Origin of the sequence: Blastomonas sp. AAP25 (assembly GCF_001295965.1) — a bacterium.
GTDB lineage: Bacteria > Pseudomonadota > Alphaproteobacteria > Sphingomonadales > Sphingomonadaceae > Blastomonas > Blastomonas fulva.
In genome coordinates, this window is sequence record NZ_LJHP01000022.1 from 1 (window position 1) to 56,518 (window position 56,518).

Annotated in this window: 56 protein-coding genes, 1 tRNA gene and 2 pseudogenes (1 of these 59 cut by a window edge); 28 read left to right on the forward strand and 31 right to left on the reverse strand. The window is 59.6% G+C overall.

Features of this window, described 5'->3' with window-relative positions:
• Positions 1–291: 291 nt before the first annotated feature.
• From IP68_RS15075 to IP68_RS15095, 5 genes are all read right to left on the reverse strand, one after another.
• Positions 292–1,017 (reverse strand): alternative oxidase, encoded by a 726-nt coding sequence (locus tag IP68_RS15075; RefSeq protein ID WP_082382402.1) that lies wholly within the window; start codon positions 1,015–1,017, stop codon positions 292–294.
• Positions 1,018–1,197: 180 nt separating this feature from the next.
• Entirely contained in the window at positions 1,198–1,674 is a 477-nt protein-coding gene (locus IP68_RS15080) for a globin domain-containing protein (RefSeq protein ID WP_054135839.1), read from the reverse strand.
• Between the two features lie 64 nt (positions 1,675–1,738).
• Complete coding sequence (locus IP68_RS15085; protein ID WP_054135840.1) at positions 1,739–2,203, reverse strand: hypothetical protein; 465 nt, start codon at positions 2,201–2,203, stop codon at positions 1,739–1,741.
• Positions 2,196–2,501 (reverse strand): DUF1971 domain-containing protein, encoded by a 306-nt coding sequence (locus IP68_RS15090; RefSeq protein WP_054135841.1) that lies wholly within the window; start codon positions 2,499–2,501, stop codon positions 2,196–2,198. Before IP68_RS15090 ends, IP68_RS15085 begins: the two co-directional genes overlap by 8 nt.
• The gene (locus IP68_RS15095) at positions 2,498–2,977 is read right to left on the reverse strand and encodes a group III truncated hemoglobin (protein WP_054135842.1); all 480 of its coding nucleotides are present in this window, start codon (positions 2,975–2,977) and stop codon (positions 2,498–2,500) included. The genes IP68_RS15090 and IP68_RS15095 overlap by 4 nt, the downstream gene beginning before the upstream one ends.
• Before the next feature lie 83 nt (positions 2,978–3,060).
• On the opposite strand from IP68_RS15095, the gene IP68_RS15100 reads away from it, so the two are divergent.
• Entirely contained in the window at positions 3,061–3,486 is a 426-nt protein-coding gene (locus tag IP68_RS15100) for an Rrf2 family transcriptional regulator (RefSeq protein WP_054135843.1), read from the forward strand.
• A gap of 77 nt (positions 3,487–3,563) precedes the next feature.
• On the opposite strand, the pseudogene IP68_RS15105 reads toward IP68_RS15100, so the two are convergent.
• From IP68_RS15105 to uraH, 3 genes and pseudogenes are all read right to left on the reverse strand, one after another.
• Positions 3,564–4,513 (reverse strand): annotated as a pseudogene (locus IP68_RS15105) (DMT family transporter).
• A 47-nt stretch (positions 4,514–4,560) separates the two neighbouring features.
• Complete coding sequence (locus tag IP68_RS19830; RefSeq protein WP_082382405.1) at positions 4,561–5,034, reverse strand: heme-binding protein; 474 nt, start codon at positions 5,032–5,034, stop codon at positions 4,561–4,563.
• Positions 5,035–5,036: 2 nt separating this feature from the next.
• Positions 5,037–5,435 (reverse strand): hydroxyisourate hydrolase, encoded by a 399-nt coding sequence (gene uraH, locus IP68_RS19835; RefSeq protein ID WP_082382406.1) that lies wholly within the window; start codon positions 5,433–5,435, stop codon positions 5,037–5,039.
• A 119-nt stretch (positions 5,436–5,554) separates the two neighbouring features.
• On the opposite strand from uraH, the gene IP68_RS15110 reads away from it, so the two are divergent.
• The 5 genes from IP68_RS15110 (at position 5,555) to IP68_RS20295 (ending at position 10,194) form a co-directional block, all read left to right on the forward strand.
• Complete coding sequence (locus tag IP68_RS15110) at positions 5,555–6,433, forward strand: LysR family transcriptional regulator (protein WP_054135845.1); 879 nt, start codon at positions 5,555–5,557, stop codon at positions 6,431–6,433.
• A gap of 464 nt (positions 6,434–6,897) precedes the next feature.
• On the forward strand, positions 6,898–7,467 hold the full coding sequence (locus IP68_RS15115; RefSeq protein ID WP_231684072.1) for an HPP family protein: 570 nt from the start codon (positions 6,898–6,900) through the stop codon (positions 7,465–7,467).
• Positions 7,468–7,732: 265 nt separating this feature from the next.
• Positions 7,733–8,143, forward strand: a complete 411-nt coding sequence (rnk, locus tag IP68_RS15120; RefSeq protein WP_054135847.1) for a nucleoside diphosphate kinase regulator — start codon at positions 7,733–7,735, stop codon at positions 8,141–8,143.
• A gap of 778 nt (positions 8,144–8,921) precedes the next feature.
• On the forward strand, positions 8,922–9,596 hold the full coding sequence (locus IP68_RS15125; RefSeq protein WP_069050843.1) for a hypothetical protein: 675 nt from the start codon (positions 8,922–8,924) through the stop codon (positions 9,594–9,596).
• A 199-nt stretch (positions 9,597–9,795) separates the two neighbouring features.
• The gene (locus IP68_RS20295; protein ID WP_150126284.1) at positions 9,796–10,194 is read left to right on the forward strand and encodes a hypothetical protein; all 399 of its coding nucleotides are present in this window, start codon (positions 9,796–9,798) and stop codon (positions 10,192–10,194) included.
• Between the two features lie 211 nt (positions 10,195–10,405).
• Here the strand turns inward: IP68_RS20295 and IP68_RS15130 are convergent, their stop codons facing one another.
• The 4 genes from IP68_RS15130 to IP68_RS15145 all read right to left on the reverse strand — a co-directional run bounded on the left by IP68_RS15130 (position 10,406) and on the right by IP68_RS15145 (position 13,994).
• Entirely contained in the window at positions 10,406–12,049 is a 1,644-nt protein-coding gene (locus tag IP68_RS15130) for an IS66 family transposase (RefSeq protein WP_054135849.1), read from the reverse strand.
• Positions 12,050–12,110: 61 nt separating this feature from the next.
• Positions 12,111–12,452 (reverse strand): IS66 family insertion sequence element accessory protein TnpB, encoded by a 342-nt coding sequence (gene tnpB, locus IP68_RS15135; protein ID WP_054135850.1) that lies wholly within the window; start codon positions 12,450–12,452, stop codon positions 12,111–12,113.
• Positions 12,449–12,820: a transposase gene (locus tag IP68_RS15140; protein WP_231684076.1), complete on the reverse strand. Its 372-nt coding sequence runs from the start codon at positions 12,818–12,820 to the stop codon at positions 12,449–12,451. The genes tnpB and IP68_RS15140 overlap by 4 nt, the downstream gene beginning before the upstream one ends.
• 163 nt (positions 12,821–12,983) lie before the next feature.
• On the reverse strand, positions 12,984–13,994 hold the full coding sequence (locus IP68_RS15145; RefSeq protein WP_054135851.1) for a rod shape-determining protein: 1,011 nt from the start codon (positions 13,992–13,994) through the stop codon (positions 12,984–12,986).
• A 660-nt stretch (positions 13,995–14,654) separates the two neighbouring features.
• Between IP68_RS15145 and IP68_RS15150 the strand changes: the two genes are divergently transcribed.
• The 4 genes from IP68_RS15150 (at position 14,655) to IP68_RS15165 (ending at position 18,833) form a co-directional block, all read left to right on the forward strand.
• On the forward strand, positions 14,655–15,287 hold the full coding sequence (locus tag IP68_RS15150; protein ID WP_054135884.1) for a tyrosine-type recombinase/integrase: 633 nt from the start codon (positions 14,655–14,657) through the stop codon (positions 15,285–15,287).
• A 339-nt stretch (positions 15,288–15,626) separates the two neighbouring features.
• Positions 15,627–17,132: an NAD(P)/FAD-dependent oxidoreductase gene (locus tag IP68_RS15155; RefSeq protein ID WP_054135852.1), complete on the forward strand. Its 1,506-nt coding sequence runs from the start codon at positions 15,627–15,629 to the stop codon at positions 17,130–17,132.
• 58 nt (positions 17,133–17,190) lie between these two features.
• The gene (locus tag IP68_RS15160) at positions 17,191–18,102 is read left to right on the forward strand and encodes an SDR family oxidoreductase (RefSeq protein ID WP_054135853.1); all 912 of its coding nucleotides are present in this window, start codon (positions 17,191–17,193) and stop codon (positions 18,100–18,102) included.
• A 77-nt stretch (positions 18,103–18,179) separates the two neighbouring features.
• Positions 18,180–18,833, forward strand: coding sequence for a Crp/Fnr family transcriptional regulator (locus IP68_RS15165; RefSeq protein ID WP_054135854.1), 654 nt, complete (start codon positions 18,180–18,182; stop codon positions 18,831–18,833).
• 439 nt (positions 18,834–19,272) lie between these two features.
• On the opposite strand, the gene IP68_RS15170 is transcribed toward IP68_RS15165, so the two are convergent.
• Entirely contained in the window at positions 19,273–20,109 is an 837-nt protein-coding gene (locus IP68_RS15170) for a helix-turn-helix transcriptional regulator (protein ID WP_082382410.1), read from the reverse strand.
• 474 nt (positions 20,110–20,583) lie between these two features.
• Between IP68_RS15170 and IP68_RS15175 the strand changes: the two genes are divergently transcribed.
• From IP68_RS15175 to IP68_RS20305, 5 genes are all read left to right on the forward strand, one after another.
• Positions 20,584–21,042, forward strand: coding sequence for a response regulator (locus tag IP68_RS15175; protein WP_054135855.1), 459 nt, complete (start codon positions 20,584–20,586; stop codon positions 21,040–21,042).
• 298 nt (positions 21,043–21,340) lie between these two features.
• Entirely contained in the window at positions 21,341–21,910 is a 570-nt protein-coding gene (locus tag IP68_RS20300) for a hypothetical protein (RefSeq protein WP_150126281.1), read from the forward strand.
• Positions 21,910–23,286, forward strand: coding sequence for a 7-cyano-7-deazaguanine synthase (locus IP68_RS15180; RefSeq protein WP_054135856.1), 1,377 nt, complete (start codon positions 21,910–21,912; stop codon positions 23,284–23,286). Before IP68_RS20300 ends, IP68_RS15180 begins: the two co-directional genes overlap by 1 nt.
• Entirely contained in the window at positions 23,283–24,464 is a 1,182-nt protein-coding gene (locus tag IP68_RS15185; protein ID WP_054135857.1) for an ImmA/IrrE family metallo-endopeptidase, read from the forward strand. Before IP68_RS15180 ends, IP68_RS15185 begins: the two co-directional genes overlap by 4 nt.
• Positions 24,439–25,050: a hypothetical protein gene (locus IP68_RS20305; RefSeq protein ID WP_171900152.1), complete on the forward strand. Its 612-nt coding sequence runs from the start codon at positions 24,439–24,441 to the stop codon at positions 25,048–25,050. Before IP68_RS15185 ends, IP68_RS20305 begins: the two co-directional genes overlap by 26 nt.
• On the opposite strand, the gene IP68_RS20850 is transcribed toward IP68_RS20305, so the two are convergent.
• From IP68_RS20850 to IP68_RS15200, 5 genes and pseudogenes are all read right to left on the reverse strand, one after another.
• Complete coding sequence (locus IP68_RS20850) at positions 24,980–25,180, reverse strand: BsuBI/PstI family type II restriction endonuclease (RefSeq protein ID WP_054135858.1); 201 nt, start codon at positions 25,178–25,180, stop codon at positions 24,980–24,982. The two genes, IP68_RS20305 and IP68_RS20850, sit on opposite strands and share 71 nt — an antisense overlap.
• 26 nt (positions 25,181–25,206) lie before the next feature.
• Positions 25,207–25,425: pseudogene (locus IP68_RS19840) on the reverse strand (transposase); the annotation flags it as partial.
• Between the two features lie 98 nt (positions 25,426–25,523).
• A complete protein-coding gene (locus IP68_RS15195) occupies positions 25,524–26,147 on the reverse strand; it encodes a crossover junction endodeoxyribonuclease RuvC (RefSeq protein WP_171900229.1) in 624 nt (207 codons plus the stop codon).
• A complete protein-coding gene (locus tag IP68_RS20310) occupies positions 26,134–26,358 on the reverse strand; it encodes an excisionase family DNA-binding protein (RefSeq protein WP_150126279.1) in 225 nt (74 codons plus the stop codon). Before IP68_RS20310 ends, IP68_RS15195 begins: the two co-directional genes overlap by 14 nt.
• 195 nt (positions 26,359–26,553) lie before the next feature.
• On the reverse strand, positions 26,554–27,696 hold the full coding sequence (locus tag IP68_RS15200) for a site-specific integrase (RefSeq protein ID WP_054135860.1): 1,143 nt from the start codon (positions 27,694–27,696) through the stop codon (positions 26,554–26,556).
• A gap of 369 nt (positions 27,697–28,065) precedes the next feature.
• Here IP68_RS15200 and IP68_RS15205 point away from each other — a divergent pair, with 369 nt between their 5' ends.
• On the forward strand, positions 28,066–29,328 hold the full coding sequence (locus IP68_RS15205; protein ID WP_054135861.1) for a site-specific integrase: 1,263 nt from the start codon (positions 28,066–28,068) through the stop codon (positions 29,326–29,328).
• Here IP68_RS15205 and IP68_RS20315 read toward each other — a convergent pair.
• Complete coding sequence (locus tag IP68_RS20315) at positions 29,325–30,443, reverse strand: hypothetical protein (RefSeq protein WP_156318186.1); 1,119 nt, start codon at positions 30,441–30,443, stop codon at positions 29,325–29,327. The genes IP68_RS15205 and IP68_RS20315 overlap by 4 nt on opposite strands.
• A 252-nt stretch (positions 30,444–30,695) precedes the next feature.
• Here IP68_RS20315 and IP68_RS15210 point away from each other — a divergent pair, with 252 nt between their 5' ends.
• The gene (locus IP68_RS15210) at positions 30,696–31,250 is read left to right on the forward strand and encodes an HD domain-containing protein (protein ID WP_054135862.1); all 555 of its coding nucleotides are present in this window, start codon (positions 30,696–30,698) and stop codon (positions 31,248–31,250) included.
• Positions 31,251–31,292: 42 nt separating this feature from the next.
• Here the strand turns inward: IP68_RS15210 and hsdR are convergent, their stop codons facing one another.
• Genes hsdR through IP68_RS15225 form a run of 3 tightly spaced genes read right to left on the reverse strand, consistent with a single transcriptional unit; the run spans position 31,293 to position 36,212 of the window.
• Positions 31,293–33,614 carry an EcoAI/FtnUII family type I restriction enzme subunit R gene (hsdR, locus tag IP68_RS15215; protein ID WP_054135863.1) on the reverse strand — a complete coding sequence of 774 codons (2,322 nt, stop codon included), beginning with the start codon at positions 33,612–33,614 and terminating at the stop codon, positions 31,293–31,295.
• 4 nt (positions 33,615–33,618) lie between these two features.
• On the reverse strand, positions 33,619–34,764 hold the full coding sequence (locus IP68_RS15220; RefSeq protein WP_054135864.1) for a restriction endonuclease subunit S: 1,146 nt from the start codon (positions 34,762–34,764) through the stop codon (positions 33,619–33,621).
• A complete protein-coding gene (locus IP68_RS15225; RefSeq protein WP_054135865.1) occupies positions 34,761–36,212 on the reverse strand; it encodes a type I restriction-modification system subunit M in 1,452 nt (483 codons plus the stop codon). The genes IP68_RS15220 and IP68_RS15225 overlap by 4 nt, the downstream gene beginning before the upstream one ends.
• 111 nt (positions 36,213–36,323) lie before the next feature.
• On the opposite strand from IP68_RS15225, the gene IP68_RS15230 reads away from it, so the two are divergent.
• The 3 genes from IP68_RS15230 (at position 36,324) to IP68_RS15240 (ending at position 37,702) form a co-directional block, all read left to right on the forward strand.
• Positions 36,324–36,875 carry a hypothetical protein gene (locus IP68_RS15230; protein WP_054135866.1) on the forward strand — a complete coding sequence of 184 codons (552 nt, stop codon included), beginning with the start codon at positions 36,324–36,326 and terminating at the stop codon, positions 36,873–36,875.
• 111 nt (positions 36,876–36,986) lie between these two features.
• Positions 36,987–37,166, forward strand: coding sequence for a helix-turn-helix domain-containing protein (locus IP68_RS15235; RefSeq protein ID WP_054135867.1), 180 nt, complete (start codon positions 36,987–36,989; stop codon positions 37,164–37,166).
• A 104-nt stretch (positions 37,167–37,270) separates the two neighbouring features.
• Positions 37,271–37,702, forward strand: a complete 432-nt coding sequence (locus IP68_RS15240) for a hypothetical protein (protein WP_156318188.1) — start codon at positions 37,271–37,273, stop codon at positions 37,700–37,702.
• Between the two features lie 140 nt (positions 37,703–37,842).
• On the opposite strand, the gene IP68_RS15245 is transcribed toward IP68_RS15240, so the two are convergent.
• Entirely contained in the window at positions 37,843–38,973 is a 1,131-nt protein-coding gene (locus IP68_RS15245) for an ImmA/IrrE family metallo-endopeptidase (protein WP_197275821.1), read from the reverse strand.
• Positions 38,974–39,386: 413 nt separating this feature from the next.
• Between IP68_RS15245 and IP68_RS19845 the strand changes: the two genes are divergently transcribed.
• Positions 39,387–39,623 (forward strand): helix-turn-helix domain-containing protein, encoded by a 237-nt coding sequence (locus IP68_RS19845; RefSeq protein WP_082382411.1) that lies wholly within the window; start codon positions 39,387–39,389, stop codon positions 39,621–39,623.
• 516 nt (positions 39,624–40,139) lie between these two features.
• Here the strand turns inward: IP68_RS19845 and IP68_RS15250 are convergent.
• The 3 genes from IP68_RS15250 to IP68_RS15260 all read right to left on the reverse strand — a co-directional run bounded on the left by IP68_RS15250 (position 40,140) and on the right by IP68_RS15260 (position 42,856).
• Positions 40,140–40,910: a hypothetical protein gene (locus IP68_RS15250; RefSeq protein ID WP_054135870.1), complete on the reverse strand. Its 771-nt coding sequence runs from the start codon at positions 40,908–40,910 to the stop codon at positions 40,140–40,142.
• Positions 40,894–42,483: a deoxyguanosinetriphosphate triphosphohydrolase family protein gene (locus tag IP68_RS15255; protein WP_082382409.1), complete on the reverse strand. Its 1,590-nt coding sequence runs from the start codon at positions 42,481–42,483 to the stop codon at positions 40,894–40,896. Before IP68_RS15255 ends, IP68_RS15250 begins: the two co-directional genes overlap by 17 nt.
• An 82-nt stretch (positions 42,484–42,565) precedes the next feature.
• The gene (locus tag IP68_RS15260; RefSeq protein ID WP_054135872.1) at positions 42,566–42,856 is read right to left on the reverse strand and encodes a helix-turn-helix transcriptional regulator; all 291 of its coding nucleotides are present in this window, start codon (positions 42,854–42,856) and stop codon (positions 42,566–42,568) included.
• 34 nt (positions 42,857–42,890) lie between these two features.
• Between IP68_RS15260 and IP68_RS15265 the strand changes: the two genes are divergently transcribed.
• The 4 genes from IP68_RS15265 (at position 42,891) to IP68_RS20320 (ending at position 46,558) form a co-directional block, all read left to right on the forward strand.
• Positions 42,891–43,727 carry a hypothetical protein gene (locus IP68_RS15265; RefSeq protein ID WP_054135873.1) on the forward strand — a complete coding sequence of 279 codons (837 nt, stop codon included), beginning with the start codon at positions 42,891–42,893 and terminating at the stop codon, positions 43,725–43,727.
• 362 nt (positions 43,728–44,089) lie between these two features.
• A complete protein-coding gene (locus IP68_RS15270; protein ID WP_054135874.1) occupies positions 44,090–45,280 on the forward strand; it encodes a PfkB family carbohydrate kinase in 1,191 nt (396 codons plus the stop codon).
• Positions 45,277–45,870 (forward strand): 7-cyano-7-deazaguanine synthase, encoded by a 594-nt coding sequence (locus IP68_RS15275; RefSeq protein ID WP_054135875.1) that lies wholly within the window; start codon positions 45,277–45,279, stop codon positions 45,868–45,870. The genes IP68_RS15270 and IP68_RS15275 overlap by 4 nt, the downstream gene beginning before the upstream one ends.
• Entirely contained in the window at positions 45,854–46,558 is a 705-nt protein-coding gene (locus IP68_RS20320; protein WP_156318190.1) for a hypothetical protein, read from the forward strand. Before IP68_RS15275 ends, IP68_RS20320 begins: the two co-directional genes overlap by 17 nt.
• 269 nt (positions 46,559–46,827) lie before the next feature.
• Here the strand turns inward: IP68_RS20320 and IP68_RS15280 are convergent.
• Positions 46,828–46,920: transfer RNA gene (locus IP68_RS15280), tRNA-Ser, on the reverse strand.
• Between the two features lie 295 nt (positions 46,921–47,215).
• Between IP68_RS15280 and IP68_RS15285 the strand changes: the two genes are divergently transcribed.
• A complete protein-coding gene (locus IP68_RS15285; RefSeq protein WP_054135876.1) occupies positions 47,216–48,004 on the forward strand; it encodes a DUF1134 domain-containing protein in 789 nt (262 codons plus the stop codon).
• A 193-nt stretch (positions 48,005–48,197) separates the two neighbouring features.
• Positions 48,198–49,373, forward strand: coding sequence for an amino acid aminotransferase (locus IP68_RS15290; protein WP_054135877.1), 1,176 nt, complete (start codon positions 48,198–48,200; stop codon positions 49,371–49,373).
• Between the two features lie 20 nt (positions 49,374–49,393).
• Here IP68_RS15290 and IP68_RS15295 read toward each other — a convergent pair whose 3' ends face one another.
• Positions 49,394–51,469 (reverse strand): protein-disulfide reductase DsbD, encoded by a 2,076-nt coding sequence (locus IP68_RS15295; RefSeq protein WP_054135886.1) that lies wholly within the window; start codon positions 51,467–51,469, stop codon positions 49,394–49,396.
• A 134-nt stretch (positions 51,470–51,603) separates the two neighbouring features.
• Here IP68_RS15295 and IP68_RS15300 point away from each other — a divergent pair, with 134 nt between their 5' ends.
• The gene (locus IP68_RS15300; protein WP_054135878.1) at positions 51,604–52,674 is read left to right on the forward strand and encodes a CNNM domain-containing protein; all 1,071 of its coding nucleotides are present in this window, start codon (positions 51,604–51,606) and stop codon (positions 52,672–52,674) included.
• A gap of 4 nt (positions 52,675–52,678) precedes the next feature.
• Here IP68_RS15300 and IP68_RS15305 read toward each other — a convergent pair whose 3' ends face one another.
• From IP68_RS15305 to metH, 3 genes are all read right to left on the reverse strand, one after another.
• Positions 52,679–53,620, reverse strand: a complete 942-nt coding sequence (locus tag IP68_RS15305; protein ID WP_054135879.1) for a right-handed parallel beta-helix repeat-containing protein — start codon at positions 53,618–53,620, stop codon at positions 52,679–52,681.
• Positions 53,621–53,687: 67 nt separating this feature from the next.
• Positions 53,688–54,959: a cation:proton antiporter gene (locus IP68_RS15310; RefSeq protein ID WP_054135880.1), complete on the reverse strand. Its 1,272-nt coding sequence runs from the start codon at positions 54,957–54,959 to the stop codon at positions 53,688–53,690.
• Positions 54,960–55,058: 99 nt separating this feature from the next.
• Positions 55,059–56,518, reverse strand: partial view of a methionine synthase gene (metH, locus tag IP68_RS15315; RefSeq protein WP_054135881.1) — the 3' portion only. 1,138 nt of this gene lie beyond the right edge of the window; 1,460 of the gene's 2,598 nt are visible here — the last part of the coding sequence; the start codon falls outside the window, past its right edge; the stop codon is at positions 55,059–55,061.

Below are 56,518 nucleotides of genomic sequence, written 5' to 3' on the forward strand. Positions count from 1 at the left end.
TCAACAATACTACGCTACGTCACCCCAAGCGACTCTCCCGCGAAGCGGGTTCGTGCCATGGGTCGGCAGCCGACGCCGACTTCAAGTGGGACAAAGCCGCCATTCGCCACTGCTAAAGGGAACGACCGGTTATGTTTAAACCGGCCATTTCCGAACGTTTGAAGATGTTGAGAGCAAGACAGGTTTGGGCGAGTTTAGAATGGAAGCCGTTGGCGATCCTCCCCTCGGGAAAGCGCATACATATGGACTTTAACAAGGTCTGGGTTGGATGCCGCTATCGCGTTTGGTTGCCTACGCCTGCAACCGAATGTCATCGGCGTGCGCAGGATAGGGTGCCGTCTTGCCCGGATCGAATGGCTTGCCGCCCAGCTTGCTGGCAAAGCCGTGGTTGACGTCGCGGTGGTGCGCCTCGTCCGCCCGGACGAGCAGGACGACATCGCGCAGCGTCGCATCGCCTGCCATCTTCCAGTAATGCTTGGCAATCGCAGGGGCAGGCACGTTGGGCGAGCGGCCTTCGTCGATCTCCTGAAGGTATAATGTGTAGCTGATCACCGCTTCTTGCTCGAAATAGCCCACGACGCGGTGCGCGGTGCGAGACGAAACCAGATAGAGGATCGAGAACAGCACCAGGAAAATCCACTGCGCCATCAGGATGACCAGCCGCTCGAACAAGGTCGGCTTGGCAATCTCGATAAACGTCATCAGGTGCATGCGCTCGTTCTCCGCTTCTTCCATCAGGGTGCGGATCCAGCCTTCATCATCCTTCATCGCGCGCAGGCTGGTCAGATGGGTGAACATGGCACCGACCATGCCGGGCACCGCGGCGACCGTCTCGAGCACGATGGCACGGTGCCCGTAGCGCTTGGCGAAAAAGGTGTCGGCCGTGAAGCGCAGCAGCTTGGTGAAGCCAAGCGCGAACCGGTCCGAAAGGCCCTCGGGGGCATGATGGATCACCGGCTGGGCATCATGCTCAGCGGCCAGCGCCTGCCGGTCGGGCGTAAGAATCGTGTTGACCATATTCGGTCCTTTCAGGACACGGAGGGTGCAATCGGGGAGGGAGTGCCTGTTCAGTCGCGTGATGTGCACGCAGCGCCAGCGGCAGAATTTCTGACGGCTATGACGAAACGTGGTGGGTGAATGCCCGATTGCAAGGCGATGCTGGGCGCCTTGCGACCAATCGAACGGGCAGGCTTGATGTTAGCGCGTTGACGCAATGCGTTCCAAAGCGTTGCTCTCGGCTTGCGCATACATAGCCGCTTCCTTGCCGATCAGGATCTCGGCCAGTGCCCAATACGCCTCGCCCCAGGCCGACAGGACCTCATCGGTGGCTGCGTCGCCCAGAATGTCGCGGATCGCAGGCAACAGGGCATTTGCGACCATTGGATAGTGCTCGGGCCTGACGCCTGTCTCAACGTGCCGCGCGGCCATACGCATTACCGGGGCCGTCAACGCTTCGAGCTTGTCGATGTTCTGCGCATAGGCGAGAATGGCTGCGGCAAGCCGGCGCGGCTGTTCGCCGCTTTCCTGCGCGGCCTCGTCAAACATTGCCTTGACCGCAGGATCGACGAACAACCGCTCGTACATCCGTTGGGTGATCGCCACGCCATGCTGTTGCAGCGCAGGCGCGGTCGAATTGACGATTGCCCTAGTCTCGGCGCTCAATATTCTGCTCATTTATTTCCTCCTCAGGAATAGCCAGTGTGACAGATTGGTGCTCACGGGCACGGGTGATGTCAGGTCAGAACAGACCGTGGCTGCCACCGACCGCGCCCCCCAGCGTGATCAGCGAAAGCATGATCAGGATGTGGTGGACGCGTTCCAATCGCGCGAAATCGGCTTGCGGGGTCCGCGATGTCGCGAGGCGGCGGTGTAGAAACAACGGCTCGATGATGAACAGCATCAGCGTGAACACCGCCCAAAGCGCGACCATTGCGTGCATCCACCAGAAGCTCGGATCGGCAAAACGGCTCCACATCTCGGCCCGGTGCACCATCCAGAAGCCGCTGGCCCCTGCGAGAAGGACCCAGATCTTGGCCTGCCCTGCGAAGCGCCCCTCGATCGCATGGAATTTACCAAGCCTGTCAGCAGGGGGTCCACTGTGCCGGATTGTCGGCAGCACCACCCAGGTGACAAAGCCCACACCGCCGATCCAGAACAACACCGCCACGACATGGACGATGCGCGCGAGCGCAAAATCATCCACCGGACCGCTCGGACGTCAGGTCGCCGTCAACGACTGGTTCTGACCGGTAAAACTCGACCTGCATCGACATCTTGCCCAGAGGGACCACGGAATGCGTGGCCAGCGGTGCAATCGGTGCAGGCATACCCGGTGTGACCAGCACTTCGCGACGCGGGTCGGTGAAGATCAGCTGCACCTCGCCTTCCAGCACGCGCAAAAGACCCCAGGTCCCGTCCTTGGTTCGATGATCGTTGCGCAGTTTATCGGGCAGCGACTGCTCGTCGAAAACAGGCGAGGATGCATAAGGTGTCAGCGTCATGGTTTGGTCTCCAGGGGGACAGGCTCAGTCGTTCGGTTGCGCAGCGCCGCCAGCCCACCGCGTTCGGCCAGCACTCCGGTCAGCAGGCTGTCGGCAATCCGGTGGGCCGATGTTCGGAACCGTTCTGCTGCTGCTTGATCTCCGACGTCCTGCGCAACAGTGGCATCCCAGAGCGCCAGCCAGCGCTCGAAATGAGCCTTGGTCAAGATGCCCATCGCTATGTGCTTCTGCATCGGCCGGCCGTTGAAGCGGCCAGGTTCGATCATGATAGAGGCCCAGAAATCCTTCATTCGCGGCAGGTGATGCGACCAGTTGGCGACGTGTTGGGCAAAGATCGGCCCGAGCAGGTCATCGCGCTGGATGCGGGCATAGAAATGATCGACCAACTGGCCGATCAGGGTTTCGTCGATGCCAACCTTGGCAGCCTTTGCGCGTTGTTCCGCACGAACGCGCTCGGCATGTGCTGTTGCGTTCATCGCGCGCGTCCTGATAAGATGTATTGCATTTGCATCTTATATTGCGACTGGCGGCAAATAGCAATATTTGATATGCATGTTTAATGAGAATGTCGTTGCATGCCGATTACGCCCTGCGCACCTTGATGTATCTGGCGGTCCATGATGGCCACAGGTCGATCGGCGAGATCGCGCAGGCCTATGGGATATCCAAGAATCACCTGATGAAGGTGGCACAACGTTTGGTGGCGGAGGGTTTTCTTGAGGCCGTACGCGGGCGATCCGGTGGCCTTCGGCTGGCGCAGGCCGCAACTCAGATCAATGTCGGCCAAGTCGCGCGCAAGATGGAAGAAACCGGCAGCTTCGTGGAGTGCTTCGATCCCGCCACAAACAGCTGCGTAATCACGCCAGCATGCCGACTGCGCCACGCCCTGGCCGGCGCGCTTGAGGCATTCTTCCGGCACCTCGATCGCTATTCACTTGGCGATCTGGTCAAAGACCCCTTAGCACTGCAAGAGAGCCTGCTCTAAATGGGTTTGGTCGGTTATCTGGCAGATGGCCTGGTCAGCCTTGTTAATTGGGGACATACCGCAAGCAAGTCTCTCGGCTATGATCCTGGACCCGAGTTGTAAGTACGCGCGATAGCCTGACCGGATTTGCGAGCAGCGCTGACGATGCCGGCGCCGATTAACCCCATGCCAATGAAATGGTACCAGCCGATAGGCTCCATCAAGAACACAGCCGCAAGCAAGGCCCCGATGACGGGCATGATATTGAGATAGAGACTAGTTGCCGCCGATCCAAGCAGTTCGACTCCGCGATGAAAAACAGATAGGCAATCAGTGAAGGAAACAGACTGACATAGGAGATAGCCAGCCAGCTTTCCGGCCGGTTTTCAATTAAGCGACCGCTTGCGATTTCGGCGATATAGAAGGGCGAGATCATCGCAATGCCGACCACGAAAGTTGCCGCCAGAAAGCTTAGCGGATGCACAGCGGGACGTTTACGCAGCAGCACAGAGTAGATCGACCAGACGACGACCGCCACACAGATCACAAGATCACCTGAATTGAACTCGAATCTGACGAGCGCAGACAAGTTACCACCAAGGATAATCATCAAAGCCCCGCTGATGGAAAGAACTATCCCTGCCAGCTGCGGAAGGCCGACCTGTTCGCGGAAAACTGCCACTCCAAGCAGCAGGATCAAAACTGGCTGCATCGACTGCAACAAGAGACCATTGACCGCAGTGGTGGCCTGAAGGCCTGTGTAGAGCAGAGTGTTAAAGGTGCCGATGCCCAGTGTGCCCAGCACCAGCACCCACCTCCAGTTATTTCTCAGATCAACCAAATCACGCCTCAGATGGGGCCAAGCGAATGGCAGAAGCAGCGCGAGAGCCAGTGTCCACCGCCAGAACGCAAGTGCTACTGGAGGCATTACGTCTCGTGCAGCCCGTCCGACCAGGGAATTGCCTGCCCAAAAAAGCGCCGTGAAGGTCAAAAGCAGGTAAGGATGTGACCAGAACCAGCCAAACACACGTGCCCTGAGCGAAGGCATTCAACGCAAGTCCTGATTGTGTCCAGCCCTCGGCAGCCGCAAGGATGTCATTGTTGTGTGCCATGCGCTAGTGCAGCCATTGCGCATTGTTCATCACTTTCAGATCCGCCGGATCCAGCCACGCCGATCCCACCGATGACTTCCCCCTCATGAATAATCGGCAGGCCACCTCCAAGCAGCAGAAGTTCCGCGACACTGATAAGGTTCGCCGATGCCGGTTCGGTTGCAGCGCGTTGCGCCAATCTGGATGTGCTTGTCTTGGTCGAAAGTGCTGTAAACGCCTTGCGTTCGGCCGCATTTGTATTGTGCGGTCCGACCCCATCACCGCGCTGCAGGGCGATCAGATTGCCACCACGATCAACAATCGCCACTACCGCATCCCTGTTCATGGTGCGGCATGAAACCAGGGCCGCTTCGGCAATAGAATTGGCCATCTCGAGTGAAACAGACCGATGCTCGATGGGCAAAGGCGGTGGCATCAATGCAGCGAGACTGAAATAGGCGAGAAATGCGCTGCTCATTGTCAATTTCCGCGATAGGTCGAGTAGCCGTATGGGCTCACGACCACGGGAACATGGTAGTGACCGTCGGCATCAGTAACAGTGAATGTGATTGCGATCTCCGGAAAGAAGGGGCGTGTTGCAGCTTCTGAATAAGACGCCATGTCGAACTGGAGCCGGTAGACCCCCGGCACGAAATTTCTCTCGTTTCCGAAGCTTCGCACCCTACCATTTGCGTCGGTACGTGACTTCCCAACGACCACCCAGGTTCCGGCGGTATCTCGCTCCGACAGCGTTACAGGGACATCCTTCCCCCCAACGCCGCTCGCCAGGTCGAGCACATGAGTGGATATCTCGGCGGCTGCGACTGGGGTTGCAAAAAGACTGAGTGCAACTGGAGCAAGCAGACGGGTCGTATTCATCTGTTCAATCCTGATCTCGTGTTGAGCCGCTTATTGCGGTGATGGGTCCTGTTAGCGCCCAGATTTTCATTTGCGAATGAAATGATTGAATAAAAATCATTCATATATAGAATGTTAGTATGTTCGATCTCAAACTGCTGCAGGCCTTTGTTACCGTCGCTGATGCGGGCAGCTTTACCGCCGCTGCTCATCGCCTGAATTCGACCCAATCGACTGTCAGCCAACAGATCGGTCGACTGGACGACGTGGTCCGCAGGGCGTTGTTTGATCGTGGAGCTCGACCTGTTAAACTGACCCCGGCGGGAGAGCAGCTGATCGGCTATGCGAGGCGAATTCTTGCACTACAGCGTGAGGCCCTAGCACTTATGTCTGACCCTTCGGGCAGCAGGACAATCCGTGTTGGGGTGCCGGATGATCTGGTGACACCTGAAATGAGTCAGGAATTCGCCAGATTTTCAACCCGCTATTCTGAAATCCGTCTCGACGTGGCAACAGGGCTTAGCCGCGAGCTTTCGCGCCGATTTCGTGAGGGAGAGCTCGATGTGGCGATTGTGAAGGAACCCAGCGCCCAAGCTGATGCACATGCAAGCTTTCGTGAGCCACTGGCATGGGTCGAGGCTTCAAATCGGAGCCGACCATGGTTTTCGCCGATACCACTGGTCACCTTCCCGCCGGGAGGGCTATATCGTGACCAGATGATCGACAAGATCGAGGCTGCCGGGCTGCGGTGGTATCTTGCATTTACTGGAAACAGTCTGGTCAGCGTTCTGCGCGCTGTAGAAGCCGGACTTGGTGTGTCGATCCTCCCATCGGCGACGACCGGTTTCTATAACATCCGAAAATGTGAGCTTTTTGAAGCCGTCCCGGACATGGCATTGTCAATTTATGCCTGGGAGCAGGACGCGGCGACCACTGATCTTCTGGCTGCCATGAGCGAGATAGTAGCTAACAACTGCGCTGCTGATACGAGACCGCAACGTCAATATCCGGAGGCATAATTCCTGCGCCGGTGGGTTGATCTGCAAACCTCGCTCGCGGAAACCAACCTGCCAATTTTACCGCTGGCCAGGCCAAACACTGCTCTTTGCCGAATGACGAGCCCAGTTGGTTCATTGAATTTGGACGAGCTAGCGCACAGGCTGTGTCCCGCAGTCGTGGTGATTTCAAATCGGTCAACTTGGACCATTTGCAAGTCCCAAAGAATGCCCACGCAGCAGCCCCGCAAACGCCAGATCGCCGGTTTCTGTCTGTTCAAGGCGCTTGCCGCTTTCAGGCGCTATGGAAAAACTCGCTTGGCCGCAAAGGGCAAAGCTGCAAAGGCGACGCACCTTCAATCAGAGCGAAGCAAGTGCGATCGATTTTCATCCCTATCATGGCCGGGGCCTCGCTTAGTGACCGTCTGATCGCTTGCCTAGGGGGCACTGCGGGAATCGCGCTCACCGCTCTCGTGACCCAGTCGGCAATGGGCGCGTCCGCAGCTTGGGTCTGGCTTGTTGCACCGATGGGAGCATCTGCAGTTTTGATATTTGCTGTGCCAGCTAGTCCGCTGGCGCAGCCTTGGTCCGTCATCGGCGGAAATGTTGTATCTGCTCTGGTGGGCGTCGGGGTGGCGCTAATCGTGCCGTGGCCTGCTATTGCCAGCGGGATTGCGGTCGGCGGGGCCATCCTGGCGATGTCGCTGTTGCGTTGTCTGCATCCACCTGGCGGCGCTGCTGCACTGACTGCTGTCATTGGCGGACCTGCCGTGGTCTCGGCAGGTTGGCTATTCCCGCTGTTTCCCGTCGGGCTGAATGCGGTCATCCTCACCGCCACGGGTATCCTGTACCATTCGATATCGAAGCATTCCTACCCGCATCGTCCTGATCGACACGCCACGATTTCAATGAGAGATTCGGATGACCAGCCCTTCCATCCTGATGATCTGGATTCCGCGCTTGCTGACCTGGGTGAGACTTTCGATATCTCACCTGAAGACCTCGGCCAGCTGTTCAATCGCGTCCGCTACCACGCCGCAAAGCGCCGAAAAGTCTAGCGTTTGCTGAGCTTCCTCGGTTTCCAGGAACAGAGCATTCACCGTGCTTCGACCTAACTTGACTTACATCCAGAAGCTCGTAATCTTGCCGCCATGCAGGCGCAGTCCACATATTTGCGATTTGTCGACCATGGTGGACAACTCGCCGCGCGTTCTCAGCCCGGGCTCGCGTGGGCATAGCGCCACCTGAGCTCGGGCCTTATTCGATCTGAAATTTCAGGGCGAGCGATCTTCGTTCCCTGACTCGAATAAGCAGGACTATCCAATGGAAAATCTAGCAATCGCTGCGGCTGAACGGCCGGCGATTTACATGAGTGCGGCTGAGTGTGACGCGCTTTTTGAGCTTGCTCTGAGCACGGAGCGGAGCCAGCCAATGGTTTGCGCAATGTTGATGGCAGAACTTGATCGCGCGGAATTGCGGGACGCAGATGAATTGCCGGACCAGACCGTGGTGATGAACTCTTTCATTGATTTTGTTGATGAACGCACTGGCGCTCGTCGCATTGTGCAACTCGTCTACCCTCAAGATGCAGATATTGCCGACGGTCGAGTGTCAATTCTGACCCCGATTGGAGCAGGATTGATCGGAATGACAGCGGGATGTTCGATTTGTTGGCCAGACCGCAGTGGCGACGATCGTATCCTACGGATCATTAGTGTGGCGCCGCCCGGATAAGGCTGCAGTCGTGGCCGACAGCCCGAATGGCTTGAACAAACTTGCAGGACAAAGCTGCAGGCTAAAGCATCCAAAGCAGCCAGTGCTTGCGTGGTTTCGTCAGTCACGAAAATTTCTTGACGATCACCCATGTGCACTGGGGCGTTTCTTTTCCCGCCCATTTCCGGCCCGCTTTGCCCTGCCACTCCCGGTTTTCACAACCGCCTACCGTAAGGCAACTTCCTCGCTCTGAGGTCATGCGCCCTTCGTCCCAGAAAATGCCCACAGAAGGTTGAAGCATATGAACCAACTCCCCCCAACGCCGGATCAAGATATAAACGCTCTGCAATGTGTTCCGCCACGCCCCCCCGATATCGAATTGCCATGCCTGGAAATAGTCGCGCGTTCCACACTCAGTCTTTGCCAGCCCGTACCTGACTCTGTCCCCGCAGCTTGGCAAACAGCAACAATGCTACTGGCTCAACAATTTGGTTTCGACGTCCGGCAAGTGCCTAAGCGCCCTGCTTTGCGGATGAAGAAACTGATACAATGGGGGTCGGCAGCCAGTGCTCAGCCACCCGCACCGATGTTCGCGCCATGGCAGTGTGGGTTCCCTGAGGCCTTGCAACAACCCCGCCAATTGGCCCTGCCAAACGCTTCCTGGGTCAGCACATATGTTTTTGGCAAGCAGACTAGGGGGCGATGTTGGCGGAACGTGACCGACATAATGCTGATGTCTCCCCTTCCTGGCGGTTGCGCACCGGATGATCTGATACCGCAACCTAAGGTGCTTCAGGTGATGATCGAAGCTGCAAGACGTGAGAACCGCAGAAAGGTAACCATCGTAACAGATGCCCGACGTCGCAACGGGATCATCATGCATCTGCTTTTGCTCAAACTGACCGACGGTCGCGACAGGATTGCCATAGAAGTTTCGTCGATCGAAAACGTGTTGAGTGAGCTGGCCGATGATCCAGGGAGCGCAGATGCGATGGTGGTGTTGCCGGATATGCGCGGACTGGTTCTCGGTATTCTATCTGAGACCAGCGATAACATCGGACCGTGGCCAATGGTATGGCACGAGCGAGATGCCTGCCTGATCTCGTGCGAGGCGCTCGGCGATTTTTGTCACACGATACCGCTCAATGTCTCGCTGCTTGCTCAGGCCTTGGCGCTAGCTGCAAACAGGACGGGACTGATCAGCACTTCCGAACAACTAGCAAGAGCGGCGGCAACGCTTGGGGAGTGGGGAGACGTCAGGTTTGGCGACAGATTTGCAGAAGATGATCGGGTTAGGTTGTCCGATGAGGATTTAATCAAGACCTTGGGCCGCAATATCGCGTCCGGTGAGGGGGCTCATCCGATTTGGCAAGCCGTCAAACCACGCAGCACTTTGACCAAGCCTAACCGATCGCCTGGACTAAAGCTGGTGCATTCTTCCCCTGCCTCGGAAATCGGAATCCCTGCGCAGTGATTGGAGTCAATCATTTCGGCAAGCGAGGGTCGCGTAGTCACCAAGATACGCGATTCAATTTCCGGCAACCGGCTCCACCCATGGCCCGAATTCAGATGATTCTTTCACCATTCTGAGCCTGGCTTTCCTGCAATGTACTAAATTGCTGTACCGAAAGGAGTTTGAAATGCCTCCTAACTGTCCAACCGAACCTATAGCCGTGTTCGATCGATTGAAACCGAAGCCCGCATACCTAAAAACTAGTGATAGCAATCCGCGGCTGACGCATTGGCAAGCCCGTGAAAAGTTTATTGATCGAATTAATGAGGGGGCTGGCGTGGCGTTGGGTGCCGTGATGGATCACTGCATACCAGAGGGATGGAGATTGACGGGGCTGATGGTCGTTGGCGGAGCCATTAAAGTTGAACTGCGCGACAAAAATGAAAGCATCCTGACAAATCTGTTGCTAACTGATCAAGCATTGCCAGATATCCGCATTGACGCAGTTCCAGCTATTCTACAGGCTATTACTGTTGCGCTGGATACTCCAGAGGAAACGCGCCACAGCGTCCCGAACTTATTGCGCTCGACTAAGGTCAAACTAACGGGACGAAGATAAAGTTTAATAGAATCCCGGAGTGGGCCAACAAACCTTGGGGCACAGATGGAAAGCGAAGTTTATCGGCAGAACGCCAGCACGATGAGCACCGTCACACCGCCGCTCGCACCACGTGCCATAGCATTTGTATGCAACAATGGGACGACTGTTTGGAGGCTGCAAGGCAAATACCAAAGTATCCATCCGGTGAGACGCGCGGGCGGATCGGATTTTATGCTGCTATGGCGGCGTTTCGAGCGGCCCAGTTCCATGGCAGCAGCTCGTCGAGCTTGCTCATGGGGCAATCCGCGATGCGAGCGAGGACATCGGCGAGCCAGGCTTGCGGATCAACGTCGTTGAGCTTCGCGGTCTGGATCAGGGTGTAGATGATAGCGGCGCGTTGGCCGCCGCGATCCGAGCCGCAGAACAGCCATGCCTTGCGACCGAGCGGAATGCAGCGCAGCGCGCGCTCGGCGGCGTTGTTGGTGAGGCAGATGCGCCCGTCGTCGAGGAAGCGGGTGAACGCGTCCCAGCGCTTGAGCATGTAGAAGCAGGGCTTGGTCAGATCATGGCCGCGCGACAGCTTGGCGACCTGCTCGGTGAGCCAGGTGTGGAGCTCTGCCATCAGCGGCGCGCTGAGTTCCTGACGAATGGCGAGCCGCTCGGCGGGGCTTTTGCCATTGATGCCGCGCTCGATGTCGAACAGGGCATCGAGCCGCTGCACGGCTTCGAGCGCGATCGGATAGATCATTCTGCTGCGCTGGCCACGGCTCTTCTTGCGGGCCGAGCTTAGGACATCAGCGAGCTCGAAGAACTTGCGGCGCGCATGGGCGAAGCAGCCAGCTTCCAGCACAGGGCCAGGGTCGCGGCCCTCACGATAGAGCTCGCCATATCCGCTGTAGGCATCGGCCTGCAGGATCCCGAACCATGCGGCGAGATGGGTCTGCGGGTGCTCGCCGCGGCGGTTGCGTGAGTAGTGGAACAGGGCAGCTGGTGGATCGATCCCGGCAAAAGGGTGATCATCGCGCACGTAGACCCATAATCGGGCCGTATCAGTCTTGCCCTTCGCCATGACCGGCACGGTGGTATCATCGCCGTGCAATCGCTTGGCGGCCAGCACATGGGCTTTGATCAACTCGTGGAGCGGCATCAGCGCCAGGGCCGCCGCGCCAACCTGATCGGCAAGGGTTGAGACGCTGAGCGGCACGCCCTCGCGGGCAAACCGCTCGGCCTGTCGGTTGAGCGGTTGGTGCTGCCCATACTTCTCGAACAAGAGCATGGCGAGGAAGCTGGGACCGGCCCATCCGCGCGGCACGACGTGGAACGGTGCCGGGGCCTGTGCGATCTTCTCGCGGTCCCGGCACGAGAACTTCTCCCGAACCGTCTGGATCACCTTCCATGAGCGCGGGATCACCTCGAGCGTCTCAGTGACGTCCTCGCCAAGCTTGGAGAGCCGACCGCCGCCGCAGGCCGGGCAGGAACAGGGCGCAGGCACCACGACGCGCTCGCGCGGCAGGTGCTCGGGGAACGCCTTCCTTGCGGGCCGCTTGCGCTCGAAGGCGGTGACCGTGGTGGTCTTCGCTGCCGCTTCCTCAGCAATCAGATCGTCCTCGGCAGCGTCGGCCTCGAGATCTTCGAGCTGCAGCTCCATCTGATCGAGCAGGCGGCGGCTGCGCTCGGCGCTGGGGCCATACTGCTCGCGCTTCAGCTTGGCGATCTGCAGCTTGAGGTGGGCGATCAGCGCCTCAATGGCGCTCTCGCGGGCATGGGCGTTAGCCAGCTTGGCCTCTGCTTCGTCGGCCTTCTGGAGTGCGGAAACCAGCAGCGCCTTGAGCGCTTCAACGTCGTCCGGAAGGGGCGAAATGGCGGCTTCCATGGAGGAGAGTGAATCACGTGAGATGCCTTGCTGCAAGGGCAAAATACCCGCCTTGTGCCGATTATCCTGCGCTCTGTGGCCGCCACGTATACTGCGGGTTACGCCAGTCGATCCCCTCGAGCAGGCACGCCAGTTGCGAGGCGGTGAGCGACACTGTTCCCTCACTCGCCGAAGGCCATATGAACCGGCCCTTCTCGAGGCGCTTGGCATAGAGCGACATGCCGATCCCGTCGTGCCAGATGATCTTGATCAGCGAGCCTGCCCGGCCGCGGAACACGAACAAATCGCCACCATGCGGATTACGCTTGAGCCCCTGCTGCACCAGCAGCGCCAGGCCCTGCATGCCCTTCCTCATATCCGTGTGGCAAAGCGCGATCCACACCCGGGCGCCAGAAGGGATCATCGCAAGCCCTTCAGCGCGGCAGAAACCAGCGCCGGCGATGCCGCGGCGAAAACGCTCAGCCGCTTGCCACGCGGCAGATCGATGATCATCGCGGGGTGCTCGGCCCAGCTCGCAGCTGCCGCCAGATCGTCATCCATCACCGCTTCCACGAACACCGGCGTCGGCAGCGCCTCGGGCGCGCTGGCCTCCTGCGCCACACCTGCATCGAGCAACTTGCGCCGCCAAGTGTAGATCAACCCGGACGAGACGTCATGGCGGCGGCAGGCATCGGCAACCCGGGCACCCGGCGCGAACGCCTCGGCCACAATCTGCAGCCGTTCCTCATCACTCCACCGGCGCCGCCGCTCCGGCCCCGAAAATACCGTCACCTGACCCACCGACCGCTCCAAAGCACACTCTTAAGAGCACGCTTAAGAACGCTCGCTACCTATCCACGCAAGGCGGCCCACGCCGGATGGATACATACCAAATGGCACAGAGATTGAGCGCGCCCACATAGATTATCTGCCAAACATGGCATTATGGCCAGCCTCAGTTTTCGAGTAGATACTGGAGGCCCTTGGCGACGCAGCCAGATGCATCTCTGGCCAAAACTACAGAAACGCCGCACTCTCGCTCGATCGCTTTTGCCAGGAAGCGCTCAGAGATACCGCCACCAGTGGCTATGATCTGGCCATCGAGCAAATCCGCAGCCAGGTCTGGCGACAGCTCACCAAGCACCGTCCGAGTGGCTTCGGCAAATCTGGAAAAATGCTTCTCGAACACAGGATCGAAGGCCGAACATGGCAGGCTAAGCGTGCCAGGCAGCGCGGTCCGCAGGTCGCGCCCTTTCGCCTGAACGACATTTTCGGCCGGTGATGATTTGCTGGTGCGGTCTGAGAGTTCCTTTTTCAGGGTTTCCGCTGTCTGTCGACCAATCAGGAAATGATGTTTCGTCTGCAGGTATTCCGCAATTGCCTCGTCGAGATTCTGGCCGCCTATGCGAACCGAACGTGTCTTGCATTGGCCATCTATAGAAAATACCGCGATTTCTGTTGTGCCGGCACCGCATTCGACGATCATCGATGCGCGAGCTTCACCCACCGGTAATCCAGCCCCTATTGCAGCTGCAAAAGGTTCCCGGACAAGTTCGACCTGAGCGATCCCGGCATCATCTGCAGCGGCTAGTAGTGCATTTGCCTCCGCCTTCGTGGCGTCGGCAGGTAGACCGATCAAGACACGAGAACCATACCGTCTAACTCTCCCTGATATCGAGGTAAGACCGTGTTTCAGTAACTCGCTCGTCGCTTCTATGTCTTGCAGAACACCTCTTGCGAGTGGACGACGCACGCGCAGATTTTTGGGTGCTCGGTCCACCATCGCCTGGACGGCGGTACCTGCTGCAATGAATCGGGGACGCCCGCCGATATCCTCAAAACAGCAAAGCGAAGGCTCGTCGAATACGCAGCCAATGCCTTGGATAACCATGCGCATGTTGGCAGTCCCCAGATCGATAGCCAGATCGGGCTTCTGCGTGCGCGTGAAAAACGGGAAATAAGTCATTCCGGAAAGATAGCCTGTCAGAATGTGATTGTCGCTGCCATTTATGTCCCGCTCCTTTGTCTACCAGGCGAGCATTCACGACACTTGGGCGAGTGCAGAGCTGCATTTAGCGAGGGTCATTGCTGCTAAGTCGCGCAGGAAGTTGTTGCCGCTTAGGCGACGAACGGGCCATTATTTGATGCAGTGTCGCTGCCATCACCGGCATCGCGGAGCCGACCGCGGAGATTCGAGCCACGCGTGTCAGCCTGAGTAAACATATTGGCAGCGATGCCGTCGAAGACGGTCATCGGACTTTGGCGCACTCTGAAGATCATGACACGGTGGTCGTTGCCGTCGCAGTCCCGGTTCACTGTGCCATGGCCGAGGGCATCAACGGCGCTGTGCAGCACAACCTCGCCCGTGCCGATGCACGCGCGCTGACGGACTTGGCAGGTCCGCTGCCCCCGTCGCTGCATGCGCTTGTCGAGCGCGCTACGCGTGGCGCTGCTCGCTCGACTGCCGGGCAGGTTTCCTGATCTTTATCCGCCTCTGGGAGAACCAGACGTTTAATGCGGTGATCGTGAACGACCGCGTCTGGGTCGGTACGAGCCCGACTGAATCTACACCCTCCCACCTATGGACCGTTCTTCAGATGGCCAATCCGGCCATAGGAGAATGACCATGGAAATGACTGAACACCAAACCGTCGCGACCAAACATCAGGTCTGGAATGCGGGACGAACCGTCGGTGCGAAGCGTGCGCTCAAGCCAAAGCAAATATGGCAAATCCGATTTTACCTCAATCAGAACCGTCGCCTGCGAGATCGCGCACTGTTTGACCTTGCGATCGATAGCAAGCTTCGCGGCTGCGATTTGGTAAGAATGAAAATTGGAGACATTGTTAGCGGAGGACAGATCCGGACTCGCGCAATCGTGATGCAGCAGAAAACAAGTCGCCCAGTTCAGTTCGAATTGCTTGCGGACGCACGAGCGAGTTTGCTGGCATGGCTCGAACGCCGAGGCGGTACGGTAGACGACTATGTCTTTCCAAGCCGCGTTGATCGTGCTGGGCATCTCAGCACGCGCCAGTCTGCGCGACTCGTGGATGATTGGGTTACGGCGGTCGGCCTGATGCGAAGCGAGTATGGCACCCATTCACTTCGGCGAACGAAGGCGTCGATAATCTACAGGGCGACCGGTAATCTGCGCGCTGTCCAGATCCTTCTCGGTCACAGCAAGATCGAGAACACAGTACGCTATCTCGGGATCGACGTGGAAGACGCACTAGCCCTTGCCGAAAACACAGAAATTTGAATGATCAGCTCCTCGTCGCTGGCGGGGAGCTGTCCTTACGGCATTTTGGGACATTTCTGCCCTTCCTAAACCGCTTTGCAGATGACCGGCTTTACCAGAAGCCGACACTGCGATGATCAGAGCGCAAATGGCGGCTAATGCGAGAGCGCTTGCCGCTTGCCGCCATTCAGCAAGCGCCCCCCAAAGCGGCAACAACATCCTCTTCTGATTTGCCCACCTAGAGGGGAGGATAGCTCGCAATCCGATAGAATGCCCAAAGGCGACAGTCTTGCCTGCTAGCTCGGTCTAGCACGCCGCCAGGCTGGGGACAGGCCGCGCCCCAAAGGAGTGGAGAGGCAGATGGTGTCGGATCGGCAGAATATCGCAGCAGGCACGCAGCAACCCGAAAAGTTCGATGTGATCATCGTCGGCGCGGGCATTTCCGGGATCGGCAGCGCGACCCTCCTGCGCAAGCATTGCCCGGATCTGAGCTTTGCCATTCTCGAAGCGCTTGAGGGCCATGGCGGCACCTGGCTGATCCACAAATATCCCGGCACCCGGTCAGATAGCGACCTGTTCACCTTGGGCTACGGCTTCAAGCCGTGGACCGGGCAGCCGATCGCCTCGCGCGATCAGATCCTCGACTATCTGGGTGATGCGATTGCCGATGCGGGCCTTGGTCCCTTCATCCGATATGGCCACAGCGTCACGTCCGCCAACTGGTCCAACGAAACCGCCAGCTGGCAGCTGACGGTCGAACGCAAAGGGGCCGACGATGTCGTGCAGATGGAGGCGAGCTTTTTGTGGATGTGTCAGGGCTACTACCGGCATGAGAAAGGCTACACGCCCCAATGGCCGGGCATGGACAGGTTCAAGGGCCAGATCATCCACCCCCAGCACTGGCCAGAGGGTCTCGATTTGGCGGGTAAGAACGTAACTGTGATTGGTTCGGGTGCGACCGCGGCAACCCTGATCCCGGCGCTGGCCGACCGCTGCGCGCACGTGACCATGCTGCAACGCACGCCGACCTATTTTGCCGCTGGCCGCAATGCTGACGCGCTGGCCGAGGAATTGCGCAGGCTGGATGTGGACCCTACCTGGGTTCACGAGATCATGCGGCGCAAGGTGGTGCGCGACCGGGCCGATCTGCTCGACCGCGCGCATTCATCGCCTGACAAGCTGAAGGCGATGCTGATTGGCGGTGTTCAGGCGCTGCTTCCGCAAGGGTTCGATGTCGAACGGCATTTCACGCCGCCTTATCGCCCTTTGCAGCAGCGCGTGGCGTTTGTGCCGGACGGTGACCTGTTCAAGGCCATTTCGGCGGGCAAGGCGTCGGTCGTGACAGATACGATAAGCACCTTCGACGATACCGGGATCGTGCTTGATTCGGGCGAGCGGATCGATGCCGACGTGGTGATCACCGCCACCGGGTTCGATATGGCAGTGATGGGCGACATCCCGTTCAGCATCGACGGCGCGCCGGTCAACTTTGCGCAGACCATAACCTATCGCGGAATCATGTTCACCGGCATACCCAACATGGCTTGGGTCTATGGCTATGGCCATTACAGCTGGACCTTGCGCGCTGATCTTGTCGCGGGCTTCGTCTGCCGGCTGCTCGATCACATGCACAAAAGCGGCGCGCGCAGCGTGATGCCGGTGCTCAGGCCCGAAGATCAGGGCATGGAACTGAAGCCGTGGGTCGATACCGATTACCTGAACCCCGGCTATCTGCTGCGCAGCCTCGACCGGCTGCCCCGGCGCGGGGACACGCCTGAGTGGCAGCACAGTCAGGACTATTTCTACGAAAGCGAGGCGATCCCTGCGATCGATCTCACCGATCCGGTTTTCGCCTACAGTCATTGATGAAACCGGCGCACCTCGCGCCCGCATCATCCATCAGTAAAAAAGCAAGGAGTGCAGGATGAAGAACTTGAAGGGCGGTGTGGCCGTGGTCACTGGCGGGGCTTCGGGTCTTGGCAGGGCGATTGCCGAGGAGGCCGCGCGGCGCGGCATGAAGTTGGTGATCGCCGATGTCGAGGCTGGAGCGATGGAGCAGGCCGTTGCTGACCTGCGTGCAGGCGGCGCCGAGGCGATCGGCGTGTTGACCGATGTGACCAGTGCCGCTTCGGTCGAGGCACTGGCGGTCGCGACCGAACAGCATTTCGGGCCGGCCAAATTGCTGTTCAACAATGCCGGTGTCGCATCGGGCGGGCCGATCTGGGAAAGCACCGAAAAGGACTGGAAGTGGCTGTTCGGCGTGAATGTCGATGGCGTCGCCAACGGGGTGCGCAGCTTTACCCCGCGCATGCTCGCGGCAGCCGCTGCAGATCCGGGCTATGAAGGCTGCATCGTGAACACCGCATCCATGGCGGGTCTGGTGACCGCGCCGGGAATGGGCATCTACAGCGTTTCCAAGCACGCGGTGCTGGCTTTGTCCGAATGTCTCTACCACGATCTCGATCTGGTCGGGCCGCAGGTGCGGGCGGCGGTGCTGTGCCCGTTTTATGTGTCCACGAATATCAGCCAGTGCCACCGCAACCGCCCCGCTGATCTGGTCAATGACAGCGGGCCGACCCGCTCGCAGCTGGCCACGCAGGCGATCTCCGCCAAGGATCTTGCCAACGGCACGCTGACGCCCGAAGAGGTGGCTGCGATCACTTTCAAGGCGATCGAGGAAGACCGGTTCTACATCTACCCCAGCCCGGAACAGCTGCCGATCGTAAGAAGCCGTCTCGATCATCTGGGGAACGGCACCAATCCCGACATCCCCTACGACGACATTCCGATGTTCAAGGCGCGGCGGGACAGTCTGAAAGCTGCACTAGCGGGGTGAGTGGGTCGCGCTCTTGCCGTGTGCGCCGCTTGTTGTAATCACATGGCCGTTGCTTCAACGATCTGGCGGCGCGGAGGGTGTGCTTGGCCGAACCGGGAAAACTGGATGAGGAGCTCGATGCCCTACTGCGCCGCCATGCGCGGCAGCGCGTGCTAGCGCGAGGCGAAGCGCTTTACGGCCGCGGCTCGCCGCCCGATGCGCTGTTCTGCGTCGAGCGCGGAATCATTCGCCTGAGTGTCACCAGCCCTGTCGGCCGTGAAGCGGTGCTGGGTCTGGTGACGCCGGGGCACTGGTTCGGCGAGGCATCACTGTTCACCTGCGAGCCGCGCGGCAATGATGCGGTGGCCGCCGTTGACAGCACCGTGCTTATGGTCCCCGCTGCCACCCTGCACGCCTTGATCGACGACCGCTCCGATTATCTACGGCAGTTCCTCGCCATGATGGGCCAGCGTTACAAGGCGGTGCTGAGCCGGATGGACGACACCGTGCTGCTGCCTTTGCCTGAGCGCCTCGCGCGGATCATCGTGCAAATGATCGATGCAGGCGGCAAGGCGGGCGATGCGCCAGTGCTACGTTTCTCGCAGGAGGAGGCCGCTCATATGCTCGGTGCATCGCGGCAAACCGTCAATCGGGTGCTGAATGAGTGGGAGGCTGCCGGCATTGTGCGCCTGAGCTATCGCACGCTTACCCTGGCAGACCTCACGGCCATACGGCGGCTTTGCCGGGCATGAGCTGCATGGCGAGAGGTGGCAGATCGCAAGGGGGCAAGCCAGCCAATGAGGCTCGCAACGAAGTTAGGAAAGCCGCCATTCGCCTACCTATCCACCTCCGGCCATGAGCGGCACCAATGCGCGACCCCGACAGCCGTATGGCAGCATTCGGCGGAAGCAGACGTCGCAATTGATGGTCGGGAATGACTAAATCGGGTCGGCTGCCGCCGGTTGCCCCGAACAGTTCAAACTGGGGCTTTCATGTGCTCCCGGGGCTACATATCGAATGTCAGATCTTTCCTAGAACAGAAATCCAGCGTGTCGATCGGCGTCCAAACCTTGCAGCGGGGAATTCGTCGCTCAATCGCTTCACTAATTGAGCGGTAGAGCTCGCGGCTCGCACGGGCCGGAACGGCAGGACATGAGAACGCCCTTCCGCTGGATCCGGGCATTCTGCGTTTTAGCTAGTGCGGTTGAACGTCGTCCTTACAATGTCGGGCGTCCCTTCGGCGGCCCAGACGATCGTTTCGGTCATAGTCCGCCCGTCCTTCGCCGAGGTGTAGACACGTGTCGACACCCGCTTACCGTCCTTTGCGAGCGTCATCACCAGTGTGGTCGGCTCTGGTTGGCGCAGCGATATGCTGTCGATGAAACCCATATTCCCGGTCACGGGAACGGCCAGGCCGTCGAGACGGGCGGTGGATTCGGCTGTCATCCGCGAACCATCCGGCGCGACGATGTCCACCCGTGTGTTCCAATTCCCCTCCGCCGCCTCACGGAAGGCGATGGTCACTGCACGTGGGCGTTCTGCAGCGGGGATTTGTGCCACATCGAGCGACCAGGCGCCAATCAAGGGCGAGGCTCCCGCGGGCATCACCGCCTCGGAATCCGGTACCCCGACATCTTCGAGCAGGCCAAGCGAGGTCATCAACAGCCCGGCGGCTACGAGCGGTAGGGCAATCAGCATCATCATCTTTCCTTTCGACCATGGGCCGTGCCTGTGCGGCGGCCTGTCCGGGCTATCGGTCGAGTGTGAATGTGATGACAGATCGATTTTTCTGTCCCAGATTTTCTGGGCGTCGAGCAGGCGGGCCAATTCGCGACTGCTGCCCACCCCGGTCTTGCGCCGCGCCTCGCGCAGGCGTTCGTTGATCGAGGCTTCCGAGCGGTTGAGTCCCGTCGCGATTGATTTCACGGTATGCCCTTCTGCCAGCAACCGCAGGATTTCGAGCTCCTTGGCGTTGAGCCTGGCAGGCTCAATCGCTGGCGTCACTTTCGTCGGGGGCGGGGCTGACATGAGCATTGCTCACCACAGGTCCGCAATAGCGTCCAGCACGATTTTTTTGGGAGGCGGCGGGCGGTCTTCGGAATGGTTGCGCGTCAGTGCGCCTTTTAGGACCGCCATGAGACGTCATTGCGTGGGAGCATCCCCTTGGATCTGGAACCTAAGGGCTCGGTGCGTCATCGGTGTTAGTATTCCAAAGACAAAATATAGGTCGCCCCGTGAACCGGAATGGATAGATAGGACCGAAGCTGGCCGACGTATTGAGACTATTCACAACGAACCAGCCTTGAATCCTAAGCGGGTCGGGGCTGGCGCCATCAATGTTCCACTGAGCAACCTTGCACGCTCCGGCCCGTAAGATGTTCAATCGAGCAGTCTGGAATTCTCCGATTAACTTTCGATCTTGTCCTCACTGCCCGCCGGTCCTTGGCTTTCACTCCCGTGAGCCGCTGACCGGCCAAGTTACCAACGAACAACGGAACGAGCATGATAATGCCGCAAAACAGGAAATCGCTCGGCACACTGATGATTGTTGAAGACGAAGCCATGGTGGCGCTTGTTCTCCAGAACGAACTCCAGGACGCGGGATACAAAATTCTTGATCTGACTGATCGGCAGGATGAAGCGCTGCGGGTCGCCGAGGCGGAAAGGCCCAATCTGGCTTTGGTCAATATCGGGCTTACCGGCGGCGACGATGGAATCGAGCTTTCGGAGCGTCTGAAAGCGATGGGGATACCGGTGCTATTGATCAGCGGACGGGCCAGCCGAGCCCGCTCGGCCAAGACCGTAGCTATCGGCTCGATGCCAAAGCCCTATCACGCCTCCGAAATGGTAGTCGCGGTGGCTTATCTGCTCTCGCGCCTGTCCGGATACTTAACACTGCCAAGGCCAGACCAGCTTGAGGTGTTCGATGACGAAGGTTTTAATATGGCGACGAATTCTTAGGGCATATGCTGAATTATCTGGTCTTCGGTGATAGCTGAACTCGCTCAAGCCGAGTTTCCTAAATGAAGGCGCAAAGCTGACTGGCCGCTGGGGGACATCCCATCGGCAGCTTCTGTCAGAAGCAGACGTCCACTGTGGCTGAACTGAACGACCGGGTGTGGGTCGAGAGAGCTTGGCCACGTTCCGTCCTCGCGACGTGCTGCAAAACGCATCCTTAAATCTGACATTGTCAGACACCTTTTTGTTAATCTTGACATTTAAGGGACTCGCTGGCAGATTAGTCTAATCGGAGACTTTCATGAGCGACGGACCTCATCGCAGCTTACCAATGGGTAGGCGCTGGAAAAAATTGGCAGAATGCTTGGATAACGGCTCGTTCTCGACCGACGATCTGTGCGAGCGAAGGGATTCAGCAATTCTGGGAGAATTTAAGCGTGAAGTCTCTGACTCACTCATGGCTGGCTTGCGTGACATTCTGTGCAGCTCGGACCAAGGATCGCTGTTTGGACCGTCAAGCGATGAAATTGAAAACCTCCGGATGCAAACCAGCGGATCGTCAGTGGGCAACCTGCTACTCGATTGTGCAATCGACGCCGTGAACTCCGGCGTAAGCGGCGAAGCCGCCCTCGCAGCTGCGTGCAACGAAACCGCAAACGAGATTTTTGATCGACATGGGCGTGGGATGGCCGAACACTATCAGCGTGAAACAGGCGCAAAACGGGCTTCCCATTTTCAGGCTAGGGTGTGGAGCGTTCAAGACGGTCGTTCGATGGACTCTCTAGTGAACCGGATCATTGAAGGTGGACGGGCAATGGTCATTCGTGCACCCACGCGGCACACCGGAATTGAAGACGGGGTGGGCTTCTGATGGCGAAGACCCCTACCAAGGAGCTGCCAAGGCTTAACGTAGTCGTCTCAGAGAAGCGCAAGCGCTCGGGCGGTCGCATTCATTGCGTGATCGGCGAACAAATCCAGTTCGATGAAAACCGACTGCTTTCTTACTGCTTTGCAGAGTGGAAACCGGTCGTGTTTGACATGCTTGTTGTCGCTGCTGCCGTTGAGTTCTGTGACCGGCTCCAAAGACGGCCGGTCATTGGCTGGAGCCGAGATATCCACCTTGAGATTCCAGTTCACGACAAGGAGCTTTGGGAGTCACAATCGGTAAAGGCTGCTCTTCTTGCGGCTCTTAGCTTCCTTACCGGCGATAAGTGGAACGTGATGTTCGTCGCCCGCAAGAAGGAAGAGATATCGCGCACGCAACCTAGCTTGTCGTTGCCGAGCGGGGCTCATGCCATCGTGCCATTCAGCGATGGAATGGACTCGCGCGCAGTGGCTGCTTTGTCTGCTCAAAGACTGAACTCCGCCCTGATCCGTGTCCGCCTGGGTAGCAAGCGACATGATCAGCCAATGATGGATGGGCGTGCCCAACCCTTCACGAATATTCCTTATAAGGTGAAATCGAGTGAGCGCAGGTTTGCGGAAAGCAGCAACCGTTCGCGAGGTTTCAAATTTTCGATGATCGCGGGGATCGCGGCGTATGTTGCTGATGTAAAGACGATCATCATTCCAGAAAGCGGGCAAGGAGCCTTGGGGCCTCCGTTGGTTCCTGTAGTTCAGGCCTATCCTGACTATCGAAACCATCCGCGCTTCACGGAGCGGATGGAGAAGCTTTTCGCCGCCCTTCTCAATCACAACGTCTCATATACGTTTCCCCGACTGTGGTTCACCAAAGGGGAAACGCTCAAGGAATTCGTGACGGAAACCTCCGTGGGCGGTGAATGGCAAGAGACGATTTCGTGCTGGCAGCAAAATCGGCACGTGCCGGTCGATGGACATAGGCGGCAGTGCGGCATCTGTGCCGCCTGCATGCTACGTCGCCTCAGTGTTCATGCTGCCGGTCTGACGGAGCCAAGTGATCAGTACGTGTGGGAAAACCTCAGTGCCTCAAATTTCGAGGACGGCGCGGCAGAAGGCTTTTCGAAAATCACTCCAGCTTTGCGGGAGTATGCCATCGCAGGCACCATGCACTTGGACCACCTTGCTGGCTTAGCGGACTCCCCACGCTTCGAATCAACGATCAGGCGCAATGCGGCTGAGATCGCAAAAGCCATGAACCTCACGAATGAAGATGCAGAAATGAAACTAACCTCCCTCCTTCTTCGTCATCGCGACGAATGGCAGGCCTTTGTAGAGTCGCTTGGGCCTGACTCGTTCATTCGTCAGTGGACGGTCAACGTGTCATGAGCACGATCCTAGACTCCTTCCCGCCCGATGATCTTGGCGAGCGGCTACGTCTGGCGCGTGAAGACAGAAAAATGACGCAAGCTGTCGCCGCAAGCGAAGCTGGCATGGCGCGCACGACGCTTGTAGCGATCGAGAAAGGTCAGCGCCGCGTGCGCCTTGACGAACTCCAGAATTTGACGGGCATATATCGCACGACGATCAACGAATTACTCCGTCAAGCACCTATTCAAATCAATCTTCTCCCGCAGTTTCGGAAGGTATCGGAATCCGAGGATGCAACCATAGAGCACGCTGTTTCTTTGCTCAACGATTTGGTGCGAGCGGAAGTTGAACTAGAGCAACTGCTCGGCATCTCGCGTTCTGTCGTCTATCCGCCAGAGACTCCCATCCTTCCAGGCAACGTCAAACTTCAAGCGGAGCAAGATGCACTAGACCTGCGCCAATGGCTCGGCCTTGGCCTCAACCCGATCAATGACATTGTCAGCTTGTTGGAATTGCAGCTCGGCGCGCGCGTCTATGTGCGTCGCCTACCAACCAACATCTCGGGTCTGTTCGCCTTCGATGATGCGGTCGGCCCGTGCATTCTGTTGAATGCAAATCATCCACGGGATCGTCGCGCAAACACGGCTGGACATGAAACGGGGCATTTCATGTCCACTAGGAAGTCAGCCGATGTGCTGGATGATGCAACCTCTGAAACCGCGCGAGAAGAGCGATACGCTAATGCGTTTGGCAGAGCCTTCTTGATGCCTGCTCGCGCTGTTAAGCAGAAATTTCAGGATGTGACGGCGGGTGCGTCATCGCTGAGTCGTCGTCATATCATCGTGCTCGCGAGCTATTTCGGCGTGTCGCGGGAGGCGTTGGTCCGGCGGCTTGAAGAGCTTGGCCTAATCAAGCGGGACAGTTGGGATTGGTTCGTTGAAAATGGTGGAATCACGAACGGGCAAGTGATTCAGGTTCTCGGTGAACTACCAAAAGACGACCACAAGGATGACGCGGATCGCCCGATCTCACTTCGCATGAGCATGATGGCGGACGAAGTCTGGCGGCGGGGCCTGCTTAGTGAAGGGCAGCTAGCGCGGTTGCTGCGGCTAGATCGCTTGGAATTGCGCGCAATGCTTGATGGCCTGGGCGATGAAGGGAGCGAGGCCGATGGGGCTCCCAAATTGCTTGCTTGATGCGTCGAATCCGCTCGTGCTGGACGCTAGTGTCGCGATAAATCTGAACGCGACCGGCAGTTGCGTTCGCATTCTTGATGCTATCCCCAATCCAGTCGTAATGCTCGATATTGTTTCGAGAGAATTGGAGGCTGGGCGGGCAAAAGGCCGAACTGACGCGGATGTTGTTGCTGCACTCGTAGCGTCAGGGCGCGTTGAGATCGCATCATTGTGCGCCGAATGCGAAGGCAATTTTCTTGCGATGGTTTGCGGCAGTGGTTCTGCCACGCTCGATGACGGCGAAGCCGCAACAATCGCTTGGGCCGTGGCTCACGGAAGCACGCCAATCATTGACGAAAAGAAGGGACTTTCGATCTGTCAGGATCGGTTTCCTTCTGTTCAGGCTGCGACCACGACAGACATATTCGCACATGATCGTGTCTTGGCAGAACTTGGGCGGGATGACCTAGGCGATGCGATTTTCAATGCGCTAATTGCAGCACGGATGCGTGTGCAAGAGCGCCACATTCCGTGGGTCATCGATATGATTGGCTCGTCGCGTGCGCAACTCTGCCACAGCCTTCCCCTAAGCGCCCGTCGCGTCTGATACTCAGCAGCAGCAGCTCGGGATCATATGGCCCAAGGAACCTGACGCCGTTGAAGTGGATCAGATGGGTCGGCGCATCGGCAACCCATACCTCGGTTTCCCAGGCGATGTCGGCGAGATATCTCGCCATGACGGCGCGGTTTGGAAATGCGGTAGCATACCCATGCAATAACCGATGATCAGCATCCGGATCATCAGCTCGGGATCAACCGAGGGTCGTCCGGTCGAGCTGTAGAAAGGCCGCAGATGTTTGCGAATGCCCGACAGGTCAACGAACCTATCAATCGAGCGCAGCAAATGATCCTACGGAACATGCCGCTCCAGGTTGAAGCTGTAAAATAGCGCATCTTGCGCCACCGTCCGTTCGCCCATCATCGGCCGCCTCCGCTTGCTCGCGAAGACATAGAATCAATACTCTAGCGCCATTGCAAGGGCGAGTTTTTCAACAGAATCGGGTCGTCTGCCGTCCTTCATTAGTCGAACAAGTTGGCCGCCAACCGAAATTGATCCGTTGTCAGCGCCGCCTTGATCGCAGCCAACGCATCTGCAGGGTGTTCTGCTACCTTTGCGACATTTCTCCCACGCCACGATAGTCCAAGTTTGTTTGTGCGGCTTGACGTCGGCCAATCGGCTGAACCCTGGCGGCTCTCTTCGAGTGCCCAAGCAATTATATCACGCTTTGTTGCTTGTCTAACGCCCGCGACCGCTTTGACTTCTCCAGGCAGCACTTGGATGAGAGGAGGCTCCAGAGAGGCGGCAATGCCCGTCATTACTCCAAAACTGAACGTCGGTTTGATGTGCCGGGTCGCAGCCGCCATCTCCATCGCGACAAACCTAACGTCATGTGTTTGGATGACGCGGCGGATGCCGCTAACGTGAACCCTTGCTCGGTCATAGCCGTCACTTGTCAGACGAACCTGCTTCAACTTTTGCCGCTCTGTTGCGATCACGCCCACTTCGATCACCGATAGAATTTTTGCGCTCATGATGTCGACGAGCGCAACCGCAAAACCGGTGAAGCTAAGCCCCGGATCCAAGCCCAGGAAAATTGCGGTCTTGGACGCAGTTGAGGATTGCAGGCCGCTAGCTCGCTCCATGGCTATTCCCCGGACCCCGGCCACGAGCGTTTTCGCTGCGACTGGCAATCTCAACAAGCCAAGCGTCGGCATCCGCGCGGGCTATTCGGGTAGACCGTCCGATCTTGGTGATGCGAAGCCGGCCGGCTTCAACCTCGCGATAGAAAGTGGTCTTCCCCATGCTGAAATTCTGCAGGAAATCCTGCACCGTCATCAATTCTGGCAAACTCATATATTCTCCATCGATATCGACGCAGATTCGCAAATCGGGCCGGCTCGACGGGGATAATACCCTCAATGACTATTGGTTTGTCAATACGTTCTGAAATAAAAACCATTCGATACACCGGTAATTACATGCAATTATCAAGATCAGTTGGGTGTATTGTAATTAATCATCAAATGAGTAGTTTGTTCGGTGTAGTCGTTAATCCACGACAAAGGTTGCCCATTCTTCCATAAGCTCGCGCCGCTGTTCTCGGCGATCGGAGCGAAGATAGGCGGCCTCGGTTTTGTCCGAGTTCACATGTGCAAGCGCCACCTCGGCGAGCTCGCTAGGAAACACGGTCTTTTCAGCGACCCAGTCCCGGAATGTGGATCTCAAGCCGTGAACGGTTTCGCTGCGGCCACAACTCCGCAGAACCTTAGTGAGCGTCATATCGCTAAGTGGTTTGCTACGGATTTGCCCAGGAAAAATGAGCGCTTGAGCATCTCGGCGGTAGGGCAGCATCTCTTCGAACGTCGCAACAGCAGCGGATGAGAGGGGCACAACGTGCTCGCGCCCGGCTTTCATTCGCTCAGCTGGAATCGTCCATGTCCTCAACTTGAGATCGACCTCGTTCCAGCGCGCTCCTCGGATTTCCCCAGAGCGACATGCGGTCAGGACTAGCGCACGAAGCGCTACCTTCCCTGTGCTGCCACTATCCATAAGCTTACGCATGAGGGCTGGCAGCTCCTTGTATGGCAAGGCGGCGTGGTGTTTCACGCGACCCCGTTGTTTGGGAAGCGCCTTGTCGATCACTGGCAGTGCTAAGCCAATCGGGCGATAGCCCTTCGCGACCGCCCAATCTACTACGGTGTTAATGCGTTGACGTAATCTGCGGGCCGTTTCGGGCTTTGCGAGCCAGATTTCCTCGAGCGCATCGCGGACCGCGTGCGCCTCGACCTGGGAAACGAGCATATCGCCGAAATGGGGAAAGGCATACGTCTCGAGTGTTGAAAGCCATTGCGCTTGATGCTTGCCGTTTTTCCACCCCTTTTTGTGCTCTGCATGAACCTGAATCGCGGCTTCCTGAAATGTTGGGACCCCGGTCTGCTTGCGGCGTTCAGCGATGGGATCCAAGCCAAGCTCGATCTGCTGGCGAATCAGGCTCGCACGGTCGCGCGCAAGCTTGAGCGGGACCTTGCTGGCGCTACCTACGCCGATGTCACGCCGCCGACCCGCCTTTTGAACGCGCACGATCCAGCTTTTTGATCCTGTCTTTCCCACAACGAGGAAAAGGCCATCGCCGTCACCATAACGACCAGGCTTTGAGGCGTTCCGAATCGCCAGCGCGCTCAAGCGCTTCAAGACTTAATTACCCACATTATTACCCACACCATAGCGCGAAACTGGGCGAATTGCAAGGAACCGTCACGATCAAACGACGGGAAGATTTGTCCTATTTGCAATGACTTAGGGGGCCTGAAGGGGCGCTGAGGAACTAGTGATTGGCGGAGACGGAGTCCGCCAAACTGGTATCTGAAGGCGTTCAAGGCAGTCCAATAAAGTCTCTAATATCCGGGCATAATAAGCGTTCTGGCTTGACGGCTGTCCGGATCAGTCCGATTATGTTCCCATAAAACCAAACTGTTTTGATGGAGCTATTATGGGAACGGCTGGCCGGCAATTAAGCGATGCATTCGTCCGGTCGGTTCGATTCCCTGGATGGGAGCCGGCATGCCAAAGAAATTGAACAATGCGCTCACTGCACTGGCGGTAAAGAACGCGAAGCCCGGTCGCCATGCTGATGGGGGAGGGCTTCATTTGCTGGTGAAGGAAAGCGGAGCTCGGTCATGGGTCTATCGCTTCATGCTGAATGGCAAGTCTAGGGACATTGGCTTGGGTGCTGCAGGGACGGATGGCATCTCCCTTGCAGAAGCTCGCGACGCTCGAGATGCACTGCGTCTCAAGGTTAAGGCAGGAATTGATCCTCTAAAAGAGCGCCAGAAAGAGGCCGCCACGGCCCTGGCTACGGCTCAGGCAGAGAGTATCGCCGGGATCACGTTCAAGGCCGTGGCTGAGGCCTATATAAGCACGAACGAGGGCAGCTGGCGCAACGACAAGCATCGGCAACAATGGAGGAACACATTGGCCACCTATGTTTATCCCGTTGTAGGTGAACTCCCCGTTGGAGAAGTCGGGACTGCCCACGTCCTGAAAATCCTTGAGCCAATCTGGAAAGTCAAGGCAGAGACGGCTAGTCGTATACGCGGTCGGGTGGAAACTATCCTCGATGCCGCAAAAGCGCGCGGATACCGGGAAGGTGAAAACCCGGCCCGCTGGCGAGGTCACATAGCGCAAATTCTACCTGCTCGCTCTCGGCTGACGCGCGGCCACCACAAGGCCATGCCTTATGAAGCAATCCCTGCGTTTGTCGGAGCGTTACACGATCGGGAGGCGGTTGCGGCATTGGCTCTTGAATTTACCATCCTGACTGCAGCCCGGACCGGAGAGGTGATAGGTGCCCATTGGGATGAGGTTGATATAGAGAAGGCAATCTGGACCATCCCGGCCAACCGGATGAAGGCGGGCAGGGAACACCGTGTCCCCTTGTCTCCACGTGCAGTGGAGATTTTGCTGTCGACCCGGATACTGCGAAAGGACTGGCTATTCCCGGCAACCAATGGCGGGAGGATGTCGGGAATGGCAATGTCTATGCTGCTTCGCCGGATGAATGTTGACGTCACAGTGCACGGCTTCCGTTCAGGCTTTCGCGACTGGTCCGCAGAATGCACCGCTTACGCCCATGAAGTAGCAGAAATGGCCTTGGCCCACACTATCGGTAACAAGGTCGAGCGTGCATATCGGCGCGGAGACCTGTTCGAGAAGCGGCGGCGCCTCATGGATGATTGGGCGAACTATTGCGCCACGATCCCTGCGGCTGGTGCCAACGTGTTGCCCATTCGCAAAGAAGCAGCTGGGCTGAACCAGAGTCACTAAATGTTGGGTAAATCAAAAATCAGGTCTCGACCAAACGCAATTCCGCAAGCCTCACAAGCAGCCTTCACAATGCGATGCTTTTCGCGGTTGGCGATATTCGTGCCGACAAACCAACCAGGAATTAGCTCAACAACTGCATGAGTTAAGTCAGGGCGATCAGGATAGACGTCTGCAGCTGTGCGAGCGATATGGTTACGGGTTCTTCCTTTTGCAGCTGTGGCAATTTGCTCGATCCTGTCTGGAAATGCGCTCACTAATTGCCTCAGCAATTGAAGGAACATCGCTGTTGCATCCCGGCCCGCTATTGCCTCTCCGCGAAAGGACGCTGCGAGCTTTCGGGACGCCTCACCCCTAGTTCGCGGTGGTTCTTGCGACGGCCGTGAGGGTGGAACGGCAACGTCCTGCTGAGGCGTTGGCTTTGAAGGGAGAGATTGGCTTTCGGATGGCCTGCTGAATGTCGCTGGTCTCATTAGTATGAAGTTCTCGGCAGCCTCAAGAGGCGGTCGAATACCGCACAGAGCCTCAGTCCTTTCGACGAGCAACTCGATTAGCACCGGATCTGGTTCTGTCACGATCTCAGACCATGCGCGCGCCAACGTATCTGAAGCCATGCGCTCATTTGCCCGGCTGGCATAGTCCTGTTGCGCATCTGATTGGGCTGCACCGCTGCGCTGTCGCTCATATGAAAGATAGCGTTTGAGTATGCGTTCGCATTCGTCCGGCGACCTTTCCAACAAGTCCAGTTTGTAGAGCCGCCGGTCTTCATAGCTTCCCTGTGCAGATGGAAGATAGAAGCTCCAGGTCCGTCCATCGGTGAGAACTGCAAACGGCACTCCTTCATGGAAGGCATACTCAAAAAGCTGTCGGTCGGCTGCCTCGACTTTCCCGATTGCTTTTGCCTCAATGAAGACGCTAGGGCGAGCAGGGTAGGCGCACAGGGCATAGTCAACGCGCCGACCATGCGAACTAAACTCTGGTAAGACGGTAGACGGATCGGTCGTATCCCAACCAAGTTTTGCCAAGACTGGCTCGATAATCCCAATGCGGATAGCCGCCTCATTAATGTAGGAACCACTCTCGAGCCGACCGGCAATCTTGTGAATAAGATCAATCATTACTCATCCTCAAATCCATGAAGGACGTTAGGGCTGGTCGTTCATTTAGGCAACGGGCTGCATTGCATGCATCCGAAGCAGGTTGAATATTCTTGGTTCATTCCCGTTCGCGATCGGAGAAGGTACCGCCATCCGACTAGCGAGCTCCCCCCTTGCTTTCCTACTTCGTTGACGTGAACTGTTTGGAAGGTTGGGACATGCGGCGGTGTCCGCCCAAATGCAATTCCCTGCCGGGGAAGGAAGGCGACGACTATGATGACTGCGAGGTTTGATACCGCCTTGGCCTATGCCAGCGAAGCACACCGCAACCAGGTTCGGAAAGGGAGCAATATCCCCTATGTCTCCCACCTGCTGGGGGTAGCATCAATCGCGCTCGAGTTTGGGGCCGATGAGGATCAGGCTATAGCGGCGCTGCTACACGACGCCGTTGAAGATCAGGGTGGGTTGGAGAGGTTGGAAGACATCCGGTTGAGGTTCGGCAACCGGGTTGCCGGGATCGTCATGGACTGCACCGATGCTGTCATCATTCCCAAGCCAGCCTGGAGAACCCGGAAAGAGCAATACCTTGCCAGCCTTGCTCATAAGGACCGGGATTCACTTCTCGTTTCGCTGGCGGACAAAACCCATAATGCTGAGGCAATAGCGGCGGACCGCGCGGAGATTGGAGAGGTTATCTGGGACAGGTTCACCGGCGGCAAAGACGGTAGCATCTGGTACTACCAGGAACTGGCAAAGGCGTTCATCGCGCCTTTTCCAAGGCAGGTTGCAAGGTTGGATCGCGCAGTTGCCGGGTTCAACGAGGGTTGAAACGTGAGCCAGTTGCCCGAGGCGTGTTGAACCCTCACGTCATTACGAAAACAGGTGCTTCTGGATATCGATAAAGGCTCCCCGGATCTGGGGGATGGAACCCAAAACCCGCTTGGCATCGTTGGTGCCACCATAGCGGATCTGCAAGAAATCACTGATCCGGTGGGGGGCAAGTTCCTGGATGCCCTGGAGTTCGTAAGCCTGCAGGATGTAGCTCAGGAACTCCCGCATCTCATCCTCGTAGCCTGTCAGACCCTTGGCCTTTGCCGCCTCAACCCGTTCGGAACGCGAAAGGGGCGCGAGGGTAAAGCGGACATAGGCGAGCACGTCGAAGATATCGCTCTTGGGTGAAGCGATCAGGCGGCGCATGTCGTCCATGCGGTCGCGGTCGTAGCCCATCTCCTCAAGCCGCTGGATGAATGCTGTGCGGCGGTCGGGATCGATCCAGATGGCGCGCAGCTCATCGGCATCGACGACCATCGTGCCAAGGTCACCGAACAACTGCTCCATGAACTCGTTGGCGGTGATCTGACGCCCGTTGAACCAGTAGGTGGTTTCGGCGACGTACTGGATCTTCCGCTCCTTGCCGTCGGCCAGTTTCACGACCACGCGTTGAACCGGGGGCGGGGGGTCAATGACTGTATCATCGTCGTCCCCTTCATCCCCACCGCCGGGCCCAGGTGGTCTGGGGCCGCCCGGCCCTGCTACCGGCTCCTCCGGCTCGCCATCCCAGGCGGGGTCCTTGAAATGCTCATAGGCTTTCACGAAGTCGTAGATCGTGAAAAAGTCCTTCCCGTCGAACGTCCGCGTTCCGCGGCCGATGATCTGCTTGAACTCGATCATCGACTTTACCGGCCGCAGCAGCACGATGTTGCGGACGTTGCGCGCGTCCACCCCGGTTGAGAGCTTCTGGGAGGTTGTGAGGATGGTCGGCAACGTCTTCTCGTTGTCCTGGAACTCCCGCAGGTGCTGCTCACCCAGCTTGCCGTCGTCCGCTGTCACGCGCTCGCAGTAATGCGGGTCGGGGTTGGTCTTCACCTGGTTGATGAAGTTGCGCACCCGGGCGGCATGGTCCTGCGTCGCGCAGAACACCAGCGTCTTCTGGCGCTGGTCGATCTGGTCCATGAACTCATGGACGCGGCTCATCTCGCGCTCGTCGATCACCAGCTTCGTGTTGAAATCGGCCTCGGTGTATTCCTTGTCAGGGTCGATCTCCCCGCTCACCACCTCGTCCTCATCGCTGAAGGTGTAGGTGTCCATCGTGCTCGCCATCTGGCGCACCTTGAACGGGGTGAGGAAGCCGTCGCCGATCCCCTCCTTCAGGGCATAGGTGTAAACCGGGTCGCCGAAATAGCGGTAGGTATCGGCGTTCACGTCCCGCTTGGGCGTGGCGGTCAGGCCCAGCTGCACGGCGGGCTTGAAGTATTCGAGGATCCCGCGCCACGTGCTTTCGTCCTTCGCACCGCCGCGGTGGCATTCATCGATCACGATGAAGTCGAAGAAGTCCGGTTCATAGCCTTCGAACCGGAACTCGTCCTCGCCGGTCATGAAGGTCTGGAAGATCGTGAAGAACACGCTCGCATTGGTGGGCACCTTGCCCTGCTTGCGGATTTCCTCCGGGCTGATGCGGCACAAGGCAGCGGGCGGGAAAGCGCTGAAGGCATTGTAGGCCTGATCGGCAAGGATGTTGCGATCGGCGAGGAACAGGATGCGCGGGCGGCGGGTCGGCTCGCGGGTGAGGTTCCAGCGCGACTGGAACAGCTTCCACGCAATCTGGAACGCGATTGAGGTCTTGCCGGTGCCCGTGGCGAGCGTCAGCAGGATACGCTGCTGATCCTTGGCAATCGCCTCGAGCACGGCAGTGATGGCGTTATGCTGGTAATAGCGCGGCTGCCACTTGCCGCCGCCGGTCTCGAAGGGGATGGCGCCAAAGCGTTCGCGCCAGGCGTTGACGCCAGGATTAGTTTCAGGGGGGAAGCAGCGCTGCCACAGCTCGTCGGGCGTCGGGAAAGGCGGGGCAATGGCCCCCTCCTTGCCCGTGTGCATGTCGACCTCATACCACTCGGCACCATCAGAGGCGTAGGCGAAGCGGGCTTTCAGCCGGGTCGAGTAATCCTTCGCCTGACCGACGCCTGCGCCCGCGCCCTTGCCGTGGCGCTTGGCCTCCATCGTGGCGAGCTTGTGGCCGCGGTATTCGAAGACGTAATCGGCCGAGAGCGGTGCTCCGCGCTGGCCGCCGGGCATGATCCGGCCGGGGCAGATTGCCTCGCGCCGGATATGCGCACCCTCGACCGCACCCCAACCGGCCGCGCGGAGAACGGGATCGATGCGATTGGCGCGGGTATCGGATTCGGTTTCCTGCATCGGATCAGGTCAGCTCCCCGGCGAAGGCCTTTTGGAGGAGGGATTGCCGAAGGTTCGCCAGTTGAACCTTTTTGCCTTCCACGAGATTTTCAAGCTGTTTCCGTGAAACCAACGCCTCGTCAATATTGCGTGCAATCACACGCTGCGCCTCAACTGGCGGAAGATCGAACGTGTAGGCGAACAGGTGGTCTTGGTTCACTTTCGGCATTCCCGCCCGTGCCGACCCCGCAATCGCGTAAACTGTGAAATCCTCGCTGAGCAGTAGATGGAAAAGATAGTCTCGATCGATGTGCTTGGACGGGGTCAAGGGATATACGTCCGCACTGCACAAGCCATCGAAGTCGGGGCGCGCTACCTTCCGCAGGTACGGTCGGATCTTGCTGTAGAGAACCACGCCAGCCGCAAATGGGAATTTGCCCGATTTAAGACCTTCCTCTCTTGCGGTCTGAATCTCAACAAGATCATCTGTCCCGGTGACCATATTGCCGGCACCAATGTGGGGCAGGTCGAGATAGGCAGGAAGCTTAGGGTCGACCAGCTTTGCCGTTATAGAGACCACCTCCCCAAGGCTGACTGGGGTTGCTTGATCAGCCCCCAAGGATGAGAAACGACGCTTCGCAGCCTCGAACAACTCTCCCGCATCCGTCAAATTGGCTTCGGCGAGGGTGCTTGCGCGATCGAGGGCGGCGAGGGCCTGATCCAGCACCGCAACAATCCGCTTCTGTTCCTCCAGCGGGGGGAGCGGAAACGATGTGTAAACTTTCCTGATTACCGACGGATGTGCTTTCCGCACCCAATCGAAACGGACTTGGCTATGGAGCCAAGAGAGAACGAAATAAAGGTATCGGCATTCGACAGCCTGCTTGTCCAATATCCGGACAAAGCCGCCAACATTAGTGATCGAGAAGCGGTGCTTCGGGCGATGGAAGAGGCTGCCACCACCGTCGACAGACCATGTGATCAGCTCTTCGTCGAACATGAAATGCCCATATTCGCCGAACTTGCCGTCATTCTCCTTCGCTGATGAATAGACCGGATAATTGCCCAGCGCAGCAGCCAGATCCTTCTTCGAAATGACCTTGCCACGACCAAGCTGGAGGATGCCTCTTTCCTCAAGATCAGCGATGCCGACACACGGCCAATCGCTCACAGCATCCCCCGAATTTCTTCGAGGATCTTCCGGGTCTCCTCGTCGCGCGCCAGCATATCGGCGATGATCTGCTCGGGCGCGCGAAGCGGTGCTTCCTCGGGTGCGGAAGGGTTGCGGACTGAGAGATCCCACGTCCCCTTGTCGAGCTCGCCCACACTCACCGTCCAGCTCTTGGCGCTGTCCGCCTTGTCCGGCTGGAACGCGACAAACTCGGCCAAGTCAGCATCGTTCAGCGGATTGGTCTTGCCGAGCGAGCGGCCCGGATCGAGCTGGTAATACCAGACCTGCCGGGTGGGCGCGCCCTTCTCGAAAAACAGCACCACCGTCTTCACACCTGCGCCCTGGAACGTGCCGCCGGGGCAATCGAGCACGGTGTGCAGGTTGCAGCTGGTCAGCAGTTCCTTGCGCAGTTCGACGCTAGCGTTGTCGGTGTTGCTGAGGAAGGTGTTCTTGATCACCACCGCCCCGCGCCCACCCGCCTTCAGCTTGCGGATGAAGTGCTGCAGGAAGAGGTAGGCGGTCTCCCCCGATTTGATCGGGAAGTTCTGCTGCACTTCCTTGCGCTCACCCCCGCCAAAGGGCGGATTGGCCAGCACGATATCGTGACGGTCGGCCTGCTGGATATCCATCACGTTCTCGGTGAGCGTATTGGTGTGGCGGATCTGCGGCGCCTCGATCCCGTGCAGGATCATGTTCATGACGCCCAGCACATAGGCGAGCGACTTTTTCTCCTGCCCGTAGAATGTCTTGCGCTGGAGAATGTCCCACTCGGCAGCGGACAGGTCCGGCCGGCGCAGGTAGTCGAACGCTTCGCACAGGAACCCGGCCGAGCCCGCCGCGCCGTCATAGATGGTCTCGCCGATCTTGGGGTCGACCACCTTGATCATGGCGCGGATGAGCGGGCGTGGGGTGTAATATTCGCCGCCATTGCGCCCGGCATTGCCCATGCGCTTGATGCGGGTCTCGTAGAGGTCGGACAGCTCGTGCTTGGCCTTGCTGCTGCCGAAATCGAGCGTGTCGACGATGTCGATCACCTCGCGCAGGGAATAGCCGGAGCGGAAGCGGTTGATGATCTCGGTGAAGATTTCGCCGATCTTGTATTCGATGGTGTCGGCATCATGCGCCGCCGCGTGGAAGCCCTTGAGGTAGGGGAACAGTTCGCCGTTGACGAAATCAACCAGGTCCTGCCCGGTCATGGCGACCTGGTGATCGATCTCGCCGGTGTCTTTCTTGGGCGCGGCCCAGACATCCCAGCGGTACTGGGGATCGAGAATAGGCTGGTATTCGCGACCCTCAAGCTCTGCCTCATCCTCCATCTCCGCCTCGAAATCATCGAGATACTTCAAGAATAAAAGCCAGCTGGTCTGTTCGGCATAGTCGAGCTCGGACGCCAAGCCCTCGTCGTTACGCATGGCCCGATCGATATTGTTGAACGCGTTTTCAAACATGCCTTTCAGCTACCCAGCAAATGGATTGGCGACAAGGGCTATTGATGTTCGATATTGTTCGGACTTGGGTTATGCTCTCCACTTCCAAGGGTTTCGGAGGTGGCAAGGCGGATGCCCAAGAAAGGTAAGCCGGTGCGACCGGTCATCGTGCCGGGGATAGGCGAGAAGCGCTTTCGGCGGATCGATGAGACACTCCCTCGAGTGCCGCTACCTGTCCGCCCCATGTATGTAGCCCATGACTTGAGAAAGGGTTCGCTCAGGTCGCTAGCGGCCTACATCAAGATGCACCAAGGCATTGCTGACCGGGAGGTTGCGCTCGAGCTTCTCCGGCTGCTTGCAGGTTCGGCAGCCCAGTCCCGGTTCAGGCTGGTTGTCGTCGACCATCCTGATGCCCCTCCAGATAAAGGCGGCCGTCCTTCCACGAAATCCAAGGTTCCGACGCAGCGAGAATTGAAGCGGGTTGCCGAGTATTCGAGCAAATTGGAGTTTTACGGGAAGATCGGGATCGCCCGTGAGGAGGCTTCCAAAAATCTGAAAAGGAGCGAATCGACAATGAAGCGAGCTATCCGGAAGGTCGAAGAGGCGGAGGCCGAGAGGATCGATTTGGACAACGCTCTGGCGCGCCGCGCCGCTGCGCTGAAGAAACTGCGCCAAGAGCGGTGAATTGCCTCGATATGCGGAAACCTCAGGAGGTTTCGTGCACCCCCTATCGGCTTTATCGCTCGACCGACTAGCGTCAGATCATCCTCAACCTTTTTGGAATGAGGACGATCAATGACGAACCAACCGCAAAAGCTTGCCTACAGCATTCGCGAAGCCTGCGCCGCATCCAGCCTGGGCCGCACCACCATCTATGCGCACATCGCCGCCGGCCGTTTGCGCGTGGTCCGCGTTGGCGGCCGTACCCTCATCCCGGCGGAAGAGTTGCAGGCTTTCATCAGGGGGAATGGCTGACGGGCCGTCCTGGTTGAAGGTGAAATATGCCGAAAGGTCGAAAGCTCAACCAGAAGGGGCGCAACCCAGGAATGGGTCGGTTCACCAGGATGCCCCACACGGTCATGAAATCGGAGGCTTACCGATCCCTCGGCCCGACGGCGCGCTCGTTGCTGTTTGAGCTGGCCATGATTGAGAACAGCAAGAACAACGGTTCCCTCTATCTCTCGGTGCGTGATGCAGCGGACCGTCTGGGCATGTCTGACCTGAAATCCGTGACCAACGCTTTTGATGACTTGGAAGATCGCGGCCTGATCCAATGCACCAAACCTGCGCATTTTGAGGTCAAGGCCGCAGACCATTCGCGAGCGCGCTGCTGGAAGCTGACTTGGGTAGCGGCTAATCGGCGGCCTCCCTGCGACGAATGGCGGGCTTATTCTGCCCCGCCTGATTCCAAAGCAGACTTGCGTGCTCGCCGCGGAATGGCAGCGTTGAAGCGTTATGGGTATGCGCTCAACTCCCACCGTTTGCCGGTATTGGAAACCATAACGGAGTGAGCGAAACTCGCTCCCGACAGTGGCGGACCGGTATGGGAAACCAAAACCGCAAGAAGCATAAGCGATTGAAATTGCCTTCTTCGTCGCTGTTATGGTTTCCACTGCACATGCAGCTGATACCACCAGGGACAAAGGAAGCTTTAGCTCCCTCGCTTGGAAGGCGGTGGGAGCCGGGGAATGAATCGCTCGATCTTGGCAATGGCGCGGATAACGCGATCGAGATCGATGCAGCGGATCTCGTCGGCGGCGTCTTCCAGATAAGGGCGAAGATACAAAGCCGACCCGGTTACCAGTCCCCAGCGCTCGCATATGTGCCAGGCGACGAGTTCCGCTTCGACCTCCTTGGCTGAATGCGGCATGTGCGAGCGATCGGGCCAGCCATACTCGTCTGCCTGAGGGTTGCCCTGATCGAACGCGCCCGTGTGGCCACAGACCAAGTGACCGAGCTCATGCAAGAGGGTGGAGAACTGTTCGGCCGGCGTGAGCCGAGAGTTGATCAATACCCGCCAATGTCCCTTCAGGCGGCCCGGCGTCAGTGCGGCCAATCCCGGCTGCCCCTGCAGCACCAGTTTGGGTTGCAGGGGAAGGGTAGGTTGCCGCGACACCCATCCTGCAGAATCCGAACCTAATGCAGCGAACGTAACCTCGACCTTAAGTTTACGCTTGGTCAGGGCGGCAAGGCTTTTGATCGTTGCATGCAGGGTCTCGGGCTTGAACTCACCAATGGCCGCGAATGCATTCTGGCGCGGATCCTTGTCTCTGAGGGGCAATGTGTCCTCGAGCTCGAAAACCTGGGCTATTGGTCCATTTGGCCGCAAGATGAGAATGGGAAGTGCGTCTGGGCGGACCGTCTGACCTGCGGAAGCCCACTCTTTGCGTGAGCCCACAGCGCGTGCGCCCGGACGTTGGGCGTAGACCATCATGATGTTGTACGGGCCAAGCCTCTTGAGGCGCGACGCAAACGCGCTGAACTCCAGAACGGCATCAGGGGTAGGGGCCGTCAGGGCTAATCCCATCAGCTCGCGCAGCCGGTCTCCTGGTTGTCCGTCGTGGTCGGTCGTGGCGGTCTCAGGGTCGCATTCCGAGGGTTGGCTGGAACATACTTCTGGTTCGAGTGGTGTTTGCCCAGGATTTGGCCGCAGCACCCATGGACCCATCGGCGATGAAATGTCGTGATGACTAGGCCGCCTGCCGTCACGGTTGAGAACCTTCGTTAACCAGAGAGAGGCAAGACCCGCGCAAACTAACCAGACGATCGCTTTGACGATCACATCAGATACCACAGATTTGCCGAGATTGGCCCGGTTAGCGCGATAACCTGTGTACGAGCACCGGCCGTAAATGTGAGCACTAGCCCAGCTGCAAAAGCCAAGGGCAGGGCAGCGAGTAGGCCCACCCATCCGAACTCAGTAGCCATACCTGCCAGATAGGCCACCGCTCCTAGGCCAAACCATGCTGACCAGAGCGTGCCTCCCGTCCACGCTCCAACTTTCCAGCTGGGCCTCGCGCCAGCCAATGACGGGTAGGCGATACCGGCTAGGATGACGCCGCCGCTTGCCAAGAGTGCCCAGTCGGTAAAGTTCATTGCAGGACCTTTCCATCGAACGGACCAGTCCATTCTCAATGAGTTAATGTAGAGTATACTCCGTTGTGAAATACACAACACGTGCCAGCCATGTTGGGGATGGCACTGCGGCAAATCCTTGCGGACAATCTACGCCGAGCCCGGCTTGACGCAGGACTTTCTCAAGAGGAATTGGCAGACGCAGCGGGGATTGACCGGACCTACGTCAGCGCCCTTGAGCGATGCCGGTACGCTGCAAGCGTAGATGTGATCGAGCGTTTGGCCGATGCACTCAATGTTAAGCCAGCATATTTGTTGGAAGGGCCCCAGAATGGTCCGCAATCAGATGTGGCCTGATAAGTCGCCGAAAGTCGCGCGAATGAGGTTTCTTGAGGGGAATCGGTTCCAGATGCGTGTTGTCCTCCTTGCGGCGTCGCTCAGATGGTCATTAGGCGGATTTCATTCCGCTTACGCACTAAACACGAAGGAGGTATTTGCTGGCCGGGTTTAGATACGCTAGCGAATATTCAACAGTAGTTCTGGGTCGAGATAGCCGCCAATTTGGCTCCGTGCTAAGTCATTGAAAAGTTACCAAGTAGAAGGGCAACAGCCGGGCAACAAAATGGCCGTTTGAATTGCCCTTCCACTCCATCTGGACGACAGGGTACGCCTAGCCTAAGATAGAAAGAACAATCATTGCTTCCTCCTACCGCCGACAGGGGGCGTGATGGAGTTAGCAAAGGGCGTACTGCAAATCACTTTCCGTTAGTCATTGGCTACGCTGCATTTTGAAAAGAGCTCACATCTCCGTGATTCTCGCGGCTATATGCCTTTTTCCATAGCGCACTGGTCGATAGTTGCCGCAAATCAGAATCAATCGAATGGCAGATGCATCTGCATCTGCATCTTGTCGAAGGCCTCGGCCCTGTGCGACGCTAGAAGATGGAAACGCAGGTCTCGGGCGTCGCGAAACTTTTTGAGGAGTTGATCCGCGTGCTTTCTTCGCTCGGTCGCCTGCAGAGCCTTGAAAGTCTCGTCGTCGAGACTTTCCCGGATGAACCGGCGAAGCTCAGGCCCGGGACGCAGCCCCCAACCCAGGATGCGCCGCGCGGCGCGTAGCAGGTTCCCCAGTTCTCCGGGATTTGACCGCAGGGCTATTTCAAGTCGGCGGTCGCGTATACGGTCTAGATAGCCATCGGTGCAGACCACCCGTTTACGGCGGAGATCGTAGATGGCCGCATCCCAGTCAAAGAATGTGCATTGCACGACGTCCGCGAGCCCGGCGACGACCACATGCCCCTCGGCGACAGCCCAGGTCTTTTCTAGTGCCCAGAAGTCGATCTTCCATGGACCCTCCGTGAACCCAAAGCCGCCGAACCTGTTTGCTGTCGCTCCGACGCGCTCCGCGAGCATCGCTACCTCATCGGCGGTTCCCTCCACCACTAAATCTATGTCGGATTTGAAGGCCGAGCGTCCGCCGCGTGCGAAGTCACGCACGAGGCCGCCGATCACTCCGACGCCGTCGAAATGATCGAAATGCGTCTTGAACAGGTGGCGCAACAGGACGGTCTCCGTTGAGCTGTTGTCCCAAAAAAAGCGATCCAGCCTGCGCTTGAGACTTCTAACGTCAGGGGCGACCGACATCGGGGAGCTCCTTTAGCTTCTGCCACGTATTGATGGCGAATCCGTCCGTCATGCCCGAGATCATGTCGGTCAGCAGCCTTAGCTCATGATATCGGCCTACGGCCTCGCTGTCAGCATTCGCTTTCGCCGTTGCCTCGTGACACGCCGCCTCCAAATAGTTCGGGCTGATCAACGAGAAAACGTAGCGGTCGCGGGCGTCGAGCCGCGTCGACATGAGGTCGTGTAGCTTCTTGCGATTCTGGATCGCCGTCCAGAACGCGGTCATCAACCCATCTATGGCGGCGTCTCCGATAGCCTCAGCCCGCAGCACTTCGGTATGGGCGAAGCCGTATTTCTGCGCGATCTCCTTAAGAGTATCGCAAAGTGGGTTCTTCTCCATCAGTGGGACGTCATGCGTGAAGTCGTTGATGGCGTCTGCCTTGGCGATGTAGGTCTTGCTAGCGTCGTTGATCAGCGCTTCGATGAGATAGGACCGGACATACTGCTCCTTGATGTCGCGCCGAATCTCGGCCCTCCGGTCGCTCCTGTTGATCTCGTTGAATTTCTTCTCGAGTTTTACCACGCAGGGAAGGCCGCTGACAAATTTCGTATGTTTGAGTATGACCAAGACGTCATCTGGCGAAATGATCGCCTTCTTGAGGAGGTCATCGACGTCGAGCACGGAATAAGCGATGTCGTCGCATGCTTCCATGATCCACGTCAGTGGATGCCGCTGCCCCTCCTGCAGCCCCGTCTCGCGACGGACCCATGCGACTATTTCGCGCTCGGATTCGAAGTATCCCGCCTTCTTGATGCAGGCTTTGTCCTTGTCCCTGCTGTCGGCATGAACTGGATACTTTAGGACACCCGCCAGCGTCGCGGCGGTCAGGTCCAGACCGACACTGCGATGCGATGTCTGCAACCGGGTTAGAATGCGCAACGTCTGTGGATTGCCGTCGAAGTCGGAAAACTCCGTGCGAAGCGACGGAGCAACCGGGAACGCGACCTTGTCTCCTCCCTTGGCCGCGCGGTCGAATATCCAGTCCTTGCGCCGTTTGAACCACTGGCTGATCGCGACCTCGCCCTGATGCCCGAAGGGAGGGTTCCCTAGATCGTGGGCCAAGCCAATGGACGACAGGATGGGCTGGATGACGCCATGGATGTCAGCGTCCCCGAACGGGCTGCCCTCGGGGGCCGACGCCACCCGTGTTCCGATAGACTTAGCAAGGTTCGCCACCTCGTGCGAATGGGTCAACCTCGACCGGACGCCGTCGTTGGCATCCATAGGCCATACCTGCGTCTTGTCGGCAAGACGGCGCACCGGAGCCGAGAATAGAAGCCGGTCGTAGTCCTGCTGGTGGATAGAGCGCCCCTCGTCCCGCAATACATCGATTGTCGATTCGCCAGTGGCAGGCGCGCTCTCTTCAGCGTTTGCATGCGAAAATCGAGCGGCAGACCAAAGCGACGGGCGGGAAGTCGAGTGCGTGTGAATGCGTTTTCTCCTTGAAGTTCCGTCATCATCGAAATCGCTGAGAATTGTAAGTGGGTATCTCTCGGCCAGAGCGGTCGTGCCGTCAGCGGCAAAAGGCACCATGGTGCTGAAGCACAGACGGATCTCCTCATCGAAGGATAGACGAAGAGCGGACGTTCGGATGCAAGCGTCTTTCCCGTGGGTGTTAGGGATCCGGGGACTGGATGTCGGCCAAACGCATGAGCGCTACGCATTGTGAATGGATGGAGTTCGCCAGTTCCTTCATCCTCCGGGCGCGGTCCTGCTCATCAAACTCCACCCCCTGAGAATCAATCCACTTTCGGATCCGCATTTCCAAGCTCGCAGACAGCGGCACCACGCCCTTCACCACCTTGCTGTAATGACCCTGCGTGACCTCCAGCATTTCGGCCAATTCGGTTTGACGGAGATGGCGCGCCTTTCGCGCTGACTCCAGCGACATCAGTAAAGAGGACATTGCACTGACTCGTTATGCATAATAGAATGCATATATGCATCATCCTGTCGTCTCGTCAAACCAGACTGTTCTCGCCATGGTGGGGGATGATACGCTCTCCCTGTCCCTCCCGTCTGCGGACACTCGCATTGGGATCCGCCGTTTGAAGTGGGGCCGGGCTGAGGAGCTGGGAACCCCGGCCTACTGGTGCAGCCAGGTGTGGATGTGGGGGTTGGAGCAGCCCGACCACTACAAGCTCGGCAAAACGCTCGAGGAGGAGGTGCTAGCCTGTCTGCTGGGCGGTTACGGCATTCCAGCGGAGGTTGGGCTGGCTGCTTACGAGCGTCTTCGGAAAGTGGCCGCTGAGGATCCTGATGCGCTCTGCGACCCGGTACGGACGGTCGACCTGCTCAGCTCGCCCTTGGATGTTGGCGCGCGCAAGGTCCGTTATCGTTTCGCGCAGCAAAAAGGGAAATATGTCGCAGCCGCGCTCTCCGAGCTGCGGTCTGTAAACCACGAGGCACCGGACATTGAGCTGCGTGACGCCCTCACTAGCCTGTCAGGGATAGGGTTGAAGACGGCCTCCTGGGTTGTGCGGAACTGGCGGAGGAGCGACAGGGTGGCGATTCTTGACATCCACATCGTCCGGGCAGCCAAAATGCTGCACTTATTCCCCAATGCGTGGAAGGTAGAACGGAACTATCGTGAAATGGAGAAGGCCTATCTCGACTTCGCATCCGCAATTTCCGCCCAGCCTTCATTACTCGATTCCGTTATGTGGATGACTATGCGGCAGCTCTCTCCCTCAATCCTTTCCTCATTCGTCGCACCAGGCTATGATCGTAGGAGTGTTCGCAAGCCTCTGGAACCGTTCGTTTTGCAGTTGACGTAGGGCAAGGTAGTATTGTTTACTTGCTGTCACGAAGATTTGACGGAGTACAGCATGTCCGGTGGCTCACCCACGCCTACACCAACGCCGACCCTCTCTTGCGAGGCGGTCCGTACCGCGCCGCTGAATAGTCCGCAGCCTGCGGTAGTCGCAACGCTGAAGGTGGGTGATCGCCTTTACGTCGTGGTCAACATGAGTAGCGGGAGGCCGGTGCTTCAGGTCAGGGATGCTACGGGAGCGGTCGCAGGTTCGCTCACTTTCCTCGGCCACCTCGCCCTCATTGAATGCATAAGCCAGGGCTTCAGCTATGAGGCAGTCGTCCTGACGATCTCCGGCGGAAACATCCAGCTGCGTATCGAACCCGTATGACTACCGTCGTTGGCGGCGTGTATGCCGAACAGTGCGTCGAGCCGCATTGGGTGGAAGTCTATGGATCCGCTGGCCGCGCGGCGGCTGCGATCAGCGGCCTTGCTCCCGACACGCGCCTGGTAACCTATCGTGCCGCGCCTCTGTCGGAAGGCTTCCTGAACATCGAGAGTGTCTACGGGTTAGCGGTCGATGGTCCGGAGACGCCCTTCGCCGTCAACTTCCAATACACGCATTCCTTGGCCATACCCCGGATCTTGCCTCGTCCCGATGCCATCCCTCAGCAGTCACAGCTGGTTGTCGAGGACGACATCGTCTTGAGGTTCGGCATGCTGGAGGGCACTGCTCAGATAAAGGCGAAGCGTGCCGTTTACGACCCCCAGTCGGCCTTCGATCCGCGACCATTCGGCGAGAACGGTTCCACCGCAGAGGAACTTGTGCTGATCCTCAATCGCTTGGAGGCTCGCTGCCTCACCGAACAGGAAGACCCGATGAAAGCGGCCGAGATCCTAATTGGGCGACAGGATGCCGATGCGGTGATCGTAAAAATGGGCGGCCATGGCGCGATGGTGGCGTGGGGGGGCAGGTACGAGTTCGTCCCCGCCTACCGCAGCGAAAGCGTTTTCAAAATAGGATCTGGCGACGTCTTCTCGGCGGCTTTCACATACTTCTGGGCAGTGGCTGGCAAGTCCTATGTAGAGGCGGCCGACCTGGCATCTAAATCCACGAGCCGCTACTGCGAGACCATGTCGTTGCCGATCGGCTCCGAGGCCGACCTCGCAGCGCACAGCTTCAATCCGGTCGTTCCACGCAGAGGCCGGATATACCTCGCGGCCCCATTCTTCAATCTTGCCGAACGCTGGCTTGTTGAGGAGATTCGAGAACAGTTCCTGGGCATGGGTGTGGGAGTCTTCTCGCCCTTCCACGATGTCGGACCCGGCAGTGCGGAGCATGTCGCGCCACTTGATCTCAAGGGCTTGGATGAATGCGACGTCGTTCTAGCCGTCCTCAACGGAGGAGACGCAGGCACGATATTCGAGGTGGGATATGCAGTCGCCCAAGGAAAGCCGGTGGTTGCCCTCGCCCAGAATATGCGACCAGAAGACATGAAGATGCCGATCGGCTCTAATTGCCTTATCACAACCGACTTGGTGTCAGCCATTTATCATGCGATCTGGTCTCTGAAGTGATCGCTCTCCTCTTATCCGGTGGCGTAGACTCCGTCGCGCTGGCATTTTGGAAGCGCCCGGTCGTCGCAATCACGATCGACTACGGACAGCGCGCTGCGGCGTCGGAAATTGCAGCGGCGAGGCATGTGGCCGAGTTGCTGACAATGTCCCATGAAGTCGTGTCCGTCGACTGCTCCTCGCTCGGATCGGGCGATATGGCCGGCTGCGCTCCTCTTACGGAGGCCCCCGTCTCCGAATGGTGGCCCTACCGGAATCAGCTTCTCGTCACGCTGGGCGCAATGAAGGCAATAGGCTTGGGCGCGGGTCAGCTCATGATAGGATCGGTAGCAACCGACGCGGTCCATGTCGATGGCACCCCGGAGTTTTACCAGGCGATGGACCGATTGACGGCGATGCAGGAGGGCGGCCTCAGGGTCACAGCTCCAGCAGTCTCGATGACGACCGCCGAGCTCGTCCGATCCTCGGGTGTCACGCGGGATGTCATCGCCTGGGCGCACAGTTGCCACACTGGCCCGTTCGCGTGCGGAGATTGTCGCGGCTGCTACAAGCATCAGCAGGTCATGGAAGAGCTATATGGCGATGCATACTGACCTGGAGCCGATGCCGATTGTACCGCCGGCGGCATGGTCGCCGCCAGAGGTCGAGTTTCTGCATAGAATACCTCTTCCGCGCGACATCGCCGCTCCCGATGTATATCTGTTCGATATTCTTCATAGCCGTCGCTCGCTCAACGGCGGTGATCTTGACGATCGTTCACTCGGCTCTCTGCTCTGGCACGCGACGCAATTGCATGAGCGTCGAACGGATGGTCGTTTTGGCATGTGGGAAAGCCGTCCCCCCCCTTCTGCCGGCGGTCTCCACCCCATCGACCTTATGATCCTCCCCCTTGCCGCTGGACGCGCGGCCGGAATGTATCTCGATGCGCATCATGAGATAGGTGTTCTCGGTTCAGACCCTGCCGCCGGGCTCAAGGCAAACGCCGACAGTGTGCAGGCCTCAACGCCTGCCGTCTTCGGTATCACAATCCAATTCGTCGCTGATGCGTCTAGGCCCGCCGCGTGCTATGAAAATTGGTCTTCACTCGTCTGGCGGGATGCTGGCGCTCTGCTCGCCACCTTCGGATTTGTAGCTACCGCCCTTGGACTTGTCTCCCTGCCACTTGGCCGCCACGGGACGGATATCATCCGCTTGATGGGATTGGACGAGCCTTTTATCGGGGTCGGTGCCGTCCATATTGGCTCTCGTTGCGTGGATACCTGCTCAGCTTTCGGCCCTTGACGCGTTGCGGGTACGGCTCTCGCAGCCCACTGGGTTAACAGGACACAACTTGCTGCCGCCCGAATCTCTGATCGAGCTTGGACACGACGATATCGCTCGCCTACGCAATAGCGTTTCAGCGTGAGAGGCCATTCGAGATGGCTGATGGGAACGACGGAGTCTGGTCGGAAGCTGCGATTCTCGATCTAGCAAGCGAGAACCTTTTTTTGGGAGCTATTAAGGGAGCGCTGCCACCGAAACAAAAAAATAGCAAATAAATCAACAGCAATTGGCGGAGACGGAGGGATTCGAACCCTCGGTGGGAGTAATCCCCCCACGACGGTTTAGCAAACCGTTGGTTTCAGCCACTCACCCACGTCTCCGCATGGCACGCATCTGAATGCGAGCAAGCCCCTGCCTTGGGGCCGGTCGATTGGCCAGAGCGCGCTATAGCGGCGCCTTGGGCGGGGATCAACCGGATAGTTGGCAGATGTGTTGATCACCTGCAATTGACCCGAGTTTCCCGCCCGGGCTGCAGGCAAGCCGCGGGTTTCCCACGATTTGGCGCGTTTTTGACTCGGGCTGCCGCACCATCGACTCGGGTCATCGCCGGTTCATTGTGCGCGCTGCACAAATGCGGGATTCGTGTCAGCCAGTGCATGAGCGGGAGGCAAATCTATGCGATCAGGGCTATTCAAGCACATTCTGGCGGCCGCCGGGGTAATGGCCATGGCGCTGGGCGGCCCTGTGGCCGGCGTGGCCCGTGCGCAAGTCACCACCGTCGATCCCAACGAGGCGATCGATTCCGACCTGGCACCGCCGCGGGCGCCCGAAACCAGTGCGCCGCTCGACCAGGGCTATGATTATGGCACCCCCGATTCGAGCGCGGCCAGCGGCGAGGTTTATGCGCCGCCGCCCGCCAGCGCGCCGCAGCCCGGTCTGGACACCCAGCCCGGCTTCGAGGCGCAGTCGGGAACTGCCGACAACGGCTATCAGAAGGATGACCTCATCGGCGCCGCCGAGGGCGTGTTCGGCAAGGGCGCCGAGGGCCTGGCCGGACTGATCGAGGATATCCTGCGCAAGCAGGGCGAGCCCAACGGCTATATCATCGGGCGCGAGGCTTCGGGCGCGTTCGTGGTCGGGCTGCGCTATGGCTCGGGTACGCTGCACCACAAGGTGGAGGGCGAGCGGCCGGTCTACTGGACTGGTCCGTCGATCGGGTTTGACGCCGGCGCCAATGCCGGCAACACCTTCGTGCTGGTCTATAACCTGTATGACAGCGAGGACCTCTACAAGCGCTTCGGCGCGGGCGAGGGCGCGGCCTATCTGGTCGGCGGATTCCACACCAGCTACCTGCGTCGCGGCGATGTCGTGCTGATCCCGGTGCGCATGGGACTGGGCCTCAGGCTGGGGATCAACGCCGGCTACATGAAGTTCACCCGCAAACGAAATTTCGTTCCGTTCTGATGATTTAGCCCGCAGGGTCGCACTGCCAGAAATGGGCAAGGAAAGGCCGGTTGTCGCGAGATCGTGGCAACCGGCCTTTTTGCCTTTTTGCCTTGCCCCGGCGTCAAGCTGGCGGCATGGATGCACGCGCATTTTCCTGACGCCGGACGCTACGACTCCGGCAACATTATTGCTATTATTGGGGGATTGATCCGTGCTTGAACAATTGAAGGCGCAACCGGCCGACGCGCTGCTCGCGCTTATCAAGCTTTATGCCGCTGACGAACGCGCCGAGAAGATCGACCTTGGCGTTGGCGTCTATCGCACCGCCGATGGCGCCACGCCGGTATTCGCGGCGATCAAGGCGGCCGAGGCAAGGCTGCTCGCGGACCAGAACAGCAAGAGCTATCTCGGCCCCGAAGGCGATATGGGCTTTGTCCGCGCGATCATGCCGTGGATGCTGGGCGATTTCGATCCGGCCGGGCGCATCGACGGGCTGCAGACCCCAGGCGGCACCGGCGCGGTGCGGCTTGCGGCGGACCTGCTGCTCAAGGCCGGCGTCCGTCGCATTTGGATGGGCACGCCCAGCTGGCCCAACCATGTGCAGATCCTCAATGCCGTGGGGCTTGCCTGCGAGACCTTCCGCCATATGGATGTCGCGACTCAGCGGCTGGACTTCAACGCGCTCGAAGCCGCGCTCGACAAGGCCGAGGCAGGCGATGCGGTGCTGCTCCACGGATGCTGCCACAACCCCACCGGCGCGGATTATAGCGAAACCCAGTGGGACGAGATTGCCGAGACGGTGGCGGCCAAGCGGCTGTTCCCGCTGATCGACCTTGCCTATCACGGCCTTGGCCATGGCTTCGAGGCGGACGGCTATGGCCTGCGTGCGGTGCTCTCGCGCGTGCCCGAGGCGCTGATTGCGTACAGCTGCGACAAGAATTTCGGCCTCTATCGCGAGCGCGTCGGCGCGCTGTATGTGATGACCGAAAGCCCCGCGCAGCAGGCATCGGTGCAATCGAACCTGGCCGCGCTCGCGCGCGCCAACTGGTCGATGCCGCCCGATCATGGCGCGGCATCGGTGCGGATCGTGCTGGAAGACGAAGGCCTCACCAAGATCTGGCTCGACGAGCTTGCATCGATGCGGGCGCGGATGCGCGGCGTGCGCGATGCGCTGGCGGCGCATCAGGCGATCGGATCGGTCAATCTCGCCGCGGTCGGCCAGCAGAACGGACTGTTCTCGGTGCTGCAGCTGACCTCCGAACAGATTGCCGCACTGCGCGCCGACTATGGCGTGTACATGGCGGGATCGGGACGGATCAACATCGCCGGATTCACCGACGCCAATATCCCGCACTTCATCGAAGGGCTGCGCGCGGTCACCGCATAAGCGCACCCCCGATCGGGCGATCAGCCGACCAGTTCGGTCAGCGTCTCGACAGTGAGCACCTGCGGCAGGATGACCGGGTCGCTGCCGGGCTTGTACCACACATACAGTGGTACGCCCGAGCGGCCCTGCGCCTCGAGATAGCGGCTGATCGCGGCATCGCGGCGGGTCCAATCGCCTTCCAGCACCACCACGCCCGCCTTGCTGAACGCGGCGGCGGTGGCCTCACGCTGGATCGCGGCGGCTTCGTTGGCCTTGCAGGTGATGCACCAGTCGGCGGTGAAATAAGCGAACACCGGGGTCCCCGCCGCCCGAAGTTCAGCAAGCTTTGCCTCGCTGAACGGCTGCGCGGGAAGCGTCGCATCGGCTGAGGTTTCGGGCGAACCCGCGCTGCCTCCGGTCGGCAGCAGCATGATCGCCGCGACCGCGCTGGCAAGCGCCGGGGCAAGCGGCAGCCAGCCGCTGCGTCCGGCCTTCTGCCGCGCGCCCAGCCACCACAGGAGCAACGCCAGCAGCATCGCGGCGGCAAGGCCGAAGAGCACGCCGGTGTTGCCCGTCTGCTGGCCCAGCAGCCAGACCAGCGCCAGCCCGGTCAGGAACATCGGCACCGCCATGATGCTGCGGAAGGTGCCCATCCAGGCGCCCGGTCGTGGCAGGCGGTGGCGCAGCGCGGGGATGAAGCCGATCGCGAGGAACGGCAGCGCAAGGCCCAGGCCCAGGCCTGCGAACACCAGCAGCGCGGCAGGCACCGGCAGCACAAGCGCGCTGCCCATCGCCGCGGCCATGAACGGCCCGGTGCAGGGTGTTGCGACGAAGGCCGCGAGCGCGCCGGTCCAGAACGAGCCTGCCGCACCGCCCCTGCCGATGAGGCTCGAGCCTGCAGAAATGCTGCCGAACTCGAACAGTCCGGCCAGGTTGAAGGAAATCGTGGTGACCAGCAGCAACAGGCCCAGGATGATGCGCGGGTCCTGCAGCTGGAATGCCCAGCCGACCTGCTCCCCGCCCGCGCGCAGGATCAGCAGCAGTCCGCCCAGCGCGACGCACACCAGCACGATGCCCGCGGTATAGGCCAGCGCATCGCGCCGCGCACCGCGCTCGTCGCCACCGGCCTTGGCAAGGCTGATCGCCTTGAGGCTGAGGATCGGGAAGACGCAGGGCATGATGTTGAGCAGCAGGCCGCCGAGCAGCGCGCCGCCCAGCGCGGCCGCGAGCAGGGCCAGCATGCCGCCCTCGGGCTCATCCGCTGCGGCGGCATTGATCCGGGTGCCGCCGGGTGCCACCGCGCCCTTATCGGCCACCAGCTCGAGCCCGAGATGCTCACCGATGCGCAGCACGCCTGCCAGCGGTCCCGCCAATGCGCCGCTCGCCTCGGTCTCGATGATCAGCCGGTCGCCATCGCGGAAAAAGGCCTGGGGCGCGCTGTAGCGCACCGCCCGTTCGGTGCTTGCGAAGAAATAGGGCGCCTCGATATCGCCCGCTGCGGGATAGGGGACGGCGATGCGCAGGATCTTGCCGTCGAGCTGATACGTCGCCTTCGATCCCAAAGGCGCGGGCAGGCGCTGGCGCCAGCCGTCGAACCGGGCGCGGGTGTCCTTGCTGGTCGCGCCGTCGCCCACGATCAGGCTGGTCGATAGCGTCGCGCTTTCGGGCACGCAGATCTCGTCGGTGCAGGCCAGCCAGTCGGCCTTGACCGAGATTGGCAGGCGGGCGCCGGGGGCCAGGGACGGATCGATGGTCAGCGCCACCAGAGGCGCGTAGGCGCCCTCGAACACATGGTTCATCAGCCCGGCGATGATCAGCGTTTCGGGCACGGGATAGCGCAGCTCGCCCGCGCTCACCCCCCTGGGCAGGTTCCAGGTCAGCGTCATGCCCAGCCCGGCATCGCCGGGGTTCAGCCAATAGCCGTGCCAGCCGGACTTGGGGGTCATCGCAAAGGCGAGATCGACGGTGCTTCCCGGCGCGGGCGCGGGGCTTTCGGCGACCAAAGATGCCGCGATGTTGTTGGGGCCGCGCTGCAGCGGTTGCGCGACAAGCTGTGTCGACGCGGCGAGCGGCAACAGGGTCAGCATCACCGCCAGCACGGCTTTCAGGAGGCGCATCGTCATTGGCGGCCGATGTAGTCGCTTTGCGAGCTTTCGCCAATGGGTCAACGGGCCCTTGCCCGGAACCGACCTTGTGGTCGAGGGGTACGCTCCTTGAGCGCTCGGCTTTTCCCCCACCCATTGGCAGATTCATGACCCTCTTGTTCATCTATGTTGGCAGCGCGCTGGGAATATCGTTCCTGTGCTCGCTGCTCGAAGCCTCTTTGCTCACCATCACACCGTCTGCGATCCAGACCGGCAAGACCAACGGCGCACGCTGGGCCGATGGCATGGAGGTGCTCAAGCGCGACGTCGATCGCCCGCTGGCGGCGATCCTGACGCTCAACACGGTGGCGCATACGATGGGCGCGGCAGGCGCAGGCGCCGAATATGCGCGGCTGTTCGGCAATTCGACTCAGGCGATCTTCGCCGCCGCGCTGACGGTGGCGGTGCTGATCCTGACCGAGATCATCCCCAAGACCATCGGCGCGCGCTATGCGCTGCAGCTTGCGCCCTTTGTCGGGCGGGTGCTGCCGGTGATGATCCGCCTGCTCGCGCCCTTGGTCTGGTTTTCGCAGCAGCTGACCCGGCTGATCACCTTCGGCCAGGCCGCGCACGCTCCCAAGCACCGCGAAGAGCTGATGGCGGTCGCGCGGATGGGGAGCGATTCAGGCCAGCTGCACCGGCAGGAAAGCGAGGTGCTGCACAATCTGCTGCAGCTGGGTGAGGTCAAGACCTGGGACATCATGACCCCGCGCACGGTGGTGTTCGGGCTGCCGAAGACCACGCCGCTGGCCGAATTCGTGGGCGAAGTGCGCGACAAGCCTTTCACCCGCATCCCGATTTCGGATACCGACCCGGCCGATGTCATCGGCTTCGTGCTCAAGGGGGAGGTGCTGATGCACATCATCGAGCAGGGCGATCGGGCGCGGCAGGGTGAGGCCACGCTTGACAGCCTGATCCGGCCGATGACCAGCACGCTGGGCACGGTGCCCGTGGACCGGTTGTTTCAACGGTTCATCGAGGAGAACCACCACATCATGCTGGTGGTCGACGAATATGGTTCGGCGCAGGGCATCGTCACGCTGGAGGATGTGGTCGAGACCATCTTCGGGCTCGAGATCATCGACGAAGTCGACAAGATCCCCGACATGCAGGCCTATGCCCGCGACATGTGGAAGGCGCGCGCGAGGCGGATCGGGATCGACGCCACGGCAGACTGATGGGTCAGCGTTGGTCGTAGGGGCTCAGGCCCTTGCCTAGCCGGTTTTCGCCCAGCGGGATCGGATCGCGGCTCCAGTTGGCGACGAACCAGGTGTTGCGCTCGACGCCTGGCGCCAGGCTTGCGTCATTGCCGAAGATCTGCAGGCCAGCCGAGGAATAGCTGCGGCCCTCGGCGGCCACAGCGATGAACGCCGACCAGTTTTCCTTGTTCTGCCCCTGCACGAAGATGTTGCGGGTGATCTCGCCGCTCGCGCCGCCGGGCAGGTCGATCATGTAGTTGCTGCCATTGCCGCGGCTGTCGTCGAAGCTCGAATCGGTGATGCTGACGCGGGCTGCGCGGCTTTTGACATAGTGCCCGCCCTGGCCCTTTTCGAAGCGCGAGCGGGTGACGGTGAGCGAGCCGTAATCGCCGATATAGAGCGAATGCGCGCAGTCCGATGCGCACAGGCCGAGCCCCGAGAACGTGCTCTTGTCGATGACGATGCGGCCGCCGGGGTTTTGCGCCGAAAGGATACCCTGCTGGCTGTCGCGGAACAGGCTGTTGACGACGGTCAGGTCACCCCATTCGAGCCGGATGCCTGCGCCGTTCTCGTCGCGCACCGCGATGTTCTGGAAGATCAGCCCCTCGACCCGCGCGCTGCGGCCGCGCAGCACCAGGGTGGCCTTGTCCTCGCACACGCCGCCGTCGAAGATCGCGGTCCCCGGGGTGACCGCGCGGTAGGTGATGTTGCCCGCCTCCTGCACCACGCAGTCGCGCCAGATGCCGGGCTGTACCTCGATCGTCCCGGTGCCTCCGCCGATCTTGCCAACAGCATCGGCGAGCGAGCGATATGCCTTGCCGGTCTCGGCGATGCGATAGGGTGTGGGGCGTCCCTGCTGCGCGGAGAGCGGGACGGCGATGCTGGCGAGCAGCGCGACGAGCAGGAGGATGCGAAAGAAGGTCATGCCGCGGAAAATAGCACAGCGGCACAAAAACGCGCGGATTTAGAGGGTTAACGTAAGGCCCGTCCCGTCACGGGACAGGCCCGGGCGCATCCGTTACCGGCGCACTCTTGCGCTTGCGGCCGTAGACCAGATCGAACAGCGGCGATGCCATGAAGGTCGTGACGATCGCCATGATCACCAGCATCGAAAACAGCGCCGGACCGATGATGCCGCGCTGCAGGCCGATGTTGATGATGATCAGCTCCATCATGCCGCGCGCATTCATCAGCGCGCCGATCGCCATGGCTGTCGCATTGTCCTGCCCGGTCAGCCGCGCGGCGACATAGCAGGCGACCCCCTTGGCGAGGATCGATGCGGCAAGGATCCCCATCGCGATCGCCAGCAGCTCGGCATTGTTGACCACGGTCAGCTGGGTGTTGAGCCCCGAATAGGCGAAGAACATCGGGATCAGCAGCACCATCACGATCGGCTCGAGCTGGCGCTGGACATCGTTGGCGAGCAGCCCGCGCGGCATGCAGATGCCCAGGATGAATCCGCCCAGCACCGCGTGGATGCCGATGAAGTCCATCGCGAATGCGGCCATCATGAACAGCACGAACACCACCGCCAGCATTGAATGCGTGACCTTGCCATCGCGCTCGGCGATCCGGCCCAGAGGCGCGAGCAGCCGCCGCCCGTAGATCAGCATGAACGCGGCAAACGCCGCGCCGCCGGCGATCGCCTTGATCGCGACGCCCGGGCCATCGCCGAAGCTCGCCAGCACGATGGCGAGCACCGTCCACGCGGCGGCATCGTCGATCGCGCCGGCTGACAGCGTCAGGCTGCCCAGCCGTGTATCGGTGAGCCCGCGTTCGTGAATGATCCGCGCGAGCATGGGAAAGGCGGTGATCGCGATGCACGCGCCCAGGAACAGGGTCGCCTGGAACTGGTTGACGTCGCTGGCGAACAGCCCGGGCACCCGTTGCAGCATCGGGGCGAGCACGACGGCGACCAGGAACGGGACCGCCATGCCGGTAAAGGATACCGCAGCGGCGCTGCCCATTTGCGCGCGGAAGTGATCCGAGCGAAAGCCCAGCCCGACGATGAACATGTACAGCCCGACGCCCAGCTGCGCGCAGACGAACAGCACGTCGCGGGTTTCTGCTGGGAACAGCGCGGCCTGCACGTCGGGAAGGACATAGCCGAACAGCGAGGGGCCGAGCACCACGCCCGCCATCATCTCGCCGACCACCTGGGGCTGGCCCAGCCACCGGCGAACCGCATAGCCGATCACCCTGCAGGTGGCGATGATCAGCGCCATCTGCAGGAAGAAATACGCGCTGAGCTCCGATGGTGTCACGCGTTACAGGCCCCTTGGGGGACTGCCGCAGCGCCAGTCCCGGCGGGATGTTGCGGTTTAGTGCGCGGGAGTCAACACATCCGCACCGATCCCGACCGGTCAGTCCAGATTGGGACGCAGCCAGCGGCGGGCGGTGTCCATGTCGACCCCGCGCCTGTGGGCATAATCGATGAGCTGATCCTCACCGATCCGCGCCACGCCGAAATAGGCCGAGTCCGGATGACCGAAATAGAAGCCGCTCACCGCCGCGGTCGGCAGCATCGCAAAGCTTTCGGTCAGCGTGATGCCGGTTGCATCGGTGGCCTTGAGCATCTCGAACAGCGCAGGCTTGGCGCTGTGGTCGGGGCAGGCGGGATAGCCCGGCGCGGGGCGGATGCCGCGATACTGCTCCTTGATCAGCGCCTCGTTGGTCAGCTGCTCGCCTGCCGCATAGCCCCACAGGGTGGTGCGCACGTGCTGGTGCAGGCGTTCGGCAAAGGCTTCGGCGAGGCGGTCGGCCAGCGCTTTCAGCAGGATGTCGTTGTAATCGTCGTGATTGGCCTGGAACTTTGCCAGCTGCTCGTCGATGCCATGCCCTGCGGTGACCGCAAAGCCGCCGATCCAGTCACCCGCGGTGTCGATGAAGTCTGCAAGGCACATGTTCGCCCGGCCCTCGCGCTTGGCAATCTGCTGGCGCAGGAACGGCATGCGGATTTCCTCGCCATTGGCGTGGATGAACACATCGTCGCCATCGCGCTGGCACGGCCACAGGCCCACCACGCCCTTCGCAGTCAGCCACTTCTCAGCGATGATCTGGTCGAGCATCGCATTGGCATCGGCGAACAAGGACGTCGCGCTCTCGCCGACCACTTCGTCGGTGAGGATTGCCGGGAAGTTGCCCGCCAGCTCCCACGCACGGAAGAATGGCGTCCAGTCGATGCATTCGCGAAGGTCCGCAAGGTCCCAGTCCTCGAACACGTGGAGGCCAGGCTGCACCGGCGCAGGCGGCTTCTGACTCATGTCGGCGACAAAGCCGTTGGCGCGCGCGACCTCGAGCGGGGCGAGCTCGTTCTGCCCCTTGTTGGCGCGGGCGATGCGGACGGCCTCGTATTCCTCGGCGACCTTGAGCACGAAGGGATCGCGGTTGGTCTGGCTGACCAGGTTCGAGGCGACGCCGACCGCGCGGCTGGCATCGAGCACGTGGATCACCGGGCCTTCATACGCCGGCGCGATCCTGAGCGCGGTGTGGACCTTGGAAGTGGTGGCCCCGCCGATCATCAGCGGCATGGTCATGCCCGCCTTCTGCATTTCCTCGGCCACGGTCACCATCTCGTCGAGCGAGGGGGTGATCAGGCCGGACAGGCCGATGATGTCGGCCTTGTTGTCGTTGGCGGCCTTGAGGATGTCGTGCCAGGGCACCATCACGCCCAGATCGACGACCTCATAGCCATTGCATTGCAGCACCACGCCGACGATGTTCTTGCCGATATCGTGCACATCGCCCTTCACGGTCGCCATGATGATCCGGCCCTTGCCCTTGGCATTGGGGTCCTTCTCGGCCTCGATATAGGGGAACAGGT

Coding starts and splice junctions, on each gene's coding strand:
- IP68_RS20310 (WP_150126279.1), bottom strand. CDS start 26,358: ATGAGTTTGCCAGAATTGATGACGGTGCAGGATTTCCTGCAGAATTTC.
- uraH (WP_082382406.1), bottom strand. CDS start 5,435: ATGAATACGACCCGTCTGCTTGCTCCAGTTGCACTCAGTCTTTTTGCA.
- IP68_RS15240 (WP_156318188.1), top strand. CDS start 37,271: ATGAAATCGGAGGCTTACCGATCCCTCGGCCCGACGGCGCGCTCGTTG.
- IP68_RS15095 (WP_054135842.1), bottom strand. CDS start 2,977: ATGAACGCAACAGCACATGCCGAGCGCGTTCGTGCGGAACAACGCGCA.
- IP68_RS15305 (WP_054135879.1), bottom strand. CDS start 53,620: ATGACCTTCTTTCGCATCCTCCTGCTCGTCGCGCTGCTCGCCAGCATC.
- IP68_RS15300 (WP_054135878.1), top strand. CDS start 51,604: ATGACCCTCTTGTTCATCTATGTTGGCAGCGCGCTGGGAATATCGTTC.
- IP68_RS15150 (WP_054135884.1), top strand. CDS start 14,655: ATGGAAATGACTGAACACCAAACCGTCGCGACCAAACATCAGGTCTGG.
- IP68_RS15195 (WP_171900229.1), bottom strand. CDS start 26,147: ATGGAGCGAGCTAGCGGCCTGCAATCCTCAACTGCGTCCAAGACCGCA.
- IP68_RS15080 (WP_054135839.1), bottom strand. CDS start 1,674: ATGAGCAGAATATTGAGCGCCGAGACTAGGGCAATCGTCAATTCGACC.
- IP68_RS19830 (WP_082382405.1), bottom strand. CDS start 5,034: ATGAGCAGCGCATTTCTCGCCTATTTCAGTCTCGCTGCATTGATGCCA.
- IP68_RS15100 (WP_054135843.1), top strand. CDS start 3,061: ATGAGAATGTCGTTGCATGCCGATTACGCCCTGCGCACCTTGATGTAT.
- IP68_RS15075 (WP_082382402.1), bottom strand. CDS start 1,017: ATGGTCAACACGATTCTTACGCCCGACCGGCAGGCGCTGGCCGCTGAG.
- IP68_RS15270 (WP_054135874.1), top strand. CDS start 44,090: ATGACTACCGTCGTTGGCGGCGTGTATGCCGAACAGTGCGTCGAGCCG.
- IP68_RS19845 (WP_082382411.1), top strand. CDS start 39,387: ATGGCACTGCGGCAAATCCTTGCGGACAATCTACGCCGAGCCCGGCTT.
- IP68_RS15130 (WP_054135849.1), bottom strand. CDS start 12,049: ATGGAAGCCGCCATTTCGCCCCTTCCGGACGACGTTGAAGCGCTCAAG.
- IP68_RS15295 (WP_054135886.1), bottom strand. CDS start 51,469: ATGCGCCTCCTGAAAGCCGTGCTGGCGGTGATGCTGACCCTGTTGCCG.
- hsdR (WP_054135863.1), bottom strand. CDS start 33,614: ATGCAGGAAACCGAATCCGATACCCGCGCCAATCGCATCGATCCCGTT.
- rnk (WP_054135847.1), top strand. CDS start 7,733: ATGGAAAATCTAGCAATCGCTGCGGCTGAACGGCCGGCGATTTACATG.
- IP68_RS15115 (WP_231684072.1), top strand. CDS start 6,898: ATGGGCGCGTCCGCAGCTTGGGTCTGGCTTGTTGCACCGATGGGAGCA.
- IP68_RS15265 (WP_054135873.1), top strand. CDS start 42,891: ATGCATCATCCTGTCGTCTCGTCAAACCAGACTGTTCTCGCCATGGTG.
- IP68_RS20305 (WP_171900152.1), top strand. CDS start 24,439: ATGGGGCTCCCAAATTGCTTGCTTGATGCGTCGAATCCGCTCGTGCTG.
- IP68_RS15155 (WP_054135852.1), top strand. CDS start 15,627: ATGGTGTCGGATCGGCAGAATATCGCAGCAGGCACGCAGCAACCCGAA.
- IP68_RS15225 (WP_054135865.1), bottom strand. CDS start 36,212: ATGTTTGAAAACGCGTTCAACAATATCGATCGGGCCATGCGTAACGAC.
- IP68_RS15285 (WP_054135876.1), top strand. CDS start 47,216: ATGCGATCAGGGCTATTCAAGCACATTCTGGCGGCCGCCGGGGTAATG.
- IP68_RS20300 (WP_150126281.1), top strand. CDS start 21,341: ATGAGCGACGGACCTCATCGCAGCTTACCAATGGGTAGGCGCTGGAAA.
- IP68_RS15235 (WP_054135867.1), top strand. CDS start 36,987: ATGACGAACCAACCGCAAAAGCTTGCCTACAGCATTCGCGAAGCCTGC.
- IP68_RS15145 (WP_054135851.1), bottom strand. CDS start 13,994: ATGACTTATTTCCCGTTTTTCACGCGCACGCAGAAGCCCGATCTGGCT.
- IP68_RS15160 (WP_054135853.1), top strand. CDS start 17,191: ATGAAGAACTTGAAGGGCGGTGTGGCCGTGGTCACTGGCGGGGCTTCG.
- IP68_RS15250 (WP_054135870.1), bottom strand. CDS start 40,910: ATGTCGGTCGCCCCTGACGTTAGAAGTCTCAAGCGCAGGCTGGATCGC.
- IP68_RS15170 (WP_082382410.1), bottom strand. CDS start 20,109: ATGTCAGCCCCGCCCCCGACGAAAGTGACGCCAGCGATTGAGCCTGCC.
- IP68_RS15205 (WP_054135861.1), top strand. CDS start 28,066: ATGCCAAAGAAATTGAACAATGCGCTCACTGCACTGGCGGTAAAGAAC.
- IP68_RS20320 (WP_156318190.1), top strand. CDS start 45,854: ATGGCGATGCATACTGACCTGGAGCCGATGCCGATTGTACCGCCGGCG.
- IP68_RS15255 (WP_082382409.1), bottom strand. CDS start 42,483: ATGGTGCCTTTTGCCGCTGACGGCACGACCGCTCTGGCCGAGAGATAC.
- tnpB (WP_054135850.1), bottom strand. CDS start 12,452: ATGATCCCTTCTGGCGCCCGGGTGTGGATCGCGCTTTGCCACACGGAT.
- IP68_RS20850 (WP_054135858.1), bottom strand. CDS start 25,180: ATGGCGAGATATCTCGCCGACATCGCCTGGGAAACCGAGGTATGGGTT.
- IP68_RS15185 (WP_054135857.1), top strand. CDS start 23,283: ATGAGCACGATCCTAGACTCCTTCCCGCCCGATGATCTTGGCGAGCGG.
- IP68_RS15210 (WP_054135862.1), top strand. CDS start 30,696: ATGATGACTGCGAGGTTTGATACCGCCTTGGCCTATGCCAGCGAAGCA.
- IP68_RS20315 (WP_156318186.1), bottom strand. CDS start 30,443: ATGATTGATCTTATTCACAAGATTGCCGGTCGGCTCGAGAGTGGTTCC.
- IP68_RS15090 (WP_054135841.1), bottom strand. CDS start 2,501: ATGACGCTGACACCTTATGCATCCTCGCCTGTTTTCGACGAGCAGTCG.
- IP68_RS15260 (WP_054135872.1), bottom strand. CDS start 42,856: ATGTCCTCTTTACTGATGTCGCTGGAGTCAGCGCGAAAGGCGCGCCAT.
- IP68_RS15175 (WP_054135855.1), top strand. CDS start 20,584: ATGATAATGCCGCAAAACAGGAAATCGCTCGGCACACTGATGATTGTT.
- IP68_RS15180 (WP_054135856.1), top strand. CDS start 21,910: ATGGCGAAGACCCCTACCAAGGAGCTGCCAAGGCTTAACGTAGTCGTC.
- IP68_RS15230 (WP_054135866.1), top strand. CDS start 36,324: ATGCCCAAGAAAGGTAAGCCGGTGCGACCGGTCATCGTGCCGGGGATA.
- IP68_RS15125 (WP_069050843.1), top strand. CDS start 8,922: ATGATCGAAGCTGCAAGACGTGAGAACCGCAGAAAGGTAACCATCGTA.
- IP68_RS15110 (WP_054135845.1), top strand. CDS start 5,555: ATGTTCGATCTCAAACTGCTGCAGGCCTTTGTTACCGTCGCTGATGCG.